This is a genomic window from Duganella sp. 1411 (assembly GCF_017833525.1).
Taxonomy (GTDB): domain Bacteria; phylum Pseudomonadota; class Gammaproteobacteria; order Burkholderiales; family Burkholderiaceae_D; genus Rugamonas.
Genome location: NZ_JAFICD010000001.1, coordinates 401,913 through 459,583 on the forward strand (window position 1 = coordinate 401,913; position 57,671 = coordinate 459,583).

Below are 57,671 nucleotides of genomic sequence, written 5' to 3' on the forward strand. Positions count from 1 at the left end.
GGCGGCCGTCGAGCAATCGGACGATGAGGTCGCGTTCTTCCGCGCCGCCCAGCTGGACAACGTTTCGGGCGTCAAGAAGGTGCTGGCGCGCGGGCTGAATCCGAACACGCGCGATCCCAACGGCGAGACCGGGCTGATCGTCGCCATGCGCTACGAGGCGGTGAGGGTCGGCACCTTGCTGATGGATCAGCCCGGCATCGACCTGGAAGCCAAGGCGCCCAACGGCAACACGGCGTTGATGATGGCGGCGTTCCGCCAGAACAAGCCGGTGGTGCTGGACATGATCAAGCGCGGCGCGCAGGTCAATCAGAAGGGCTGGACCGCGTTGCATTACGCGGCGGCGGCCGGCAGTGTGGAGATCACCAGTATTTTGCTGGAGCACCACGCCTACATCGACGCCGAATCGCCGTCCGGCATGACGCCGCTGATGATGGCCGCGCGCGAAGGCCAGGAGCAGGTGGTGGAATTGCTGCTGAAGGAGGGCGCCGACGCCACGCTGAAGGACGGCGGCTTCAAGCTGACGGCCGCCGAGTTCGCCACCAAGGCGGACAAGCCCTGGATCGCCAAGACCATCGACGCGTTTTTGGCGGCCAAGGACAAACGCTAGCGACTGCCCAGCAACCGGTCCAGATAGCGCGTGATGACGTCCGAACTGGCCGACGGCGCGCTCATGTGCGGGCAGTGCCCGACGTTGGTGATGACCTCGAGCACGCTGTTCGCCAAGTGTTGGTGCAGATATTCGCCCACTTCGCGCGGCGCGATCAGGTCGTCGCTGCATTGCAGGATCAAGGCCGGCACGGTCGACTTCGGCACATCGGCGCGGTGGTCGGCGGTGAACGTCACCCGGGCGAAATGGCGGGCGATCTCGCGGTCGTTGGCTTGGAAGCGGACCAGCAACTCCTTCGCCAGCGCCGGTTGCGCCGGCGCGCCCATGATGGTCGGCGCCATGACCTTGGTCCACTCGAGGTAATTGTCGTCCATCATTTTCAGCAAGCCCTCGATGTCCTCCGGGTTGTAGCCGCCCACGTAGTCGTCGTCGTTGATGAAGCACGGCGACGGCCCCACCATGACCTGGGCGACGAATTTTTCCGGTGCCTTGATCGACGCCAGCATGCCGATCATGGCGCTGACCGAGTGGCCGACGAAGATCACCGGCCCGCTGGCGAACTCATCGATGATTTCCAGCATGTCGTCGGCGTAGCCGTGCAGCGTGCCGTACTTGTCGCGGTCGTAGGCCGACAAGTCGGAGTCGCCGCTGCCGACCAGGTCGAGCAGGATGACCTGGTAGCGCTCGGCGAAAAACGGGTACAGAAAGCGCCACATGGTCTGGTCGCAGCCGTAGCCGTGCACCAGCATCATGGAGTAGCACCCATCGCCGTGGCAGTGGACGTTGTTGCGTTCTTGAAGCGACATGGCTCACTTTCGGGCGGCGGATCGCTATAATATAAATGCCTGTACTTTTTAATAAGTTCTTTAACGGAAACCCGGAACTGGCAGGGGTTTCCCGCCTAGCTCCCCCCTTTATACGTAGACAATCTTCACGATAATAGGTTCACCGTATTGCATCAAAGCACAATGCGCCACAACCAAGGGAAACCATGCTGAACGAACGCGAAATCGAAAGCTGCTATCTGGGGCAATTCATTCCAGTCCACTACCATCACAACATGCTGATGGATCAGAACCGCATGCACGGCTTCAAGTCGGCGATCGATTACGCGGTCAAGCCGGGCGCCAAGGTGCTCGAGCTGGGCGGCGGCACCGGCGTGCTGTCGTGGTTCGCGGCGGCCAAGGCGGACAAGGTGTATTGCGTCGAGTTCAATCCGGACATGGTCAAGGAAGCGCGCAAGATGCTCGCGCTCAATCCCAACGGCGAGAAAGTGGAAGTGGTCCACGCCGACGCCTTCGAATATCTGCCGCCGGAGCCGGTCGACGTCGTCATCTGCGAGATGATCCATGTCGCCATGCTGCGCGAAAAGCAGGTCGAGGTGATCGAATCGTTCAAGCGCCGTTATCTGGAGCGCTTCGGCGGCCCGCTGCCGGTGTTCTTGCCGGAGGCGGTGATCATGGCGGTGCAGCCGGTGCAACAGGAATATGATTTCGAGGGCTTCTACGCGCCCATCGTCCAGTTCCAGGAGACCAACGTGGTTTACCCGGGCACGGTGGAGGCGGCGCCGCCGGCCGTCTACAGCATCATCGATTTCAACCAGCCCAACGAGCTCGCCTATGCCTGGCAGGGCAAGTTCGTCATCGAGCGGGCCGGCGAGATCAGCGCCATGCGCTTTGTGACCAAGAACGTGCTGGCCGTCGTGGCCGAGCGCTCGACCACCATCGATTGGTTGAATCACTACATGACCTTGCCGCTGGCGACTCCGGTCAAGGCGAAGCAGGGCGATGTGCTGCAGGTCAGCTTCCAGTACCGGGCGGGCGGCTCGATCCCGTCGCTGCAGGCCGCGCTGCGCGCCGAAATCCTCCACGATACCGTGACGCGGCCGGCCGGCGTGATCGCCGCCTACGCTTAAAAAGTCCCCACGAAGGTCGTTCCGCGGCGTATATTTCGTCTTTTACAGAAAGAGATATATGGAACAGAACGACCAGCGCTACCTCATCCAGCAAAACAAGATCGCCGACGGCGAGACCAAACCCCCGGTGTTCGCCAAGGTCATGCGCGGCAAGGATGGCGCGTTCGAAGGCGTGTCCTTCATCAAGTCCAAGGAAAAGGCGTCTATCCTGACCATCGAGCAGGCCAACGAGGCGATCGCCTGGGCCGCCAAGAAGAAACCCAACGCCCACGAGTACGTGACCAAGATCATCTGCCTGGGCCAGTAGCGGCCTTTGCTTCCTCGCCGTTTATCCCCCGATTCCCGCGATTGATCGCCGTTATGCGCAGTTGGTCGCACGGGAATTGCCCGCCGCGCCGCGTCGTTCTACAGTGACAGCATTGACAATCGCATCACTGGATCGGGAGCGTCTCATGCTGAGTTTTGTACTGTGGCTGGTTTTGCTGTTTCTGTGCTGGCCGCTGGCCTTGCTGGCGCTGCTGCTATACCCGGTGTTTTGGCTGATCACCTTGCCGTTCCGTCTGATTGGCATCGGCGTCGAGGGCCTGTTCGAGCTGCTGCGCGCCGTGGTGCTGCTACCCGCGCGCATCCTGGGCGGCTCGCCGGGCCGATGAGTTGATTCGAAGGCTAATTCACCGCGCCGCGTGGGCCGATCCGCCGTCGTTCCACGTAGGGCGGATTAGGCGGCACGCCGTAATCCGCCATCTACGCGCCGCCAACACACGTCAACAGCTGCCAACGATCAGAAATCGACCTTGAAACCGGCGCCCAGCGATTTTTGCGCGTAGTTATAGTCGATCAAACTTTCACCGTAACCGCTGAAAAATTGCACATACCCTTTCAGGTTGGCCGACAGCGGGAATGCCCAGCCGGCCTGTATGGCGCCGTGGCTGGTGTGGAAGTTGCGCCGCGCCGTGACCGACAATTCATGGCCGTCGAAGCGGTAGGAAGCGCTCAAGTCGCCATGGCCGAGGTAGTCGGTGATGTCGATGTTGTCGTTGTCCGAGCGCGCGTTGTCCAGGCGCCGCCACAGGCGGAAGTTGACGCCGAAGTTCCCTTTCTCGGCGCCCACCTGCGCGTACACCCGGTTCCAGCTGCGCGACAGGGTCGAGGTCTGGCCGTTCGACTGGTGCACCAGGCCCAGCGTCAGGAAGCGGACGTCGACGCCGCCCAGGTTCAGCGCCAGCGGCGTGGTCAACATCAGCTCAGGCTGGTAGTTGGTCTCGCGGAACGGGCTCGATTCGGACTTGTTGTAAGCCTGCCAGAAGCTCTCCTGCGTGTAACCGAACCACAGGTCGACCGGCCAGCCGAACGCCTGTTCGATCATCTTCATCTTGAAGCTGAGTTGGTACATCAGCTCGACGTGCTTGGATTTGAGTCCGTCGGGCGAGAATTCCTGGAACGGCGTATCGTTGTTACTGGTGCTGTAGTTGGCCAGCAGCAGGTAGCTGTCGCGGTGCGGGCGGAAGTTGAACACGCCGCGCTTGGCCGAGCGGTCCAGCTCCCACCATTGCACCATGCGCGAGACCTTGTCCTGCGGCGGAATGGTGGTCAGCTCGGCGACCTTGGCCGGGACCGCGGCGTCGGTCTTGGCCGGCGGTTCGCCCGGCTGGGTGCTGGCCGGCATGACCAGGGCGTTGACCAGTTTGCTGTCCTTGCCGGGGTCGGGCACGCCGACGGCAGCGCCGCCGGCGGCCAGCTTGCCCGGCGTAGTGCGGGCCAGGCCGTCGTAGCAGGCGAGGCGGGCGCTGGCGTCGCCCAGTACCGCGCAACGGTCGATGCGGAGTTCGAGATCGGAAGCTTCGGGCGCGGCGGCCTGTGCTAAAGCCAGAGCCGGTCCCATGCCTAAGGAGAGGAGAAGGGCGGTTTTACGTCGGACAGTCATGCATTTTTTCCAGGTGAGATGTAAGCTTGCAGTTTATTACACAGACTACATTACTTGCCGTTAGGTATGTCGCACATTAGGAAAGTATTTCAGGACTTGATTTCGGCAACTATCGCCGCACTTGAGACTACCAAGGCTTAACGACACTTCGTGTTCAAGGAGATTTGTGATGACCCGCAAGACCCCCATCGAGCGTTACCGCAACATCGGCATCAGCGCGCACATCGACGCTGGCAAGACCACCACCACGGAACGCATCCTGTTTTATACCGGCGTCAACCACAAGATCGGCGAGGTGCACAACGGCGCCGCGACGATGGACTGGATGGAGCAGGAGCAGGAGCGCGGGATCACCATCACCTCGGCCGCCACCACCGCCTTCTGGAAAGGCATGGCTGGCAATTTCGCCGAGCACCGCATCAACATCATCGACACGCCGGGCCACGTCGACTTCACGATCGAGGTCGAGCGCTCGATGCGCGTGCTCGACGGCGCCGTCATGGTCTATGACGCGGTCGGCGGCGTGCAGCCGCAATCGGAAACCGTTTGGCGCCAGGCCAACAAGTACAAGGTGCCGCGCATCGCCTTCGTCAACAAGATGGACCGCGTCGGCGCCGATTTCTTCCGCGTGCGCGATCAGATCGCCAACCGCCTCAAGGGCGTGGCCGTGCCGATCCAGATTCCGCTGGGCGCCGAGGATAACTTCCACGGCGTCGTCGACCTAGTCAAGATGCGCGCCATCAACTGGGACGACGAGAGCCTGGGCGTCAAGTTCACCTACGAGGACATCCCCGAGCACCTGCTGGCGGTGGCCCGCGAGTGGCACGACAAGATGGTCGAGGCCGCGGCTGAGGGCACGCCCGAGCTGCTGGAAAAATACCTGGACGGCGGCGAGCTGAGCGAGGAAGAGATCAAGACCGGGCTGCGCCTGCGCACCATCCGCAACGAGATCGTGCCGATGCTGGCCGGCAGCGCCTTCAAGAACCGCGGCGTGCAGGCGATGCTCGACGCCGTGGTCGAATACCTGCCGTCGCCGGTCGACGTGCCGGCGATCGCCGGTACCGACGAGGACGACAACCCGATCGAACGGCATCCGAACGACACCGATCCGTTCTCGGCGCTTGCCTTCAAGATCATGACCGACCCGTTCGTCGGCCAGCTGACGTTCTTCCGCGTGTATTCGGGCGTGGTCAATTCGGGCGACACGGTCTACAACCCGACCAAGAGCCAGAAGGAGCGCCTGGGCCGCATCCTGCAGATGCACGCCAACGAGCGCAAGGAGATCAAGGAGGTGTACGCGGGCGACATCGCCGCCGCCGTCGGCCTGAAAGGGGTGACCACCGGCGACACGCTGAGCGCGCCGGACCACGTCATCGTGCTGGAAAAGATGATTTTCCCGGAACCGGTGATCTCGCAGGCGGTCGAACCGAAGACCAAGGCCGACCAGGAAAAGATGGGCATCGCGCTGAACCGGCTGGCGCAGGAGGACCCGTCGTTCCGCGTGCACACGGACGAGGAATCGGGCCAGACCATCATGTCCGGCATGGGCGAGCTGCACCTGGAGATTCTGGTGGACCGCATGCGGCGCGAGTTCAGCGTCGAGGCCACGGTGGGCAAGCCGCAGGTGGCCTACCGCGAAACCATCCAGAAGGCGGCGAGCGATGTCGAAGGCAAGTTCGTCAAGCAGTCGGGCGGGCGTGGCCAGTACGGCCACGTGGTGCTGACCCTGGAGCCTATGCCGCCGGGCAAGGGCTACGAATTCGTCGACGCCATCAAAGGCGGCGTGGTGCCGCGCGAGTTCATTCCGGCGGTCGACAAGGGGGTGCAGGAAACCTTGCGCAGCGGCGTGCTGGCCGGCTATCCGGTGGTCGACGTCAAGGTGACGTTGACGTTCGGCTCGTACCACGATGTCGACTCGAACGAAAACGCCTTCCGCATGGCTGGCTCGATGGCGTTCAAGGACGGCATGCGGCGCGCCGACCCGGTGCTGCTCGAGCCGATGATGCAGGTCGAGGTGGAAACGCCGGAAGAGTTCATGGGCAACGCCATGGGCGACCTGACGGCGCGGCGCGGCATGGTGCAGGGGATGGACGAGATTCCCGGCGGCGGAGGCAAGATCATCCGCGCGCTGGTGCCGTTGGCGGAAATGTTCGGCTACTCGACGACGTTGCGTTCGCTCACGCAGGGGCGCGCCACGTACACGATGGAGTTCAAGCATTACGCGGCGGTGCCCAAGCACATCCTCGACCAGATCGCGGTGTCGTCGAAGGCGCGGCATTGAGCGTGGGCTGTGTAACCACGTAACCACGGAAACACGGAAATACGGAAATACGTAGGGCGGATTAGCGTAGCGTAATCCGCCATCTATGCGCCGTCGGCGACTCAAAGATGGCGGATTACGGCGTTCCGCCTAATCCGCCCTACGTGCCTCTACGTACCTCAATCGAATACCTTCAACTTAAGCTGGATCGACAGCGCGCCATACAACCGGTCCTTATACTTCGGCACGAAGGCGACGTTGACCCCCACGCTTTTATATTCAAAACTGGCGGTCGGAATCGCCGCCGGGAACCAGCCGCCGTCCCGCATCTTCGGATAGCCGTTGAATCCGCCCACCACCGCACCCAACCGCACCGGCCCGACCTTGAACGGCTGGTAATACACGCCGATATAGTTCGAATACGCGCGGTCGCTGTTATAGAACCGCCCGGCGGTCGCCGAGGCCACCGTCGAAAAACGGTATTCCGCGCCCAGGCCCGGGTTGCTGTCGTTCAAATCCTTGTTCCGGTCGAAGTGGTACGAGTAAAACCCCGCGTTGAGCCACACCTCCTTCAGCGGCGCCGCTTCGATGGTCTCGAAGGTGTCGGCCACGGCCGCTCCGGACAGGCAGGCCAGCAGCGGCAAGGCCACGCCGGCCGTCATGAAACTACGCAAACTCTTGATCATCCGAAGCTTTCTTCATCGTTGTTGAGGACGATGGATTATAGCGAATGATTTGATTGCCCCGGCATTGATCTGGATTAGAGACTAAAAGATTTCTCCATTGCAAAATAATTGTTCCAAATTTAACAGGGGACAATCATGAATCGCTTCAATCTGATGACTTTCACGGCCGCTGTCGCGCTGGCGATCTGCGCCTGCGTGTCGACCTCCAGAGCGGGAGGCGAACCGACCGCGCTGATGTCGAAAGCGGCGCCGCTGTACCTGGCGGCGCGCGCCGGCAACTAGCGCCAACCGTGCGGCCGGGGGAATGGCCGCCATTTAGATCTTTTTATTTGGACACGCTAAGATTATCATCTATTTAATCTTTAGCACTATAATCTGGCCGCCAAAACTCGTTTGTGAACCTCATGATTTCTCTCGCCCGCCTGCTGCCGTTGTTGCTTGCCTTGCCCTTGATGTTGGGAGGTTGCGGCGCCGCGATGAAGCAGCGCATCGAAGCATGCAAGACGGGCGACTGGACCCAGATCGGCCGCACCGACGGCCTTGACGGCGCGCCGCCGACCTTCGCCGACCGCAAGGATTTCTGCGACGACCACGGCGACGACAAGAAGCCGGCGGCGGCCGACGCCGGCGCGCGCTACACGGCCGGCTGGGAGCAGGGCAACCGCGAGATGTGGTCCGCCGTCGGCGCCATCGACGGCGCTAAGGGTTTGCAGTCGCAGTACGCGGTGCGCGCGGCCGGCGACGAGGTCCGCAAGCGCAAGACGCCGTTGAACCAGGCGGCCTACGAAGAAGGCTGGTTGAAGGGCAACTCGCAGTATTGGGAAGACATCGGCAAGCGCGAAGGCACCGAGGGTAGGCCGCTGGCACAGAAAGAGGCCAACCGCGCGCGCGCCGCCGCCGCGCAGTTGCGCTTCGACGAAGCGGCATACACCAACGGCTGGCACGCGGGCAACCGCGCCTTCTGGCACGAGGCCGGCTTGACGGACGCGCGCAACGGCACGCCCGACAGCCGCTTCAGGGATCGCGCGGCGGCCGCGCGGGACGCCGGCGTGCAGGTGCAGGAAGAGGTGTACCGCGGCGCCTGGAACGCGGAGATCGTCAACTATTGGCGCAACCTCGGCGCGCAAGATGCCGTCAGCGGCAAGGAATTCGGCGTGCGCGGAAAAGAAGCGCGCCAAAAAGGGCTCAAGGTATTCGAGTCCGAGTACAGGCAAGCCTGGGAAAGGCGTTTGGCCGAGCACTGGCGCCAGGCCGGTCTGGAAGACGGCTACGGAAAGCCGTTCATGCTCGAGGAGCGCATGGCCAGCGCCGCGCGCGACGGCGTGTTTGTCATACCGTCGACGCGCGACATCTACACCAAGGCATGGGAGGAGCAAAACGCCAAATACTGCGTGCCGGACAACGCCTTCGAGCGCGGGCGCGCCAATACCGGCATGGCGGTGGAGGTCTGCCGCGTGGAACTGCGCAACCAGTTGAAGCGTGCGTATGTCAGCGGTCAGGATTTTGAGGTGGCGGCCGCGAAACGCGCCCAGGCCCTGAGCGACGCGAATGATCTGGAAGGGCGGTTATACGATGCCAACCGCCGCCTGGGGCGCCTGGAACGCGACATGCGCGCGGCGCAGGACGCGAAGGACCGCGCGGTCAACGAGGAATCCAAGAAGCAGGACCGCCGCCGCGAGCAGGAAAGGCGGGAGCTGATCGATTACATTCGCCGCCTGGAGTGGCAGCTGGATGAAGCGCGCCGCTGGGTCGAACGGCACGACATGCAAATGCAACGCCTGCGCCGCGAAATCTATTAAAAGCGGCTATCGAGTGCGCGCCGTGCTGGCCGTCCCGGTCGGTGGACCGGGACGGCCAACGGGGCGTTAGCCGGCCAGGTTGCGCAGACCTTGTTGTGGCCGCTTGTCCATCAGCAGCGGCAGCAACTGCGTGGCCAGTTCGTGCAGTTCCGAACCACCGCGCTCCCGTATTTTGTTGACCTGCGCGACGATCTGGTCGTTGGCCAGCGTGTACTCGACGGTTTTCAGCATCTCGATGCGGTTGCGTATGCGCCGCAGCTCGTCGACCGACCCCGGCTCGGCCGTCAGATGGGTTTCATCCACCAGCGCCAGCAATACCTCGGTGATCAGACCGAGCTGTTTGCCGTACGAGGCGACGCTGTTGAATGCCTTTTCTTCGATGGCCGCGTTGCCCGCGCCCGGGGTGATCCAGTGCGAGAACCAGCTCAGGTCGGGGTCGATCTGCTGCATCACGCCCCCGCTCCATGGGAAGTGAATTTGTGGCGACCAGGTCCAGAACGAATGGGGGGATGTCATGGCGGAACTCCTTGAACTGTAGGTTTTAATAGGTGTTGGACAGCTGTGCCCAGCTTAGTTCGAAATACATAAATGACAATTGATGTGTATTAGAAGTAAGTCATCTTTCCGCGACCGCCTCTGCGGCACCGCACAATTTTCCGGTTGCGTTTTTTGCATGGGTTGTTATCATTCGGCGGGTCAGCCCACAGGAGCCGCAATGACCGCATCGACCACGCAGCACCCCAATTACGATCGCTTGATTGCCGCCGCGCGCGGAGCGGGGCCGGTGACGGTCGCCGTCGCCCATCCTTGCGACCACCACGCGTTGGAGGCGGCGCTGCAGGCGGCCGGGATGGGCTTGATTCATCCGATCCTGGTCGGGCCGCAGGCGCGTATCCAGAAAGCGGCCGACGACGCCGGATTCGACATTTCAGCACTGACTATCATCGACACCCCGCACAGCCACGCGTCGGCGGCGCGCGCGGTCGAGCTGGTGCGCGAGGGCAAGGCGCAGGCGTTGATGAAGGGCAGCCTGCACACCGATGAACTGATGGGCGCCGTGGTGGCCGCCGACACCGGCCTGCGCACCGCGCGCCGCCTCAGCCACTGCTTCGTGATGGACGTGCCGGGACGCGCCGAGCCGCTGATCATTACCGACGCCGCCGTCAACATCAACCCCGGGCTGGCCGAGAAGGCCGACATCGTGCAAAACGCGATCGACCTGGCGCTGGTGCTGAAGTTCGATCCGGTCAAGGTGGCGATCCTGGCCGCCGTCGAGACGGTGAGCGCGAAGATGCCGTCCACCATCGACGCGGCGGCCCTGTGCAAGATGGCCGACCGCGGCCAGATCACCGGCGCCATCCTGGACGGCCCGCTGGCGATGGACAATGCCATCGATCCGGAGGCGGCGGCGATCAAGAACCTGGTGTCGCCGGTGGCCGGGCGCGCCAACGTGCTGATCGCGCCGGATCTGGAAGCCGGCAACATGCTGGCCAAGAGCCTGACCTTCATGGCCGGCGCCGGCGCGGCCGGCATCGTGCTGGGCGCGCGCGTGCCGATCATCCTGACCAGCCGCGCGGACTCGGTCGAGGCGCGGCTGGCCTCCTGCGCGGTGGCGGTGCTGCTCGCGCACAGCAAGGCGGCCGTGGCCAGCGCCACCGGAGCTTGACGCGATGGCGCCCAACGACTGCATCATCGTCATCAACGCCGGTTCGTCCAGCATCAAGTTTTCGCTGTTCGACGGCCCGTCGCTGCAGCCGGCGCTGCGTGGAAAAATCGAGAACCTGTACGCCGGCGTCACGCGCTTCACCGCCCGGGACGAGCAAGGACGCACGGTCGGCGAGCAAAGCTGGCCCGACGCGCCGATCGACCACCAGGCCGGAATGCGCTTCCTGATCGAGTTCGCGCGCACGCATCTCGACGGCCGCCGGGTGGTGGCGGTGGGCCACCGCATCGTCCACGGCGGCGTTGCCTACAGCGGCCCGCGGCTGCTCGACGAACACGTGGTGGCGGAACTGGACCAACTGGTGCCCCTGGCGCCGCTGCACCTGCCGCACAACCTGGCGCCGGTGCGTTCGATGATGGCGCTGGCGCCCGAGGTGCCGCAGGTGGGCTGCTTCGATACCGCCTTCCACGTCGGCCAGCCGCCCGAGGCGCAGGCGTTCGCGCTGCCGGCGCGGATCACCGACCTTGGCGTGCGGCGCTACGGCTTCCACGGCCTGTCCTACGAATATATCGCCAGCCGCCTGCCGCAGGCGGACGCTGGGCTGGCGGCGGCGAAGGTGGTGGCCGCGCACCTGGGCAACGGCGCCAGCATGTGCGCGATGTCGGCCGGGCGCAGCGTCGCCAGCACGATGGGTTTCACCGCCGTCGACGGCCTGCCGATGGGCACCCGCTGCGGCGCCCTCGATCCGGGCGTGGTGCTGTACCTGATCGAGGAGCTGGGCATGGACGTGGCGGCGGTCCAGAAGCTGTTGTACCAGGAATCCGGCCTGCTCGGGGTGTCTGGCATCTCGGCCGACATGCGCACGCTGGAGGCGAGCGCCGACCCGCGCGCCAGGGCCGCCATCGCGCTGATGGTCTATCGCATCGGCCGCGAACTCGGTTCGCTGGCGGCCGCGCTGGGCGGGCTCGATGCGCTGGTGTTTTCGGGCGGCATAGGCGAAAACAGCGTCGCGCTGCGCGCCGCCGTGTGCCGCGGCGCCGCCTGGCTGGGCGTGCGGCTCGACGCGGCGGCCAACGAGGCCAACCCGCGCGGCGTGGCCCGCATCAGCGCCGCCGACAGCAAGGTCGCGGTGTGGGTGGTGCCGGCCAACGAGGAGTTGATGATCGCCCGCCACACGCTGGCGATGCTGGAGGATCTATGAATACTGAGACTGTTTTCCCGATTTTGGCGGGCAAGCGCGCGTTGGTGGTCGGCGTGGCCAACGAGCACTCGATCGCCTGGGGTTGCGCGCTGGCGTTCCGCAAGGCGGGCGCCGACGTCGTGCTGACCTATCTTAACGATAAGGCCAAGCCGCATGTGGCGCCGCTGGCGGCGCAAATCGATGCCCGCTTGCTGCCGCTGGATGTGACCCAGCCCGGGCAACTGGAGGCGTTGTTTGCGACGCTGTCGGCCGAAGGCAAGCTCGATGTCCTGGTCCATTCGATCGCTTTCGCGCCCAAGGCGGATCTGCAGGGCGGTTTGCTCGATTGTTCGCTCGACGGCTTTTTGCAGGCGATGGATGTGTCCTGCCATTCGTTCGTGCGGATGGCGAAGCTGGCGGCGCCGTTGATGACCGATGGCGGCACCCTGTTCGCGATGAGCTATCACGGCGCCGACAAGGTGGTGCCGAACTATAACGTCATGGGGCCGGTGAAGGCGGCGCTGGAGGCGTCATGCCGCTATCTGGCCTACGAACTGGGGCCGCGCGGCATCCGCGTGCACGCCATGTCGCCCGGACCGCTGCGCACGCGGGCAGCCTCCGGCCTGAAGGATTTCGACCGCCTGCTCAACGACGCGGCCGCGCGGGCGCCGCTGGGGGAATTGATCGACATCGACGATGTCGGCGCGACCTGCGCTTTTCTGGCCTCGCCATACGCCCATCGGCTCACCGGCGGCACCGTGTACGTGGACGGCGGCTTGAATATCCTGGCCTGACGGCGCGAGCTAGGCCTCCAGCGCGCGCCGCGCCAGGAACGCGTGGATCTGCGCCACCACGGCGGCGCCTTCGCCGACGGCGGCGGCCACCCGCTTGGTCGAGTTGGCGCGCACGTCGCCGATCGCGAACACGCCCGGCACGCTGGTCTCCAGGCTGGCCCGGGGGCTTTCGAGCGAGCAGCCCGGCGCGTCGTAGCCGGTCAGGATGAAGCCCTTGGCGTCGACCTGCACGCCGCAGTCGTCCAGCCAGCCGGTGTTGGGATCGGCGCCGATGAACAGGAACAGGCGGCGCACGTCGTAGTCGGTTTCCACCCCGCCGCGGTTGTCGCGCACGCGCACCTGCCGCAGTCCATCCTCGTCGCCGCCCTCCAGCGCGACGATCTCCGAGTGGGTGTGCAGCACGATATTCGGCGTCGCCTCGATGCGCTCGATCAGATAGCTCGACATGGTCGACGCCAGGCTGTCCCTGCGGATCAACATATGCACCCTGGAGGCGAAGCCGGACAGGAACACCGCCGCCTGGCCGGCCGAATTGCCGCCGCCGACCAAAACCACCTCCTCGCTGGCGCATAGTTTGGCCTCCAGCGGCGAGGCCCAGTAGTACACGCCCTTGCCCTCGAATTGCGTCAGGTTGGCCAGGGAAGGGCGGCGGTAGCGCGCGCCGCACGACAGCACCACGGTGTGCGCTTGCAGCCGTTGCAGGCTGCCGCACATTTCCACTTGCAGCGGATGGCTGTCGCACAGCAGACGTCCCGCCGGCGCCGGTATCGCCAGTTCGACGCCGAATTTACGCGACTGCACGTAGGCGCGGCCGGCCAGCGCACGCCCGGATATCCCGGTCGGGAAGCCCAGGTAGTTCTCGATCCGCGCGCTGGCGGCGGCCTGGCCGCCGTACGCCCGCGTCTCCAGCGCCAGCACCGACAAGCCCTCCGAGGCCGCGTACACCGCCGTCGCCAGTCCGGCCGGGCCGGCGCCGACGACGATCACGTCCCACACCTGATTGGAGTTCAGCTCCGGCAGCGTGCCGAGACAGCGCCCCAGCTCCACCGTCGACGGATTTCTCCGCACGCTGCCGTCCGGGCACACCACCAGCGGCAGGTCCCCGGGTGGCGGCTGGTAGCGGTCGCACAGCGCGCGCGCCTGCTCGTTGTTTTGCGGGTCCAGCACCTTGTTCGGGATGGCGTTGCTGTTCAACCAGCCCTGCAGCGCGTGCACGCGCGGATGGCCCGGTGTTGCAATCAGCACGACGCCGCTGGCGCCGTTTTCCATCAATTCGACGCGCCGCAATATGAAGGCGCGCACGATCCGTTCGCCAAGTTCGGCCTCCGCCACCAGCAGCGCGCGCAGCGATTGCGTGGTCAGCACCAGCACCTCGACCGCGCCGATCGCGTGGCCGTTGACCAGCGACGGCGCGTTAGACAACTGGCTCATTTCGCCGGCGAATTCGCCCGGCAGATGCTCGGTGATCAGCGAGGTGTTGCCCAAGCCGTCATAGCGGCTGATGCGGATTTTCCCGCTCAGCAGAACGAACAGGCCGAAGGTGCCGCGGCCCGCTTCGAACAGCATTTCGCCGTCGCGGTAGCAGGCGCGCGCGCCGAAGCGTTCGATGCGCCTGATCTCGGCGGCGTCGAGTTTGGGAAGCGCCTGGCCGGCGCGCGATTGGAAGGTGTCGTGGGTCGTCATGGTCACAGTCTAACGCGATTAAATGCTGCACTGCCAGATTCTAAAGGAAGAGCGGGCGGTGATCATCATTGTGATTCTTTGAGCGGGCGATGATTTTTATGCGCAAGTGACTACTAGAATGCGATCACAAGCTGATCATAAAACACCGGCCGGATCCACGGCCGAGAAGACGGGAGACCCAAGTGAGTATCGTGAACAAGCATTCGAATCAAACCGGCAGCCGCACCACCCAGCGTGTCATCGTAGCGGCGGTCGCCTCGGCCGTCGCCTCCATCCTGGCCAGTAACGCCGCCATGGCGCAATCGGCGGAGGCGCCCGCGCCGGCTTCGCAGCCAACTTCGCAGCCAACCTCGCAGCCGGCCGCCGTGCCGCGCGCTCCGGACGATGCGGCGCCCGCCGTCGTCACGGTGGTGGGCACGCGCAAATCGGTGGCGTCGGCGATCGACCGCAAGATCCGCAACTCCACCGTCTCCGACTCGCTGGTGGCCGAGGACATCAACCAGTTCCCGGACAAGAACGTCGGCGAGGCGCTCTCGCGCATCACCGGCGTGCAGCTCACGCGCGACTTCGGCGAAGGCTCGCAGATCTCCATCCGCGGCGTCGAGCCGAATCTGAACCGGGTCGAGGTCAACGGCATGTCGGTGCTTGGGACCAACGGCGGCGCCGGGCGTGGCGCCGAGCTGCGCGAGCTGGCCTCGGAGCTGATCTCCTCGATCGACGTCTACAAGGGCAGCACCGCCGACCTGACCGAGGGTGGCGTCGGCGGCACCGTGGTGATCACCACCCGCAAGCCGCTCGACTTCAAGAAGTTCACGATGGCCGGCACGCTGTCGGGCGAACAGGCGTCGAGCCGTGGCGGCGTGCAGCCGCGCGCCAGCCTGCTGATCGCCGACCAGTTCCTCGACGGCCGCCTCGGGCTGATGGCCAACGTGGTCTACGACGACGTGCGCACCCGCAACGACTACACGCGCAACACCAGTTGGCGCTTCCTGCGCGACTGGGACTTCTCGCCGGAGAAGACCGTCGTCTCGCGCGACCCGATGGTGGCGGGGATTTCCTCCGTCGCCGGCTGCTCGTCGTCCGCCTTGACGGCCGCGCAGAAGACCGCCTGTAACTCGCAGTGGTACGACTATTCGCCGGGTGTGCCGCGTTACGGCATCTGGACCCGCGACCATAAACGCTCCTCGGCGGAACTGACGGCGCAGTACAAATTCAGCAACGAGCTGAAAGCGTATGTCAGCTATCAGGGCAACCGGCAGGACCAGCGCCTCAACGACCGTAATTTCGGCACCGAGTTCGGCGCGGTGGAGCGCCTGGCCAATGCCGGCGTCGCACCGACCTACAGCGCCAAGGGTGTGCCTACCGGCGGCAGCTGCGTCGCGGCGCCGACCAACGCCACGCCGGCCGGCATGACCGTCACCAATCACTACGTCACCGATTACACGGTGGGTAACTGCACTTATGTCGCTGGTCAGGGCGCCCAGGGCGCCTTCAGCACCTCGGCGCGCGATTTCGATCTGAAGATCGATTCCAGATACGTCAGCTCCGGTTTCACCTATAAAAAGGGCCCGCTGGAGGTCGAGGGGCTGGCCGGCACCTCGCGCTCGAACTACCACAACGAGACCAACAGCATCGTGTTGACCCAGAACGCGCCGGGCCTGAAGGTCTCGCTCGACAAGCAGGGCATGCCACACTTCACCTTCCCGCAAGGTTATTCGCCCGACGACAGCAGCTCCTATGTGCGCGCCGAGCTGCAGTACCGGCCCTACGAAACCAAGAACGACGAAGACCAGGCCAAGCTCGATTTCAAGTACCGGCTGTCGACGCCATTCTTCAGCAAGGTCTGGTTCGGCGTCCAGGCGCGCAAGGCGTCGGCCCAGCAGTATAAAGGCGACCCCTATAAGCTCAGTAGCGGCGCCGACCCGGTTAGCACGGCGGATGACATCAACGTCGGCGGGGCCAACGCGAACCAGACCCTTACCTATGATCCGAACAACAAGACGGGTGTGATTCGCGCGCCCGATATCATCAGCGCCGTTAATGCGCCCAGTTCAAGCGGCTACCTGAGTGCCGCCCAGATGGCGCAGTTGGTCGACGCCGTGCGAGGCCGCTCGCCGGGAACCTTCTTCAGTGGCTACGACAAGGTTAGCAACATCCCGAGCAGCTGGATGGCGCCGGTCTACAGCCAGGCGGCGCAATTCTTCGCTCCCTCCAAGTTCAACTTCGACACCATTTACAACGGCTTGGGCACCGACGGCAACATGCACCCGCAAGTGCCGGCATATAAGGTCGAAGAGCGTATCAGGTCGGCCTATCTGCGCGTCGACTTCGACACCGAACTGTATAGCCACCAGGTCTGGGGTAACGTGGGCGTGCGCTATACCGGCACGCGTGACAAGTCCACCGGCTCGCAGACCTATGGCGTGCGCATGGCCAACCCCAGTAGCGGCAGCGGCTATTCCGACTACCTGTTCGGCACCAGCATCGCCTCGGTCGAGAATACCTACCACGACTACCTGCCTAGCCTGAACGTCATGGGTTGGGTGGTGCCGGACCAGTTCATGGTGCGATTCGGACTGTCCAAGGTGATGTCGCGCCCCAGTGTCGACCTGCTGGTGCCTAACGCCCGCTGCATCCGCGGCAGCGGTCTGGCGGTGTTCGGCGGCGACGGCGACGACGATTGCACCGCCGGCAATCCGGACCTGAAGCCATTCCGCGCCAAGAATACGGATTTGAGCTTCGAATATTATCCAAGCGCCGACAGCCAGGTGAGCGTGGGTTTGTTCAAGAAGGATATTGAGAGCTACATCCTGGAGAAGCAGATCGTCAAAGGCGTGGACCTGTTCAAGAATGGTGAACGGTTCGACGTCACGCAGGCGATCAATGGCAAGGGCGCCACCACCAAGGGGATCGAACTGACGGCGCGCACAGCCTTCACCTTCCTGCCAGGCTGGCTCGGTGGTTTCGGCGGCGACGCCAACTACACCCGCATGACGTACAAATACGCGCCGGGGACCGAGCGCCTGAACATCCTGGACGGCACGGTGCTGCCGTATGCCGGACTGTCGAAAAACAGCTACAACGTCGCGCTGTGGTATGACCTGGGGAAAATCAACGCACGTCTCGCCTACAATTACCGCGACCGGTTCTACACGGGTAGCAATGACGTTTCGGGCAATCCCAACTTCCAGGAGAAGACCGGTTTCCTCGACGCCAAGTTCCAATATCGCTACAATGACAACATCACGTTCTCCCTCGAAGGTAAGAACTTGACCGACCAGGCGCAGACCACCGACGCCGGCGACACGTTCCGCGTGAACGAGTTGGCATGGTCCGGTCGTCGTTACTTCTTCAGTGTATCGATCAAAAACTAAGGGCACCCATGGCGCAAGCGTTTATTGCGCGCGGACTGAGAACGGCGGCCTACATGGCCGCTGTTTTTTCGTTCGCGCTCGTCGCATCGGCGGCGGAACCGGTATTCAACAACCCGCTGGTCAAGCAGCGGGCCGACCCGCAGGTCGCGCTGCACAGCGACGGCTACTACTACTTTACGGCCACGGTGCCGGAGTACGACCGCATCGAACTGCGGCGAGCGCGCTCGCTCAACGACCTTGGACGGGCCGAGGCCAAGGTGGTGTGGCGCAAGCATGCCAGCGGCATCATGGGCGCGCACATCTGGGCGCCGGAGATGCACCACATCGACGGCAAATGGTATATCTACTTCACCGCCGGGCGAGCCGACAAGATCTGGGAGATCCGCCTGTACGTGCTGGAAAACAGCTCGCCGAATCCTCTGGAAGGCGAATGGAAGGAGCTGGGGCAGCTCAAGACGGGCTGGGAATCGTTCGCGCTCGACGCCACCACCTTTGCGCTCAATGGCAAGCGCTATTTGCTATGGACCCAGGTCGCGCCGGAAGCGGCCTCGCACGCCACCAACATCTACATCGCCGCGATGGACACGCCGTGGTCGATCAAAGGGCCGGCGGTGATGTTGACCAAGCCGGAATATGATTGGGAGAAGGTCAAGTACGCGGTCAACGAGGCGCCGGCGGCGCTGGTGAAAAACGGCCGGGTGTTCGTCACCTACTCGGTCAGCGCGACGGACGCCAACTACGCGTTGGGATTGTTGACGGCGCCGGCGAACGGGGACCTGCTCAAGCCGGGCACCTGGAGCAAGTCGCCGAAGCCGGTATTCGCCACCAGCGAAGCGAATGGCCAGTACGGGCCGGGGCACAACTCGTTCACGACCACGCCGGACGGCAAGACCGATATACTGGTCTACCACGCGCGCAATTACCGCGACATCGTCGGCGACTCCTTGAACGATCCGAACCGCCACACGCGCGCGCAAGTGCTGCATTGGAACGCCGACGGCACGCCGGATTTTGGCGAGCCGGTAGCCGATTGACCACTGTTCCACGTAGGGCGGATTAGGCGGAACGCCGTAATCCGCCATCTATGAGCCGCCGACGGCGCATGCATGGCGGATTACGCTACGCTCTTAAGGCCTACCGGTCAGGTAGGCCGCTTCTTCGATGGGCCCAGGGGCGGTTAGCGGGCCTCGCCCGCTAATCCGCCCTACGTGTCTCCACGAGTCTGTCAAGCCAGCGTTGGCGGTATTCGGCCCAACCGGCCAGTTCCAGCGGTGTGGCCACCGCGCTGCGCACCGCCGGCGCGCTGCCCCAGTGGTGCAGCATCCAGCCGCCGCACGTGGTGCCGCTGGTGTCGTCGGTGCTACTGATCTGCTGATGCGGGCGCAACGCCGCCAGCAAAGGCGCGAACCACGGATTGCCCGTGTAGCTGCCTTCGACCACCACCTCACCTTCAACCCCCAACTGGCTCAAACAGTAGTCGCTCATCAAAACGCAATACAGCGTGGCGAGCGCGTAACGCTGCCGCTTGTCCCGCGGCGCCTCGCCGACAATCTCCCCGACCCGCCCCGCGAACGGACCGCCGGCCTGCGAGTAGCAGGGCAGCGCCATCGTCTGCTGTTCGATCATCAACCGCAAATCCTCTTCGCCGCAGACCTCCGGATCGCGGCCGGCCAACTCGCCGAACTCGCGCCCGCCCATGAAGCGCATGCAGGCCACCGCCTGGCCCATGGCGTTGCTGTTGGCCAGCATGTCGGCCTCCTCGCGCAAGCCTTCCAGCGGCTTGCCCGGCGCCGCGGCGATGACCCAGGTGCCGGTCGACAGCACCGCCGGCGGCTCGCCTTGCCCGCCAGCGGCGCGGGCGAAATGCCGCAGCAGCGATGCGTTGCTGTCGTGGATGCCGCACAAAACCCGGCACTCGACCGGCAAGCCGGTTTGCCGCGCCAGCTCCGCCTTCAAAAAGCCGAGCGGCGCCCACGCCGGCCGCAGCGGCGGGAACAAGCCGTTCCATCCCATCCGCTCGACCAACGACGAATACTGCTGGCGCGCCGGCTGCCACAGGTCCGTGTGGCAGCCCAGCGAGGTGACTTCGCTGGCGGCCACGCCGCTCAAGCGCCATGCCCAATATTGCGGATACATGAGGATATGGCGCGCGCGGCGGAATTGTTCCGGGAAGGCCTGCGCCTGCCACGCCAGCTGCCGCCCGAGATTCAGGCCGGCCGGCAGCCCAGGCGAATAGGTGGCGGAGTAGGGCGGCCGCTGGCCGGCGTAGTGCGCTCCTTGCTCGGCAGGCATCTCGAACTCGTAGTCGAGCACCGGCAGCACCAGTCCTTCGTCATCGACCAGCGCCGCCGTGGCGCCGTGCGTGACGCTGACGATGGCGCCGACGCGCGCCAGCCCCGAAAACTGCTGCATCCCATCCAGCATCCAGCTCCAGATACGGTCGGTGTCGTGATGCGGATACGGACCGCCACTCAATATGGTGTTCGGACTGCGGCGCTCCGCCAATACCGCGCCGTCGGCATCGATCAGCACCAGCTTGACGTTGGTCTTGCCGATATCGAGGACGATGGTGGCTTCTATCGGCAAGGTCATTTGGCGGTCCTGCGGCCGCGCAGCAACCGTGGCAGGGCGATGGTCGCCAGCAGCAGGATGCCGACGACGATGGTCATGTAGATGCCGGGAATATTGGCCAGCGACAGTCCGTAGGTCACGGTGCCCAGGGTCAGCACCGCCAGCATCACGCCGCCGATGGTGCCGGCACCACCGGCGATGCTAACGCCACCCAGGATCACCATCGTGATCACTTCCAGTTCCCAGCCCATGGCGATATTCGGCCGCGTGCTGCCGATGCGGCCCGTCAGCAGGTAGGCCGCCAGCCCGGCCATCGCGCCGGTCAGCATGAACAGCACCAGCCGATAGCGGTCGACGGCGATACCGGAGAAGCGCGCCGCGACCGGATTGTTACCGATGGCGTAGATGCGGCGTCCCCAGGTCGTCGCGTGCAGCATCACCGCGAACAGCGCGGCAAACACCAGCAGGATGATGAATTCGCGTGGGATGAAGCCGAAGAAGTAGCCCTGGCCCCAGTCGGCCATCACTTGCGGATAACCGGTGAACGCCTTGTCTCCCAACACCACGCTGGCCAGCCCGCGGAACAGCGACACGGTGCCGATGGTGACGACGATCGACGGCAGCCGGAAGCGCGTGACCATGATCCCATTGAGCCAGCCGCAGGCCGTGCCGCTGGCCAGCGCGATCGGCAGCAGCAGTTCCGGCGCCACGCCGCTGGTGTGCGCCAGGCCGATCGCCACCGACGACAGCGCGAGAATGCCGGACACCGAGATGTCGATCTCGCGGCAGATGATCAGCAACGCCATCGGCAAGGCGATCAGTGCCTTCTCGCTGAAGTTGAAGGTGCCGTCGGCCAGGTTGTACAGGTCGAGGAAGTGCGGCAGCATGATGGCGTTGGCGGCGAAGGCCGCCACCAGCAGCAGCGCGAGCAGGCTTTCCCAACGTCCCAGCAGCGCGCCGAGGCGGAAGCCGGGACGGTCGGCGATGATATAGCGGGAGGAACCGGCTTTTTCAGGAGCGTCGGCGGTATTGGACATCACGGTACTCGTATTCACGCAGCGCTCCCGGTCGCGTTGGGTTTATTCAAATGCAGCGGCAGGATCTGCCGGCCGATTGGTCTGCCGCCACGGGCGTTGATCAGCACCGCCGTCAGGATCACGACGCCGGTCAGCGCGCTTTGCCAGAACGGCGATACCTTCACCACCGGCAGCGCGTTGCCGATCACGGCGAGGAACAAGCCGCCCAGCACCGCGCCGGCCACGCTGCCGCTGCCGCCGGCGATGCTGATGCCGCCGATGACGCACGCCGCGATGACGGTGAATTCGAAACCGTAGGCGATTTCCGTGTAGGCGACCGCATAGCGCGCCACCCACAGGTAGCCGCACAAGCCGGCCATGGCGCCGGACAGGCCGTACGTCCACATCAAGCGGCTGGCGATCGGTATGCCGACGTAGCGCGCCGATCCCGGCTCGTTGCCGATGGCGTACAGGTCGCGGCCGAAGCGGCTGTGCCGCGCCACGTACCACGCCGCCAGCACGGTGAGCCCTGCGATCCACACCAGGTGCGTGACGCCGAACAGGCGCGCCAGCGGGAAGGCGATGAAGTCGGCCGGCATTTGGTGCGACGACACCCAGGCGCCGCCGGACAGCACGAACACCAGGCCGCGGTAGACGCTCATCGTGCCGAGCGTGACGACGATGGGCGCCAGATCCAGATAACCGATCAGGTAACCGTTGATCAGGCCAAGCAGCAGGCCGATGGCCACGGCGGCCAGCATCACCAGCGGCAGCGGCAGATCGGGAAAGCGCGACGCCAGCAGCGCCGACATCATGCCCGCCAGCGCCAGGCTGGAAGCGACCGACAGATCGACGCCGCGCGTGACGATGACCAGCATCTGCGTCAGCGCCAGCATGATCAGCAGGGTGCTGTCGGTGAGCAGGTTGGCCAGGCTGGATCCGGTGACGAACACCGGCGCCCGCGTGCCGACCAAAATAATCAGCGCGATGGTGCACAGCGCAAGCTGGACCTCACGCATTTTCAGCAGTGTCTTCATACGCATTCCTCCACCGGCAGCGCGCAGCCGGAGGCGGCGGCCACGATATTCTCCGGCGTGGCGTCCGCGCGGTCGTAGATGTTTTCAATCCGGCCCTGGTGCATGACGACGATGCGGTCGGCCAGCCCCATGACCTCGGGCAGTTCGGAAGAGACCAGGATCACCGACAGGCCTTTGCTCACCAGCTCACCGATAAAGCGGTGCACGGCGGCCTTGGAGCCGATGTCGATGCCTTTGGTGGGCTCGTCGAGAATGATCACTTTGGGATCGGTCGCCAGCCATTTGCCCAGCACGACCTTTTGCTGGTTGCCGCCGGAGAGTTCGGAGACATTCTGCGTCAGGTGCGCCGCCTTCAGTTCCAGCTGCTCGGCGTAGTGGCGAGCGATCGCGGTTTCCTGGGCGCGGCGTCCACGCAGGAAGAAGCCCACCTTCGACAGGATGGGCAGCGTGATGTTCTGCAGGATGGGCAGCGACAAATGCGCGCCCTGGTGCTGGCGGTCCTCCGGCACATAGGCGATGCCATGGTTGATGGCGTCGGACGCGCAGGTGACGCAAATGTCCTTGCCATCGAGCCTGACCGTTCCGCGCACGGCGGTGCTCAGGCCAAAGATGGCGTGCATGACCTCCGAGCGGCCGGCGCCGACCAGGCCATAGAAGCCGAGGATCTCGCCGCGCCGCAGCGAGAAGCTGACGTCGTCGAACTCGGTCGGATGGCACAGGTTTTTCACCTCCAGCAGCACCTCGCCGGGCGTGACGTCGGCCTTGGGATAGGCCTGTTTGACGGTGCGGCCCACCATCAGCGCCACCAGTTCCGGCTCGGTGACGTCGGCGATCGCGCCTTCGGCGATGAACTGGCCGTCGCGCAGCACCGTGTAGCGGTCCGCCACGGCGAAGATTTCGTCGAATTTGTGGGTGATGAAAATGATCGCCGTGCCGGCCGCGCGCAGCTGGCCGATGATGCGATACAGCTCGTGGATTTCGCGTTGCGACAGCGAGGCCGTCGGCTCGTCCAAAATCACCACGCGCGCATCCTGCGACAGCGCGCGGGCGATTTCGACGAAGTGGCGCTGCGCCACGCTCAAATCCTTGACGCGGGCGCGCACCGGCAGGTTCACTTCAAGGCGGGCGAACAGCTTCTCCGCCTCGGCTTCGATCTTGCTCCAGTCGATGCGCCCGGACGCGCCTTTGCATGGCTGGCGGCCGACGTAGATATTCTCCGCCACGGTCAGTTCGTCGAACATCACCGTCTCCTGGTGCACCGCCGTCACGCCGGCGCGCATCGCGTCCTGCGCGCTGGCGAACTTGATCGGTTTGCCGGCCAGTTCGATCACGCCTTCGTCGGGACGGTAGATACCGGTCAGGGTTTTGACCAATGTTGATTTGCCGGCGCCGTTTTCTCCGATCAGCGCCATGACTTCACCCGCTCGCACCGACAGCGCCACGTTGTTCAACGCGACGATGCCGGCAAAGCGCTTGCAGATCCCGGTCAATTGCAGGACCGGGCTTGTATTCGTATTCATAGGACTCCAGCTCAGAAGATCTTGGAGAACTTGTCGACGTTCCCTTTGTCGTAGGTGAATGGCGGCGCCATTGCGCCTTCACCGTTGGCGTCCAATGCGATGCTGCCCATGCGGCCGGCCGAGACGCTGCCGCCCGGCTTGGCGGTGGGCTGGCCCTTGACGAAGTCGTAGGCGGCGTAGGTGGCGGCGTAACCGAGATCGATCGGATTCCAGATCGCGAACTCGCGCACCGCGCCGCTCTTGACATGGCCCGCCATCTCGGACGGCAGCCCCAGGCCGGTGACGAACACCTTGCCGACCAGGTTCTCGTCGACCACCGCCTTGCTGGCGGCGTTGATGCCGACGGTGGTCGGAGCGATGATCGCCTTCAGGTTCGGATTGCTGCGCAACAGGCCGATCGCCTCGCGGTAGCTCTTGTCCGACTGGTCGTCGCCGTAGACGGTGGCGACCAGCTTCATTTTGCTGAACTCGGGCTTTTCCAGCGCCTTCTTCATCACGCCGATCCAGATATTCTGGTTGGTCGCCTGCGCCGACGCCGACAGGATCGCGATCTCGCCCTTGCCGCCGATGGCGTCGGACGCCATCTGGATCTGCTTCAATCCGATCAGGTCAGCGTTGGAGGGATTGAGCTGCATCAGGCGGCCTTCCGGCGCCAGGCCGCTGTCGAACGAGATCACCTTGATCCCGCGCGCCATGGCCTTTTTGGTGATCGGCACCAGCGCGTTCGGATCGTTGGCCGAGATGACGATGGCGTCGACCTTCTGGCTGATCAGGGAGTTGATGATCTCGATCTGGCCCTCGGCGCTCGGCGTGGTCGGGCCGGTGTAGATGATCTCGACGTTTTTCAGCTCCTTGGCGGCGTCGTTGGCGCCGGTGTGGGCGGCGTCGAAGAAGCCGTTGCCCAGGCTTTTGACGACCATGGCGATGCGCATGTTCTCATTTTTTTTCTCGCCGCAGCCGGCGATGGCCGTCAACAGGCCGGCGGCAACGGCCGCCAATACGATCTTCCTGCGCTTCAATGCGATACCTCCGATTGGTACATCGCGGCCGACTGGTAGTCGAACGGTGGATTGAACGGGCTGGCGTTGTGCTGGGCGGGAATCGCTTCCGGCTCCACGGTCACCACGCGCACGCCGGACTGCTCGAGCAGCTGCACCGCCGAATCGGAGGCGTAGGTGTCGGTGATGACGGTCGATACGCGGTTCAAGCCGCACAGGATCAGGCCCGCCTTCTTGGCGAACTTGGAGCTGTCGACCAGCACGATCAGTTCCTCGGCCTGCGAGATCAGGCGCTTCTCGGCCTGGATCAGCAGCGGGTCGGCCTCCATCAGGCCAAGCAGCGACAGGCCGTAGACGCTCATGAACATCTTGGCCGCGTAATGGTGCTGGGTGATGTCGTTGTCGAAGGGGCTGAGGATGACGTTCTGCTCGCGATAGACCTTGCCGCCGGGGACAATGATCTCGTTCTCGCTCGATACCAGCAGGCGCTCGGCCATCAGGAAGGAGTTGGTGAGGATTTTGAGGTGCTGATCGACCAGGAATTCGGCCATCATGAAGGTGGTGGTGCCGCCGTTGATGATGATCGTTTCACCTTCGGCGCACATGCCGGCGGCGTGGCGCGCGATGGCCCGTTTGCGCTCGGCGTAGCACTGGATGTTGTGCTGGAAGGTCTCGCTGGTGAGGGTGAAGCTGCGTTTTTTCTGCTCCAGGTTCGCGGCGCCGCCACGGGTGCGGGTGAGCAGACTGCGGGCGGCGAGCCAGCTGATGTCGCGGCGCACGGTGGCGGGGGAGGCGCTGAGCCAGTCGACCAACTGCGGCACGCTGGCCGTATTGTGTTCGGCGAGCAACTTCAGCAAACGTTTACGGCGCTTGTGATTTACCATTCCTGTCTCCTTTTTTTTCGCCACTACTACCGTCGCTGCCGCAGTTTTCTGGGGGACCGATCCGGTGTGTGGCTTTATTAATTACTAAGACTAAACATTTCAAAATCTTCCGTCAATCATTAGTCGATCAAATATTTGATTGTTTCCATATCGATTTCGCGATCCAATCACGTTTCGATCATCGATATGATTATTTCCCACTTGGTCATCATCTTGAGCGCTTGCGCATTGACACCCATGCGCCGCTGATTTCTACTGGTCACAGTTGCCAAAAGCGGTAAGGGCAAAGATGAACGCACAATCAAACAACGGAGATCAGTAAATGAAAGTAACCCAGCAGCAAGCCCCGATCACTTCTCTGTGGGACGACAAAGCTGCGGCAGCCATGAGCGAGCCGGAGCTGTTGCTATACCGTTCGAACCTGCTCGGTTCGGACCTGCGCATCACCAATTTCGGTGGCGGCAACACGTCGGCCAAGGTGATGATGGCCGATCCGCTCAGCGGCGAGCAGGTGGAGGTGCTGTGGGTGAAAGGCTCCGGCGGCGACCTTGGCAGCATCAAGCTCGATGGTTTTTCGACGCTGTACATGGATAAGCTCAACGCCCTGAAGTCGCGCTACCGCGGCCTGGCGCTCGAGGACGAGATGGTGGCCTATCTGCCGCACTGCACCTTCAACCTGAATCCGCGCGCCGCCAGCATCGACACGCCGCTGCACGCCTACATCGACCGCAAGCACGTCGACCACATGCACCCGGACGCGGTGATCGCGATCGCCGCCTGCGCCGGCAGCCAGGCCCTGACGCAAAAAATCTTCGAGGGCGAACTGGGATGGCTGCCGTGGCAGCGTCCAGGCTACGACCTTGGTCTGAAACTGGAACAAGTATCGAAGGCGCAGCCCAACCTGAAGGGCATCATCCTCGAAGGCCACGGCCTGTTCACCTGGGGCGACACCGCCAAGTCCTGTTACGAGACGACGCTGGCGATCATCAAACGCGCCGAGGAATGGCTGGCCGCGAATTCGAAGCAGCCGTCGTTCGGCGGCCAGGCGATCGAACCGCTGCCGTCCGAAGAACGCAGCGCCCTGGCGGCCAAGCTGATGCCGCTGCTGCGCGGTAAAATCAGCCGCGATGAATACAAGCTCGGTCACTTCGACGACAGCGCCGCCGTGCTGGAATTCGTCTGCAGCCGCGATCTGCAGCCGCTGGCGGCCCTGGGCACCTCGTGCCCGGACCACTTCCTGCGCACCAAAATCCGTCCGTTCGTGATCGACTTCGATCCGCTCAAGCCGGACTTCGACAAGCTCGTCGCCGGTCTCGATCAGGCGCTGGAGGAGTACCGCGCCGGCTACGTCGCCTACTACGAGCGCTGCAAGCACGATAACAGCCCGGCCGTGCGCGACGCCAATCCGATCATCTACCTGATCCCCGGCGTCGGCATGCTGTCGTTCGCCAAGGACAAGGCCACCGCGCGCATCGCCGGCGAGTTCTATGTCAACGCGATCAACGTGATGCGCGGCGCGAACGGCGTCGACACCTATGTCGGCCTGCCGGAGCAGGAAGCCTTCGACATCGAATACTGGCTGCTGGAAGAAGCGAAGCTGCAGCGCATGCCCAAGCCGAAAAGCCTGGCGGGCCGCATCGCGTTGGTCACCGGCGGCGCCGGCGGCATCGGCCAGGCGGTGGCGAAACAGCTGCTGCAGGAAGGCGCTTGCGTGATGTTGACCGATATCGATCCGGAGGCGCTGTCGCAGGCGCACGCCGACCTGGCCAAGTCGGCCGGCAAGGATAGCGTCGGCAGCATCGTCGCCAACATCACCAGCGAGGCGGAGGTGGAAAGCGTGCTGCAGGCGGCGTCGCTGCGCTTCGGCGGCGTCGATCTGCTGATCTCCAACGCCGGCATCGCCTCGTCGGCGCCGCTGGAGGACACCACGCTGGAAATCTGGCAGCGCAACCAGGACATCCTCGTCACCGGCTACTTCCTGGCCAGCCGCGCCGCGTTCCGCATCATGAAGCAGCAGGGCCTGGGCGGCAGCATGGTGTTCGTCGCCAGCAAAAACGGCCTGGTCGCATCGGCTGGCGCTTCGGCCTACTGCACCGCCAAGGCGGCGGAAATCCACCTGGCGCGCTGCATCGCGCTGGAAGGCGCGCCGCACGGCATCCGCGTCAACGTCGTCAATCCGGACGCGGTCATTCGCGGCTCGCGCATCTGGGACGGCAAGTGGAAGCAGGAACGCGCCCAGTCGAATAAAATCGAGGCCGACGACGTCGAGAAGTTTTACCGTGACCGCAGCATGCTGAAACTGAGCGTCCTGCCGGAGGATATCGCCGAAGCGGTGTACTTCCTCGCGAGCGACAAGGCTGGCAAGAGCACTGGTAACATCCTGAACGTCGATGCCGGCAACGCTGGCGCGTTCACGCGCTAAGCCACATTATAAAAATAACGAAGGAGACCTTTTAATGAGCACCATCATCGACAGCGGCCGCGTGGCCGAACACAACGCCAAGCTGCGCGCCAATCTGGACGAGGACTACGCCGCGCTGGGTGGCATGCTGGCCCGCCGTGGCCAGGACATCGAAAAGCTGACCGCGCAAGCGCAAAAGTTCGCGGTCGCCTTGCCAAGTTGGGGCGCCGGCACCGGCGGCACGCGCTTCGCCCGCTTTCCGGGCAAGGGCGAGCCACGCAATGTGGTCGAAAAGCTGGAGGACTGCGCCGTCATCCATCAGCTGACGTGCGCCACCCCTGGCGTATCGCTGCACTTCCCATGGGATAAAACCTCGGACCCGTCGGCGCTGCGCCAGCAGGCCGAGAGCCATGGGCTGTACTTCGACGCCGTCAACTCCAACACCTTCCAGGACCAGGTCGGGCAGGAGCACAGCTACAAATTCGGCAGCATGACGGCGCACAGCGCGGCCACGCGCGCCCAGGCGGTCGAGCACAATATCGAATGTATCGAGTTGGGCCGGGCGCTGGGATCGAAGGCGCTGACGGTGTGGGTGGGCGACGGCGCCAACTTCCCGGGGCAGCATAACCTGCGCGGCGCGCTGGAACGTTATCTGGATAGCGCGCGCGCCATCTACGCAGCGCTGCCGTCCGACTGGAACATGTTCATCGAGCATAAGCTGTTCGAGCCGGCCTTCTACGCCACCACCATCGCCGATTGGGGCACCAGTTTCGCCTGCGCGCAGACGCTGGGCGAAAAGGCCAAGTGCCTGGTCGACCTGGGCCACCACGCGCCGAACACCAACATCGAGATGATCGTCGCGCGGCTGGCGCAGTTCGGCAAGCTGGGAGGCTTCCACTTCAACGACAGCAAATACGGTGACGACGACCTGGATTCGGGCAGCATCAACCCGTTCCAGCTGTTCCTGGTCTTCAACGAGCTGGCCGATGCGGCGGAACGCGAAGGCGCCTCGTTCGCGCCGGCCTACATGCTGGACCAGTCGCATAACGTCACCGATCCGATCGAAAGCCTGATGAACAGCGCGGTCGAAGTGCAGCGCGCCTTCGTCCAGGCCAACATGGTGGACCGCACCGCCTTGCGCCAGTATCAGGAAGCCAACGACGCCTTGCAGTCGGCGCAAACGCTCAAGCACGCGTACCGCACCGATGTCAGCGCGATTTTGGCGATGGCGCGCCTGCGTTCGGGCGGCGCCATCGATCCGGTGGCGTGCTATCGCGCCAGCGGCTATCGCGGGCAGGCGGCCGAGCGCAGGCCGGCAAAGGCGGGCGCCAGCAGCAGCGGTATCGTCTAAGCGGTGGCCCCGACAATCAAGGGGCCGCGCGATCAGCGCCGCCCGGCCACGCCCGCCGCACGGGCGGTTTGTGTCGCGTTGTCACTGCTATGGCCTGGCGCCGGCCTGGCGGCGGAGCGCGGGCCGGTGCTGTCGGACCGGCTCGCCGATGTCGCCGCCCATCTGGCCAATCCGCCGGTGGACGCCCGTCCGATGGTGCGCTGGTGGTGGTTCGGCCCGGCCGTCGTCCAGTCGCAGCTTGAGCGGGAACTGCTGGCGATGAAGGCCGGCGGTTTCGGTGGCGTCGAGATCCAGCCGGTCTACCCGATGGAGCTCGACGACCCGGCGCGAGGCATCCGCAACGTTCCCTATCTTTCGCCGGAATTCCTCGATTCCGTCGGCTTCGTCAACCGCAAGGCGCGGTCCGAGGGCATGCGCGTCGATATGACCCTGGCCAGCGGCTGGCCTTATGGCGGCCCCAATGTGCCGGTCGCGGAGTCGGCGGGGCGCCTGCGCGTCGCCGTCGCCGAGGTGGCGCCCGGCGAAACCACGGTGGCGCTGCCAGCCATCATGAGCGGCGAGAAGCTGCTGGCCGCTTTCGTCGGCGCGGGCAACGCCAAGCAGTACGACGCGGCGGCATTGAAAATGACGGAGCTGCCTGCGGGGCCTGGCCGCGCGGCGGTCGCGCCGGCGGCCGGTGCGCGCGTCATGGTGTTCTACATCGCCAGCCGCACCGGCCAGCAGGTCAAGCGCGCGGCGCTGGGCGCCGAAGGGTTCGTGCTGGACCACCTGAGCCGCAAGGCGATCGATCATCATCTGAACACCGTCGCCGAGCCTTTGCTGAAGGCCTTTGGCGACCAGCCGCCGTATGCGGTGTTCTCGGACAGTCTGGAAGTCTACGGCACCGACTGGACCGACGATTTTCTCGAGGAGTTCCAGCGTCGGCGCGGCTATGATCTCAAGCCGCATCTGCCAACGATCTTCAGCGGGGCCGGTCCCGATGCCGGCGCGCTGCGCCACGATTGGGCACAAACGCAAACGGAGCTGGTCAACGAACGCTATCTGACGCCGGTCAACGACTGGGCCCAAGCCCATAAAACGCAATTCCGCTCGCAGACCTACGGCGAGCCGGCGGTCTCCATGTCGAGCAACCGCCTGGTCGCGCTGCCGGAAGGCGAGGGACCGCAGTTCCGCACCTTCTCCTTCACCCGGTTGGCGACATCGGCCGGGCACCTGTACAACAAGCCGGTGATCTCGGCCGAAACCTGGACCTGGCTACATTCGCCGGCCTTCAGCGCCACGCCGCTGGACATGAAGGCGGAGGCGGACCGCATGCTGCTGCAAGGCGTGAACCTGTTCGTCGGCCACGGCTGGCCCTACACGCCTCCCGGGCTGCCGGAGCCCGGCTACGCGTTTTATGCGGCGGCCGTGTTCAACGATCATCAGCCTTGGTGGAACGTCATGCCGGATGTGACGGCGTATCTGAGCCGCACCAGCTATCTGCTGCGCCAGGGACGGCCGGCCAATGACGTCGCCGTCCTGCTGCCGAACGACGACGTCTATGCGTCGCTGACGCCCGGTAAAGTGTCGCTGTCGGCGGAGATGCACAAACACGTCACGCCCGAACTGACCGAGCAGATACTCGACGCCGGCCATAATCTGGACTATGTGGACGCCGAATCGATCCTCGCCCTGGGCGTCGGCCACCCGGTGCTGGTGATGCCGCACGTGACGCGCCTGTCGCCGGAGGTGATGGCCAAGCTGTCGGATTACGTGCGCGGCGGCGGCAAGATCATCGCCGTCGGTGGCCTGCCGTCGCTGGCCCCGGGTTTTGCCGGCGCGCAGAGGATCACATCGCAGGTCGTGGCGGCCTCCCAGGCCTTACAAAACACACCTGGCGTGACGCTGGTGGCGGACGACACGGCGGTTAGTGCGGCGCTGGCCAAGGCGGTGACGCCGGACCTGAAGCTGGCGTCGCAGTCGGCCGATGTCGGCTTCGTGCGCCGCAAGCTGGCGGACGGCGACATCTACTTTATCGCCAACACCAGCAACCGACAGGTGCGCACCACGGCCAAACTGCGTGCGACGCGCAAGTCCGCCTCCTGGTGGAATCCGCATGATGGCACGACCAGCGCAGCCCAGGTGACGCCAGCGCTGGAGCTGGATATGGCGCCATACGAGTCGCGCGTCCTGGTTCTGAGCGACGGCGACGCGGCTGCCGCGGTGGCGCCACGCAAGCCCTCCGTGGTGTTGGCGGATTTGAGCCGCGACTGGCAAGTACGCTTTCCCGGCGCGCAGCCGCAATCGATGACGCAACTGCGGTCGTGGACCGACGATTTCTCCAGGCGCTTCTTCTCCGGCGTCGCCGTCTACAGCAAGGATGTGGAGCTCAGCGCATCGCAGCTGAACGGCGCCGCCATTCGCCTCGACTTCGGCAAGGGCACGCCGCTGGAAACCACTCCCAAGGTTCCAGCCGGTATGCGCGCGATGCTCGATAGTCCGGTCCGCGAGGCGGCCGAGGTCTACGTCAACGGCCAGCGGGCCGGTTCGGTGTGGCATCCCCCTTACGAGCTGGATATCACCAGCCGGCTGCGGGCGGGCGTCAACAAGATCGAAGTCAAAGTCGCCAACCTGTCGCTGAACGCGCTGGCGGGCCAGGAACGTCCGGATTACCGGCTGCTGTCGGCGCGCTACGGCCAGCGCTTCGTCCCGCAGGATACCCACCTGATCGTCCCCACGCCGTCCGGCATGCTGGGCCCCGTGCGGCTGCTGGCGCAACCTGACAAATGAGAACCTCCATGAATACCACCAAGTGGATACGCCTGGCGCTTGCCGCGATCCTTGCCCTCGGCATGGCCGGCGCCGGCGCCAAAACCTACAACGCCGGCAGTTACGGCGCCAAGGGCGATGGCGTCACCCTCAATACCAAAGCGATTCAAGCCGCGATCGACGCCGCCGCCAAGGATGGCGGGACGGTGGTGCTCAGTCCCGGCACCTATCTGAGCGGATCTATCTTCGTTAAAAACGGCGTCACGCTGCAAGTGGACAAAGGCGTCACCATCCTCGGTTCGCAGCGGATCGAGGACTATCCCGTCATGCCGACCCGGATCGCCGGTATCGAAATGAGCTGGCCGGCGGCGCTGGTCAACGTCTATGAGCAAAAGAACGCCGCGATCACGGGCGCGGGAACCATCGACGGCGACGGCAAGATCTTTTGGGACAGCTACTGGACCTTGCGCAAGACGTATGAACCGCGCGGGCTGCGCTGGGCCTCGGACTACGACGCCAAGCGTCCCCGCCTTATCCAGGTGTTTAATTCTTCGCAGGTGAAAGTGGGCGGCGGCCTGCTGCTGCGCCGCTCGGGATTCTGGACGCTGCACATCTGCTATTCGACCGACATTACCGTCGATGGCGTCGTCATCCGCAACAACGAAGGCGGACGCGGACCATCGACCGACGGCATCGATATCGACTCTTCCAAAAAGATACTGGTGCAGAACGCGGACATCGCCGTCAACGACGACGCTTTATGTATGAAAGCAGGGCGTGATTCCGACGGCCAGCGCGTCAACCGCCCGACGGAGGATGTGGTTATCCGCGACTCCATCGTGCGCGACGGCGCGGCCGGGGTGACGTTCGGCAGCGAGACGGCGGGCGGCTTCCGCAATATCGAAGCCTACAACATCACGGTGCTCGACAAGGTCCCTGTCGGCATCCTGTTCAAATCGGCGCACACGCGTGGCGGCTTCGGCGAAAATCTGCGCCTGCACGATTTCACGATGAAGGGCACGCCGGTCGTCATCCGCATCACGATGAACTGGAATCCAAGCTACAGCTACGCTGAGATCCCGAAAGACATCAAGGACTATCCGCCGTACTGGAAAGCGTTGGCCACTCCGGTGCCGAGGGAGAAGGGCATCGCGCATTTCCACGACGTTCGCATATGGAACATCCAGGCCACCGGCGCCACCACCGCGTTCGAGGTCGATGGCTACAAGGAGGTGCCGCTGGACCGCTTCAGCCTTGCCAATCTGGACATCGAAGCCGAGAAGGGCGGTCATATCTACGACGTCAAGGCCTGGAAATTCACCGAAACGAAGCTGCGGCTTAAACAGCCGGTCGCCATCGAGGACGCATCGGCCGTCAAGGGACTGCCGGCCGGCAGCGCGGTCGTGGGACCGGCACCGCCAAAGGAAGACCCATCCAAGAAGAGTTTTGAAGAACAGGACAAGACATGATGAATACCCGCTATTTGGTTTTGGCGGTGCTTGCCGCGGTGAGCGGCTGCGCCAGCGTGAACGAGCAGCCACAATATCCGTTGCCGACGCCCGCCATGCAGGCCATCGTCGACAAGGACACCAGCCGTCATTTCGGCGACGCGCCGGCGGACGGCGGGCCGATGGCCACCGACCTGTCACCGGCACTGCGGGCGGCGGCGATCGACAAGGCGCTGCGCAAGGTGGCGGACTGGCAGCTGGCGCGCACCATGCCGCATCTGGACCGGATCTGGACCTCCAGTGTACTGTTCAGCGGTTTCATGGCGGCGTCGGAGGCCACCGGCGATCCGAAATATCGCGACGCCATGCTCGCCATGGCGAATCAGTTCGAATGGAAGCTGCGCACCCCGTATCCCAACGCGGACGATATCAGCGTCGCTCAGACGTATCTGGAATTGTACGAGCGGGATCCCGCGTCGGCACGCCTTGGCCCGACCAAAACGGAACTCGATATCCTGATTAACCTGAAAACGCTCAAGCCTGGCGATGACCGCTTGCCATGGTGGTGGTGCGACGCGCTGTTCATGGCGCCGCCGGTATGGGCGAAGATGTACAAGGCGACCGGCGATCGCAAATACCTCGACTACGTGCACGATCAATGGCGCAAGACCTACGATCTGCTTTACGACCAGGAAGATCATTTGTACGCGCGCGACGCCAGCTACATCGCCAAGCGCGAACCGAATGGCAAGAAGATCTTCTGGTCGCGCGGCGAAGGCTGGGTGCTGGGCGGCCTGGCGCGCACGCTGGACTACATCCCCGAAAACGATCCGCAAAAGCCGTTCTACGTGCGGCAGTTGCGCGAGATGTCGGCCCGTATCGCCGGGTTGCAGGGCAAGGACGGCCTGTGGCACGCCGGCCTGCTCGATCCCGGCAGTTATCCGCTGCCGGAGATCTCCGGCTCGGCGCTGTTCGTGTATGGCATGGCGTATGGCGTCAACAAGGGGTATCTGGACGCCAAGGTCTACCGCCCGGTGATCGAGCGCGCGTGGGCCGGCATCCTCAAACACGTTTATGCGGACGGGCGCCTGGGTGGCATCCAGCAGACCGGCGCCGAACCGGCGTTCTACCGGCCCGCGTCCAGCTTCAACTACGGCGTTGGCGGCTACCTGCTGGCCGCCGCCGAACTGAAAAAAATGGTCAACGGAGGCAAACAATGATCACAAGCGCGTTCCGCATGAAGCTCAAACCGGGCACGGTGGACGAATACAAGCGCCGCCACGACGTGCTGTGGCCGGACCTGGCCGCCGCGCTGAAGGAGGCCGGCATCTACGACTACTCGATCTTCCTCGACGAGGAAACGCTGCACCTGTTCGCCGTGCTGAAGCTCTCCGCCGACAACAAGATCGAGGCGTTGCCGGGCCAACCGGTGATGAAGCGCTGGTGGGACTACATGGCGGACCTGATGGAAGTGGAGCCGGGTAACCGGCCCCGCGAATGGCCACTGCGGCCGATGTTTTATTTCGCCTGAGTGAGCAGGCCGCGATCGCGCAGCCATTCCTCGGCGCGGCGTGGCCACAGTGACGAGGTGCCCAGGCCATCGCGCATGCCCATGCCGTGGCCGCCGTGCTCGAACAGGTACATCTCCGCCGGCACCTTGGCCTTGGTCAGCGCCTGGTAGAACAGGATGCTGTTTTCGACCGGGACGGCTTGATCGGCCTGCGTGTGGATCAGCAGCGTTGGCGGCGTGGCGGCGGTGACCTGCTTTTCCAACGACATCAGCTGGATCGCCTCGGAGGACGGCGTGGCGCCAAGAAGGGCCTTGCGCGATCCCGCATGCACGGCCGGCTCCTGCATCGAAATCACGGGGTACATCAGCATCAGAAAGTCCGGACGGGCGCTGACGGCGTCCATGGCGGCGCCGGTGCGGCCGGCCGGGTTGTCGAACAAGGTGCCGGCGCTGGCCGCCAGATGGCCGCCGGCGGAGCTGCCCATGACGCCGATGCGCGCCGGGTTGATGTTAAATTCGGCGGCGCGCGAACGCAGCATGCGCACCGCGCGCAGCACGTCCTGCAGCGGAGCGGGGTGGCCATACTCCTGCATGCGATACTTGAGCACGAAACTGGTCACGCCCAGGGTGCTGAGCCAGGTGGCATACTGGTCGCCTTCGCGCGCGGTGGACATGCGCACGTAGCCGCCGCCGGGGCAGATGATGACGGCGGTGCCGTTGGGGTGGTCGACCGCCGGGCCGATCATGGTCAGCGTCGGTTCGCTGACGTTGGAGTTGTAGCCGCCGCCGATTTTTTCGGGGCCGATGTCCGCTTTGGCGCCGGGCACTCCTTCCGGCCACAGTGGGATGACGGTGGGCGTGGCGTTGGCCAGGGTGGCGCTGACGCCGAGGATCAGGGTAATCAGGGTTTTTTTCATAGTGAAGAGAGTATCAGATGATGAATCGGATGGCATGCGCCGCGTTGCTGTTTTTCTCGGCCCAGACGGCGAACGCAGTGGATTTGTTTAACGGCCGCGATTTCAGCGGGTGGGAGTTGAAGACGTCGCCGGCGGCAGGCGTCGATAGCGTGTTCCGGATGCTGCCCGGAGGAGTGGTGGCATCGACCGGGCAGCCGTCGGGATTTTTGGCGACGTTGAACACCTACCGCAACTACAAGCTGCATGTGGAGTGGCGCTGGAGCGGGAAGCCGGGTAATGGCGGCATCCTGCTGCATATCAGCGATGGTCCGCTGGATCGGGTGTGGCCGCTCAGTCTCCAGGTGCAGACCAAGCGTGGCAACGCCGGCGATCTGCTGCCGATGGCCGGGGCCAGTTTCGCCGAGGCGTTGACGTCCGCTGCCGGTGCGGAGCCGCGCATCAAAGGGCATACGGCGCCGGATAGCGAGCGGCCGGTCGGGGAATGGAATGTGTGCGATATCGTCAGCCGCGATGGCAAGGTCGAGGTCACCATCAATGGCGTTTATCAAAATAGCGTCGCGGACAGTCAGCCGGCGTCGGGACGCATCGGGTTCCAGCTCGAGGGGGCGCCGTATGAGTTGCGTCATGTGGAAATTGTGGAGTTGAATTGATCGGTACGGCGTACTCCGTGACGGGGCGCCGCTTGCCTGAGTGTTGTATAAAAGGCGGCGCGCGCAAAAGCGGCCGCGCGGCGTCAGCGGTGGGCCGGCATTTTTCCTCGTTTGTAGGTAAAGTCCGGGATGTTGGTAGTCGGTGTAAACGGATTTAGTTCAGGCTGCCTATTGCGCAAGCGAACCACCAGATGATTGTCGGGTTTTTCGATCTTCATTCGAAAGAAATGTGCCACTCGGGCATTGACACTCCGGTTTTTTTAGAGATTGCGTTACGGATGTGTAATGTTAGTCAGATGACGTTAAAACGCAGCTATGATTAGGCCATCAATGGAAAGAGATCTGGCCATGAAAATTTCGATAAAATTTTTGATCATGTCGTTCGCCAGCCTGTTTTGTTTATCAGCTAACGCAGTTGACTGCCTGAAATATGAGCCCGCTGTCCTGGTATTAACCGGATCGCTCCACCGGGCCACTTTCCCCGGCAAACCCAACTTTGAAAGTGTCGTCAACGGCGACGAACCGGAGACCGGCTTTTACTTAACACTCAATCAGCCCATATGCACACAAGGAGATAGCGGCCCTGATCGCCAACCCCATGATGCTGTGAAAGAAGTTCAACTCGTCCTCACGAAAACACAGTACGCCACGCTACGGTCGAAGATCGGCGACCAGGTACAGTTGCGAGGACAGTTATTCTCAAGTTTTACCGGGCATCACCACGCTGACGTACTGCTTCGTGTCACACAATAGTCCTCGTTGCAGCACAACTCAATGCGGAGCCAGATTACGCCCCCAAGCCGCCGAGGTTTTTTACGCCAAAGGCATCAAGAGCGGGAGTACGTTCTACGCCAAGGTCGCCGAATTGATGATCATTCACGGTGAACCTGATGATGTGATATTGGACTCGGCATCATTTTAGTTGATAGTTGTGGCCGTTACTTTGCACGTGCACCCGCAATCGACAGATAGCTGAAATTGGTCGAATAACGGGCGATTGGAAAAATAAGGAACCTGTATGAAAAAACTGCTCTTCATCAGTTTCATCTTTTTCATATCTGGTTGTCCTGCTTCTGAAGCGCAGGACCTGCCTCCAGCGAATTATGAGAACTTGGGAGTATGCCCTTTCGAATGCTGCGAGTATCGGACTTGGACTGCTAACGATGATATTGCTGTGCATGAGAGGCGCAGCTATAAATCAGCTGTAGTATTCCATCTGCATACACAAGAGAAGTTCCATGCTCTGACGGGTGTCGTTGTGACCGAGAAAGCGGGTGTCGTTCGAATCGACAAGGCGGTTCACGACGGCTATGTCAAAGGAATAGACAAGCCGCAGCTTACGCTTAGAGCTGGTGATATTGTCTATATGCTGTCGCCCTTGGGCGAAGGCTTCTACCTTTTTTGGTATCGGGGCAAAGTCTACACAAGCGGCGTTGGTCTCGCCACGATGCCCGGCGCGGACGGAAAAGGGGCAAAAATGACTTGGTGGAAGCAGGTCGAGAATAAGGCAGGCAAGCGGGGCTGGACAACGTCCGACAAGTTCTCGAATGCGGACTCGTGCGGATGACTTAGCGCGAGCCGTGAATTTTGCAGCGAAGTCTGGTATAAAACGGCCAGAAGTGGAACATGGTGCGGGTGGCGCCAGCGGCGCCGGCCGCGATAGCCCAGATCCACAAACACCTCCTTGGGCTGGTGATCGGCGAGGTTCACATGGGAGTCATGCGGCATTCCGACTAGCGCTTGAGCCAAGCCTTCGGCACCGGCACGATGCAAATGTTCATGCTGCGACCATCCTCCGACAGCATCGCCGATTGAATCTCGATTCGCGTGCCGTCGGCGTTGAAGGTCGGGTGAGGGTGGTCCGCCGCCGTGGTTTTGTGCCCGGTGGTCAGCATGATCATCTCGCGCGTCTTGCGGTCGATCAGGTACACGCTGCGGCTGAAATCATCGCCGACCGCCCAACGTCCGTCCGACGATCCATGCACATGCCACAACCCGCTGCCGGACGGCGTCTGCCCCGCAATCGTCATTTCACGTGTACGCAGGTTGACGATGGCCAGCCCGCTCGGTTTCTCGCGCGTGCCGGTGATGCCCCAACCCTCGTCCTGCCCTGGATTGGCGCCCTGAACGCCGGTCGCCGGCGCGTCCACCCCGCCACCACCTTCGGCGATAGGCCGGTGCCCCATGATCGCCATCGCCACTTCATCCTTCGAGATCACCGCTTCGTGCGTGACCCATTCATACGGCGCTTCCGGATAGAGCGGGCGCAGGCCGCTGCCGTCGGACTTCACCGTCCAGGTGCGCTGCGGCGACTTGCCCCCGGTCTCCCAGCAAAAGACGATTTCGCCCGGATTCCACAGATTCGCCTGGATATGGCCGATCTGGAAAGGCACCGAGACCACATGTTTGACTTCGCCGGTGCGCAGGTTCATGCGCGCGATCCCGTTCGGCCCGGCGCCCATGCCACGTGGCCCGAACGCTTCCGCTATCTTCACGTCCGGCGCCAGGTGCCTGGCCGCCTCGCCCGGCCCGGTGCGAAAGTACGCCCATTCCTCTCCGGCGTCCAGCGCCATATCGCCGCCGGCTTCCAGCCCCGGCGCGGTGGTACCGCAAATTCGCTGATAGGCGCCGGCAGACTTGAGTTTGCCGGCCTTGCTGTCGGCCAGCAGCGTCGCCAGATCCACCTCGACGATCTGCAGGCGCTTCTCGTCGGCGTCCTTGCGCATGAAATAGAGCTTCATCGATTTGCGCGCCAGATTAAGCATGCCGAGGTAGCCACCCTCCGTGACCTGAACCAGTTCGCCGGTCCGTTCGTTGACGGCCATGGCCTCGCCCTCGACGCGCGCGGAGCGGAACACCAGCCACTTGCCGTCCGAGGTCCATTGTGGATGGGTGGGATAGATCTTGGAATCGCCGTGCGGTTTGCTGGTCAGGAAGGTGAGCATGGTGCCGGTGACCGGATCCTTGACGACCTTGCGCTCGGACGGAAAACGCGTCCCGATTTGCGCATGCGCGCCGCTGGAGAGGATGAGGGCCGCGCAAATCAGGGTCTTGATAATCATCGATAGCTCAAAACAGGTTGAAAGGTTACGATTGTCTGCTCATACCGATGCGGGCATTGCTCATTTTTCTGATTCTTTAGGCGCAAAGCACAAGGCCCGAAAAATCCTCGCATAGAATTGTCGCCATGAACAGATACCTCGCTTTTGTCCTCAAACTGTGCTGCGCCGCAGCAGTTCTGGCCTCTTCGCCGGCACTCGCGCAGACCCCGCCGCCTGCCGTCAATACCGATCCGCGCAACGCGCAGGTGGTGCTGCCGGAACCGGCCGATCCCAGCCTGCCTTCGCTGATATTGATCGGTGATTCGACTGTCCGCAACGGCAAGGACGATGGCCAGGGCAAGGGCGCGGCGGGCCAATGGGGCTGGGGCAATCCGCTGGCGTCGATGTTCGACCCGGCCAAGATCAACGTGGTCAATCGCGCCATCGGTGGGCTCAGTAGCCGGACCTACCTGACCACCAAACACTGGCAGCGCACCCTCGCATTGGTCAAGGCGGGCGACGTGGTGTTGATCCAGTTTGGCCACAATGACTCCGGACCGGTCAACGACAACGTCCGCGCGCGCGGCACGATCAAGGGAACCGGCGACGAGGTCGAGGAGATCGATAACCTGATGACCAACGAACGCGAAGTGGTGCATAGCTACGGCTGGTATCTGCGCACCTTCGTCGCCGATATCAAGGCGCGCGGCGCCACGCCCGTCATCTGCTCGCCGATACCGCGAAAAAGTTGGGGCGAGGATGGCAAGATCCGGCGCAGCCAGAATGAATACGCCGGCTGGGCCGAGCAGGTGGCACGCCAGCAGAAGGTCGGATTCATCGATTTGAACGGAATGATCGCGCGCCAGTACGACACCATGGGCCGGGACGCCGTGATGCGCTTGTTCCCGTTGGTGACGCCGGACGAGAACACCCACACCAATCTGGCCGGCGCCGAGTTGAACGCCCGCGCCGTGGTGGCCGGCCTCAAAGCCCTGCGTACGCCGGTCGTCATGACCGCGCTGAACACGGCCGGCATGGCCGTTCCGGCCGCCGAGGATGATCGTCCGGTGGTCGACGCCAGCAAGATCACCGGAGAAAAACCGCGCGATCCATCGTTACCCAGCCTTTTCCTGGTTGGCGATTCGACCGTCAAAAGCGGCGGTGCGAACGGCGCCATCGGCTGGGGGGAGCGCATTGCGCCGTTTTTTAACACCGATAAGATCAACGTCGTCAATCACGCGATCGGCGGCCGCAGCAGCCGTACCTTCTTTACCGAAGGCCGCTGGGACAAGGTGCTGGCGCAGCTGAAGGCCGGCGATATCGTCGCGATCCAGTTCGGCCACAACGACGGCGCCCGTATCGGCGACCCGGCCGGTAAAAATCGCGGCTCGGTGCCCGGCACCGGCCCGGAGACGGTGGAGGACACACGGCCGGACGGCGTCAAGGAGCAGGTTCACACATTTGGCTGGTATATGGCGCGCTATGTCGCCGACGCGAAAGCCAAAGGCGCGACCGTCATCCTGCTGTCGCCTGTTCCGCACCGCGACGTGTGGGAGCAGGGCCGCGACTTCGCGAACTATGCGCAGTGGGACGAGGAAGTGGCGCGCAAAAACGGCGCGCTGTTCGCCGACCTGACGATGATCGTCAGCGACGCTTACCGCAAGGCCGGCGCCGTGACGGTCAACGGCTATTTTTCCGACGCCCGCACGCATACCAATGAAGCCGGCGCGCAGTTCAATGCCGCGCGCGTGGTCGACGCCTTCAAAAGCTTGCCGGGCGACCCGCTGGCAGCTTATCTAAAACACTAACAACAACGAGACACAATACATGAAAGTCAAGCTTCTGCTGAAAAAGACCGCCATCGCCGCCATGCTGCTGCCGTTGGCATGCCAGGCCTGGGCCGAGACCAAGCCCGCCAACGACATGACCGCGCCGCTGCACCTGATGAAGGCCGACTATCCCACGCCCTATGGCAATCCATCGGTCGACGATGTGTCCAAGGTGCTGGACCGGGTTTTTACTTATCTGGACGCGGCCACGCCGACGCAGGCGATCAACGCCAAGACCAAAAAGGAAATCACCAATTTCAACCAGATCGATGACGACACCGTGTTCGCTCCCGGTGATTTTCGCCTGACCAGCTACGAGTGGGGCGTGACGTACGCCGGCATGCTGGCGGCGGGCGGCGCCACCGGCGACAAGCGTTACAAAGATTATGTGAACAAGCGCCTGACGCTGCTGGCCAATCTGGCGCCGGCCACGCTGGCGCGCATGAAGTCCAACCCGCAAAGCAAGTCGCCGGTGCGCGGTATGCTGGAGCCGCACGCGCTGGACGATATCGGTGCCGTGTGCGCCGCGATCGTCAAGGCGAAGCGGGAGGGCTTGCAGGCGGACGTCAAGCCGCTGCTCGATAGCTGCGTCACCTTCATCCGTACCAAGGAACATCGGTTGAGCGACGGGACCCTGGCGCGCGTGCGTCCGCAGGTCGATACGCTGTGGTTGGACGATCTGTTCATGGCCGTGCCGGCGCTGGCGCAACTGGGCAAGCTGACCGGCGACGCCAGCTACTATGACGATGCGGTCAAACAGGTGGAGCAGTTCTCGAAGCGGATGTTCAATGAGCGCAAGGGCATCTATATGCATGGCTGGGTGCAGGGCATGGACGTGCATCCGGAGTTCCACTGGGCGCGCGCGAACGGTTGGGCGGTGATGACCATGGTGGAGCTGCTCGATGTGCTGCCGAAGGATCATCCGGGATATCCGATGGTGCTCAAGCAGTTGCGGGCGCACGTCAAGGGGCTGGCCTCGTATCAGGATGGCACGGGCTTGTGGCATCAGCTGCTGGACCGGAACGATACCTATCTGGAGACGTCGGCGACGGCGATCTATGCGTATTCGATGGCCCGTGCGATTAATAAGGGCTATATCGATAAGATGGCGTATGCGCCGGCCGTGATGCTGGCCTGGAATGCGGCGGCGACCAAGGTCAATGCGAAGGGACAGGTTGAAGGGGTTTGCGTCGGGACGGGGATGGGGTTTGATCCGGCGTTTTATGCCTATCGGCCGGTGAACGTGTATGCGGCGCATGGATACGGGCCGGTGCTGCTGGCGGGCGCGGAGATTATCACCATGCTGAAGACGAATAAGTTTGAGATTAACGATAGTTCGTTGCAGTTGTTGGTGAAATGACCCGATGCATGCGTCGGTTGCGGCGCATGCATGGCGGATTACGCTTCGCTAATCCGCCCTACGTGGTTTAGAGTGGTTCAGTCAGAGTGGTTCAGAGTTCGACATCTTCGTGAGCAGTTCTTCCGGTACGGCTATCACCGTGCCGTGGCGTAGGCGCCGCGGCGTGCCTTCGTCGGGGAATTGCATTTTCGCTGTTACGTCTTCCCAGTGCACCAGGTCGCGCGAGCGCATGGCGCCATAATGCTTGGTCGTGTAGGCGTCGTAATACAGGATCACGTCCTTGCCGATCTGTAGCGCCGTCGGTCCTTCCACCCACAGGCCCGGCGGCGTGATGGGCGCACCGAGTTCGCCGAACGGTCCGCGCAGGTCCGGCGCCGCCGCGATCCGTAAGTGCTTCTTCGGCGGGTTGCGCGTTTCATCCTTGACCACCAGGTAGTTCTTGCCGTTCGCGCGCAAGAAGCTGGCGTCGATCACGCTGAAGCCGGGATCGTAGTACAGCCGCGTGGGCGCGTACGTGACGAAGTCGCGCGTCGTCGTGTAATACATGCGGTGATTGTATTTTTCCTCCGACGAGCCGTCCGTCGCGGGGAAGCGCCCCGGTATCGTCGACGCCCAGAAGATCAGGAACTCGCCCCGCTTGTCGTCGTAGACAATCTCCGGCGCCCAGGCGTTCAGCGAGCCCGGTTCGTGCGCCATCACCGGCACCTGCTGCTGCGGCGACCAGTTGACCAGGTCCTTCGACGAGGCATAGCCGATGTTGTTCTCGTTCCAGCCGGAGGTCCACACCATGTGGTACGTGCCGTCCGGGCCGCGCACGATGCAGGGATCGCGCATCAATTTGGAGTTGCCGACCTTCGGCGCCAGGAAGCTGCGGCCGCCGCCCAACTTGTCCCATTTGTAGCCGTCGGTGCTGCCGGCGAAATGCAGTCCGTCCTCGCCGTTGCCGGTGAAGTAGGCGAAAACGTAGGCGTCGGCCGCCTGCGACGCGAAGCTGGCGATCGCCAGCGTGATGCCAACGGCCAGCTGCCGCGTGATCTTCATATTATTGGTTTGCCTCGTCGCCCAGTGGGCGTTCGTTGGTGAAGGTGGGACTGGCCGGGACCGAGAACGAGGCCACCGGATCGGGATGGGTTGGATCGAAATTGCCGTAGCCGTCGGCGATGAAGGCGGCGGCGGGCACGCCACTGCGCCGCAAGCCGGCCAGCACCGCCTGCGCCAGCTCGTAGCCGCCGTAGTTGTTGTGGTGCGTGTTGTCGATGCGTCCCGGCTGTGGCTCGGCGAAGGCTTGTTTCGACAGCTCGGGACCAAGCGCCTCGTAGAACGGTTTGCTCATCGCATTGAGGTCGATGAAGGCGACGCCAAGCTCCTTCGCGGATTCGCGCGCCGCGTCGGCATAGTCACGCAGCGATGGCACGACCTGGCCCGCCTGGTCGAAATTGCGGCGCTCCATCGACGATACGATGACCGGAATGCCGCCGTGCGCGCGGATGGCGTCGACGTGCGCGCGGATCTCGTCCTTGTAGGTGGTGAATGGGCCGCCCTTGTTTTCCTTGATCTGTTTCTGGTCGTTGTGACCGAACTGCATCAGGACAGTGTCGCCCGGCCGCATCGCGCTGACGACTTTGTCCAGCCGCCGGCGCGCCAGCGAATCGCGGTAGGTTTCGCCGGATTCGGCGTGGTTGGCGACCGCGATGCCGGGCTTGAGGAAGCGCGGCAGCATTTGTCCCCAGCTGCTGTAAGGTTCGCCCGGCTGGTCGCAGACGGTGGAGTCGCCGAGCAGGAATAGCGTCGGCGTGGTGACCGGGACGATCTCGATGGCGCTGATCGCCGGCCTGGCGCCGTTGATTTCCAGTGTCAGGCGCTTGTCCCAGTTCCAGGCTTCCTGCACCGTTTCTCGCGGGGCCTTCAACTTGACGGCGCCGGCGGCGATGCCGTCGCCGGCCGGGATGCGCGGCGTACGGACGTTGACGGTGAAACTGCGTTTGACCACGGCGCCGGGCGCGGTCGCCACGTTTTCCAGCATCAGCCGGCGCAGTTCCGACTTGACGGTGGTGGTCGACGCGGACTCGCCGCCGCCGAAGGTGATCGTGACGTTGTAGTTCCCCTCGGGCAGATCGACGGAAAAGAAGAAGGGCTTGTCGGCGCCCAGGTGGCTGGTGCGCGCCTGGACATTGCGCACCATCGCGCCCGGCTCGAAGCCGAAGCCGCGTTTTTCGTCGTACGTCATGTCGGGTTGCACGGCGGTGTAGCCGGCGGGCGGTTTGCCGCCACCGAAAGCCAGACGCCAAGTGTCGGTGGCGGCGGCGTGCGCACCGCCGGAAGCGGCTAACGCCAGAATAGAAAACCCTGCCAGCAGCAGCGCCGAGGAGAGACGACGGCGTACCACCGGCAGGGAAGGAGTGCCCGGTTTAAACTGCATTAATTCGATTTGCCCAGCGTGACGCTGACCGGCGAGCGTACCCGCGCCGCCTGCGCCGCCACGTACTTCAGCCAGTCGTCGCGGGTGGCGAAGTCGCCGCCCCGGGTCCAGCCGGAGCCCACGTAATAGCGCAGCGGCTGGCCGGAGATGACCTTGGCCAGCATCAGCGTATTGAGCTTGTCTTCGGCGTAGCCTTTTTCGTCGGCGGTCGGCACGATGACGGCGGTACCGAAGGCGCCGTTAGATTTCTGTTCGATCCATTGGATCATCGAGCGGTCGGCCGGCACGGTCGACGGCGTGATCACCGCTTCCTGGCCCTTGTCGGCCGGGGTTTTGTTCAGTCCCACGGCGGCGGTCAGCTGTTGCGGACCGGTGAAGGTGAAGGTGCTTTCGATCTGGTCGAAGTAATGTCCGGCGTCGACGGTAAAGCGCTTGACTTCCGATACCTTGGTGCCGGCGGCGTCCCAGGCGTCGTAGTTCAATTCGAAGATGGCGCGCACCGGGCCGTTGGCGATGACTTTCCAGCTGGCGTAGTTCACGCTGGTGTACAGGGCGCCGCCGTCCCAAATGCCGGTGCCGCCCGCGCCGCGCGACTTGCCGACGTTGTACATGTCCATGCCTTCGCCTTCGTCATGGTGGTAATGATCGTGGCCCTTGTTGTACCAGCGGTCGACGATGGGATAGGCCACGCGCTTGTGCCAGATATCCATGCCGCTGGTGACCAGCACTTCCTTGCCGCTGCCCTCGGGGGCCGGCGCGGCCAGCGCGGGGCCGTAGGTACGGTGCCCGACCTTGTCGTTCTCCCATGCGAAATCGTCCAGGCGTTCCGGTATATAGCGGGCCGAGACCTTGCTGGGGAAGGGCGGCGCCATCGCCTCGATCTTTTCGACGGTGAAGGTGGCCTTCTTTTCGCCGGCGGCGAAGTTATGCTGGAAAATCAGGTCGCCATACGCGACGCCGATATTCTTCGGGTCCTTGGCCTGCGGTGCGACATTGGTGACCTGGTATGGGAGCACGTGGCCGGCGGCGTCCTTCACTTCAATATGCTGCAGCAGCGCGCCTGGCAGCACGCGATTGACCTCGCTCCACGGAATGGTGATCGTCTCCGATGGACGCGCCTGATCCAGGTTGTGCGTGACGGTGACGGTCAAACGCTCGGCGGCCAAGCCAGTGCCGGCGGCGGCCAGTGCGGCGGGTACAAACAGGATATGGCGAAGGTTCATGTATTTACCAGTATTTAAAAACGACGAAATGGAAGCGGGTATCTCCGAGACTGTACCGCATCTTGCAATTCGCTCAAAGCACGAATGAAACCGGCGCCATCGTCCGCTGCTTATTTTGATTTTCAGTTGCCGAAAGTATCGATATTCCGATCCAGCGTGTCAACGGTCCACGCGATCTAATCATGTTTGTGACTGAAGCTAGTAAAAGTTTGTAGGCCAAATTTCATTAAGTGTTCTGGTGATTTTCGTAATTGCGGACGCTTGATCGACATCGCAGAATGGTCAGACGCCCATCCGAGGCGTGATAACTATAAATCTAAGAGAGACAATTAAATGAGAACCAAGCACGTTGTAGCGCTGCTCGCGGCAGCGCTGTCGATCCCGCTCGTCTCTACGGCGGAAAACTACCACTGGGACTCGGTCGCCATCGGCGGCGGCGGCTTCGTCACCGGGGTTGTCCCTAGCAAGCTTGAACGCGATGTCGTCTACGTCCGCACCGACGTCGGCGGCGCATATCGCTGGGACGCCGCCAAATCGCGCTGGGCGTCGATGACCGACTGGATCGGCCAGGCCGATGTCGGCCTGCTGGGCATCGAGTCGCTGGCGGTCGATCCGCACAACGCGGCCAACGTCTATATGCTGGCCGGTACCAGCTACTTCAGCAACGGCAAGACCGCCGTGCTGCGCTCCAGCGACTACGGCAAAACCTTCACCGTCACCGACGTCAGTAGCCAGTTCAAATCCCACGGCAACGGCATGGGACGGCAGAACGGCGAGAAGCTACAGGTCGATCCCGGCTCGGGCAACGTGCTGTACGCGGGTACGCGGCGCGATGGGCTGTTCAAAAGTTCGGACTCCGGCGCCACCTGGAGCCGCATGCCCGGCTTCGAGGTCACCAGCACCCCCAACGACAATGGCGTCAGCTTCGTGCTGCTCGACCCCACCAGCGTGGACGGCGGACTGGCGCAGCGCATGTTCGTCGGCGTGTCGCGCTTCGATTCGGCGGGACCCAACCTGTATTTCAGCTACGACGCCGGCGAGACCTTCGTGCCGGTCGAGGGCGGGCCCACGGGCTTGATGCCGCAGCGCGCGGTCATGTCCCCCGGGGGGCTGCTATACATCACCTACGCCAACGGCGCCGGCCCGCATCCCGGCAACAACGAGCCGATGGACAATGGCCAGGTATGGGAATACGACGCCGTCGGCGGCAACTGGACCAACATCACGCCCCCGGGCTTCGCGCGGCCGTTCGGCGGCATCAGCATCGACCGCAACGATCCGAAACACCTGGTGGTCTCCACCATCAACACCTGGATGCCGCAGGGCGCCAACCAGTACGGCGACCGGATTTTCACTTCCAAGGATGCCGGCCGCACCTGGACCGACGTGGTGGCGCGCGGCTTCGCGATCGATCCCAAGGGCGCGAACTGGATCACCGACACTTCGATCCACTGGGCCGGTTCGGTGGAGTTCGATCCGTTCGACGGTAAAAAGGCGTGGGTGGTCTCCGGTAACGGCTTGTTCAAAACCAGCGACATCAACGCCAGCACCACCACCTGGGCGTTCGACGTCGCCGGGCTGGAGGAAACGGTGCCGTTCGACTTCCAGAGCGTTCCGAATGGTCCGCTGGTGTCGGTGATCGGCGATTTCGATGGCTTCATCAACGCCGATCCGGCGCAATACGGCGTGCGCCACTCGCCGCAGACCGGCACCACCACCGGCCTGGCGATCGCCGCGCAGGACCCGCGCATCATGGCGCGTGTCGGCAACGACATGTACTACACCACCAACAGCGGCTCGAGCTGGACCAAGTCGCCAGTGCTGAACGGCGCCAAGGGCAACCTGGCGCTGTCGGCCGATGGCTACGCCTTGCTGCACAGCCCCGCCGATTCGAACGTCAGCTATCGCTCGACCAACTTTGGCGGCAGCTGGGCGCCGATCTCCGGGCTCACGGCCAACAACGCGCGTCCGGTCGCCGATCCGGTCAATCCGTCGAAGTTCTACGCCTACGACAATGGCAAGCTGCTGGCCAGCGTCGATGGCGGCGCCTCGTTCGCGCTCAAAAGCAGCCTGCCCGCCGGCGGTTCCAACCTGATTCGTCCGGCTCCCGGACGCGAGGGCGACCTGTGGGTGTGCCTGAACGGCGGCGGGATTTCGCGCTCCACCGACTCCGGCGCCACCTTCGCCAAGGTCGCGACGGTGAACCAGTGCGACGCGGTGGGCTTCGGTAAGACGGCGCCGCAGGCCAGCTATCCAACCGTGTACCTGCACGGGACCGTGGGCAGCGTGCACGGCATGCTGCGCTCGACCGACGCCGGCGCCACCTGGGTGCGCGTCAACGACGCCGCCCACCAATACGGTGGACTGGCCAACGGCGGCATGGTGGCTGGCGACATGAACGTCTTCGGCCGGGTGTACATGAGCACCGCCGGCCGCGGCATCGCCTACGGCACGCCGGCGGTGACCGGTGGCGAAGTACTGGTGACGCCGGTGACGGCCGGCCCGCCGGTGGTGACGCCGCAACCGGTCAACGAGTGCAGCTACGTGGTTACGGCCTCCTGGTCCGGTGGCTACAACGCGGCGGTCCGTATCAAGAACAATCGTTCGACCGTGGTCAATGGCTGGTCGGTCAGCTGGACCTATACCGACAATTCGGCCGTCCAGGGCTTCTGGAACGCCGAGGTGACCGGCGCGCCGCCAACCTACACGGCCACGCCCAACCAGAGCTGGAACACGAACATCCAGCCCGGCGACACGGTGGAATTCGGCATGACGGTCAGCGGCGAGGCGATTCCGGTCGTCACCGGCGACGCTTGTAAATAAATTGGGATGAAGACGATGAAAAAAGTACTGACTGGTTTCTTGGCTGGCGCCGTTTTGACGCTGGCGTCGCCGGCGCAAGCCGCCGTGGTGAACTTCGACGACGTGAGCGCGGGCGGCAAGCTGTCGTCGCTCTCCAAATACAACCCGTATGCCGGTCTGACTTGGACCAACAGCTGGTACCTGGGTGACACCGCCGTCAACGGCTACGGCAATGCCGCCCATTCGGGCACGCAGTTCGTCTCCAACGGATTCGGCGTCAACAACCTGGGCGTCGGCAGCGACACCGCTTTCAACCTGAATGGCGCTTGGTTCGCCACGCCCGCCACCAATGGTTCGAAGGCGACGTGGATCAATATCAGCGCCTACGATGCGGCGAACCAGCTGATAGGCAGCACCGGGAATGTCGCCATCAACGGCAGCTACAGCTGGGTGCAAGCCAGCTTCGCCAATGTATCGCGGTTGACCATCACACGTGACAAAGGATGGTTTGTGATGGACGACCTCTCGATCTCCGCCATCGGCCTGGTGGTGGGGCCGGCCAACCCGGTGCCGGAGCCGGGTAGCACGGTCCTGCTGGCGGCCGGATTGCTGATGACGGGTTTTGCAGCAGCGCGTCGGAAGTCCTAACCAAGTAACCATGAAAGGTCACATGATGAAATCCTTTTTATCGATGGTGCTTTTCCTCCTCGCGCTGGGCGCGGGGCCGCTCGCCCAGGCCCAGAGTTGCGGTAGCGGGGGCGGTGCGACCGTTTGCCTGACCGCGACCGGTACGTCGGACAATATCAAACTGAGTTGGACCGTCAGCGGCGCCGTCACCGGCGTCCAGATCTACCGCGACATCGACAGCACCACGGCCGGCCGCGGCAGGCTGGCCATCCTGTCGGCATCGACCACCAGCTACACCGACACCACGCCGGTCCAGGGCACGACCTACTGGTACTGGATCAAGTTCACCACCAGCGCCGGCAGCTACGATTCCGGCGCGGCGACGGCGGTGCGCGCCGGCGCGGTGCGCAGCCTGACCAGCCTTCAGATGTCGAAGCTGATGTCGCCCGGCTGGAACATGGGTAACTCGCTGGAGGCGATCGGCGGCGAGACCGCCTGGGGCAATCCGGCGGCCAACCAGGCGCTGTTCAACGGCGTCAAGGCGGCGGGCTTCAAGAGCGTGCGGATTCCGGTCTCGTGGAGCCAGTACGCGGACTCCAACTACAACATCAGCGCCAGCTGGATGGCGCGCGTGACGCAGGTGGTCGACTACGCCCGCGCGGCCGGCCTGTACGTGATCATCAACGTCCACTGGGACGGCGGCTGGATGCAGCCTTCGTACGCCCAACAGTCGGCGGTGAACTCGCGCCTGAACAAGTTCTGGACCCAGATCGGCAATAACTTCAAGTACTACGACGATTATTTGCTGTTCGCCGGCACCAACGAGACCAATATCGACGGTGTGTACAGCGCGCCGACGACGGAAAACTGCACCGTGCAAAAGAGTTTTTTGCAGACCTTCGTCAATGCCGTTCGCGCCACCGGCGGTAACAACACGCAGCGGCACCTGGTGGTGCAGGGTTATCTGACCAATATCGACTACACGGTTGGCTGCAACGCCACGCTGCCGAGCGATTCGGTGGCCAGCCGCCTGATGATGGAGGTGCATTACTACGATCCGTACGACTTCACGCTCAGCGACAGCGACAACATCTGGCAGTGGGGCGCCAGCGCCACCAATCCGTCCGCCACCGAAACCTGGGCCAACGAGTCGTACACCGACACCCAGTTCCAGAAGATGAAGACCAACTTCATCGACAAGGGTGTGCCGGTGATCCTGGGCGAGTATTCGGCGAACCTGCGCAGCAATGTGGACCCGACCGGTAAATACCGCAAGCTGTGGAACCAGTATATTACCCAGGCTGCGTTCAAGCGCGGCGTGGTGCCGATGTATTGGGACAGCGGTTACACCGGCAACCACGCCTCGGGATTGTTCAATCGTTCGAACGGCACCCAAGCCTATCCCGATGTGATCAGCGGGATCGTCAACGCGGCGAAGTAATCAGGCCTCGACCGCCGCCTCCTGCGCCGCCATGCGCCAGCGCTTGTCGGCGTCGGCGGCGGCGTTGAGGTCGGGCGGGAAGTCGTCCACCCGCACCGACAGGTCGGTGAAGCGGGCGAAGTCCGACAGGGCCCGGCGTTCCTCCGGCGTCACCAGGCCCTTGGCGGCGGCTTGCGTGGTCCAGCGCTCCATCTCCGGCAGGCTTTGCGGCATGGCGTCCAGCTGGCCCGCGCGCACCGCCGGCTTGAGGCGATGCTCGATCGCCTCAACCTGCGGCAGCAGGTTGAACGCCAGTTCGCCGCAGGCCACCGGATCGCGCAGGTCGTCGGCCAGGAAACCGTCGGCCAGCAGCCGCTCGCGGCCCGCGCCGGCGGTTTGCATCGCGTTCGCCACGGCGCTGCCCAGTTCATCGGACGGCGGCGCGTACGGCAGGCCGAACGGGAACACCAGCAGGCGCGCCAGCACGGCGGCGGGGCGGTTGGGGAAGTTTTCCAGCACGCCGTCCAGCGCCAGCTGCGCCTTGTGCAGCGCGTCGCGCACCGACCAGTGGACGTACGGTGCGTCGGCTTGCTGCCGGCCGTCGTCCTCATAGCGTTTCAGCGTGGCGCTGATCAGATACATCTGCGACAGCGCGTCGCCGAGGCGCGCGGAGATGCGCTCGCGGCGTTTCAATTCCCCTCCCAATACGAACATCGACACGTCCGTCATCAGCGCGAACGCGGTGGACAGGCGGCCGATGGCGCGATAGTAGGCCGCCATGTCGCCGGCCGCCTGCTCCGGCACGGGCGCGGTGGCGCCGCCGGTCAGCCCGTACCACAGGCCGCGCGCGGCGTTGGCGCAGACAAAGCGCATGTGGCCGAAGAAGGCGGCGTCGAAATCGTGCAGGGCCTTGCGGTGGTCGCCGTTGGCGGTGGCGCGCATCTCCTTCAACACGTAGGGATGCGAGCGGATCGCGCCCTGCCCGAATATGATCAGGCAGCGCGTGAGGATGTTGGCGCCTTCCACCGTGATGGCGATCGGGATCTGCTGGTAGGCGCGGGCGAGGAAATTGCTCGGTCCCATGCAGATGCCTTTGCCGCCCAGGATATCCATGCCGTCGTTGACGACCGCGCGGCCACGCTCGGTGACATGGTATTTGGCGATGGCCGAAACGACGGCCGGCTTTTCGCCCAGGTCCACGGCCAGCGCGGACAGCTTGCGCGCCGCGTCCATCATGTACAGATTGCCGCCCATGCGGGCCAGCGCCTCCTGCACGCCCTCGAATTTGCCGATCGACGTCTTGAATTGGCGGCGGATGGCGCAATACGCGCTGGTGCCGCGCACCGCCAGCTTGGCCGTGCCGACGCTGGCCGACGGCAGCGAGATCGCGCGTCCGGCGGCCAGGCATTCCATCAGCATGCGCCAGCCCTTGCCGATCTGGCCCGGGCCGCCGATGATCCATTCCATCGGGATGAACACGTCGTCGCCGCTGGTCGGGCCGTTCTGGAAGACGGCGTTCAGCGGCCAGTGGCGGCGGCCGATCACCACGCCCGGATGGGTGGCCGGGATCAGCGCGCAGGTGATGCCGGTGCTGGAGCCGGCCGGCAGCAGGCCGTCGGGATCGACCACGCGGAAGGCCAGGCCAAGCAGCGTGGCGATCGGCCCCAGCGTGATGTAGCGTTTGTTCCAGGTGATGCGCAGGCCCAGGGTTTCGCGGCCCTCGAAGCGGCCCATGCAAACCACGCCGGTGTCGGGAATCGCGGCGGCGTCGGAGCCGGCGTACGGGCTGGTGAGCGCGAAGCAGGGGATTTCGGTGCCGGCGGCCAAGCGCGGCAAATAATAGTTCTTTTGTTCCTCGGTGCCGTAGTGCAGCAACAGCTCGGCCGGACCGAGCGAGTTCGGCACCATCACCTGCACCGCCAGCGCCGAGCAGCGCGTCGACAACTGCATCACCACCTGCGAATGCATGTAGGCGGAGAAGGCCTTGCCGCCGTATTGCTTCGGAATGATCATGCCGAGGAAGCCTTTGTCGCGCGCGTATTGCCAGGCGGGAGCGGGCAGGCCTTGCCAGACCTGGGTCGCTTCCCAGTCGTCGACCAGTTCGCACAAGTGGCGCACCTCGTGGTCGAGGAATGATTGTTCCTCGGCCGTCAGCGTGGGGCGCGGCAGCTTCAGGAACTTGTTCCAGTCCGGGCGGCCGGAGAACAGGTCGGCATCCCACCAGGTGGTGCCCGCTTCGAGCGCGTCGCGCTCGGTGTCGGACATGGCGGGCAGGATGCGCTTGAACAGTGCGAAAATGTGCGGTGTGACCAGGCTGCGGCGCAGCGCCGGCGTGGCGAGGATGACGGCGGGAACGCCGATCAGTATGACGAGGATTATCGCGAGGATCATATCGTGCTCCTTTATTATTGGAGCACCATACTGCGCGGGAAGCTAAATTACCGTGCGGTCACGCGCATAACGGGCGGGTGGGGCTGGGGACGTGGGCGGCGCTTGCATGGCGGATTACGCTGCGCTAATCCGCCCTACGTGGCTCGCCGTTATGCGGGCTTTTCCGTATTAATCATCTTTTGGTTGGGGTCGACATGAGCGCCTTGTCCGGACTGCCCGTGTTGATGCTCTGGCTGGAGAGGTAGCCCTGCGCGGCGTCCAGGCCGGCGTTGTAGCGTACCGTGTCCATGACGCTCTTGGTGTCGATCGTCCATTCCTTGGCGGCGACGGCGGCCGGTTCGACGCGCATTTCCGCAAGAATATCGTCGCGGCTGGCGCCGGCCGCCAGCTTTTGTTGCCAAGTATCGGCCCAGCTGGCTGTCGCCGGGTCGAGCGCGTTGCGCGCCAGGTTCTTCAGCACGATCTTGGCCTGCGGCGTGTTGCCGAGGTAGGCGTGCGTCAGCGCCGCCGACCTGGCGAAGGTGCCGACCTCGCGCGCGCCGCGCCAGGCGGTGAGCGCGCCTTCCAGCGCTGTTTCGCTCAGCTCGGATTGCCCCGCCAGCTCCGCGCGGTAGTAGGCGTACGCGGCGTCCGACGAATCGGAATTGAGCTCGCGTGCGTTCAGCAATTGCTGCTGCGCGGTTTGCAGGTAGGCCTGCGCCGTTGCGCCCTGGCTCTGTTGGGCCAAGCGCAGGTTGGCCAGGCCCGACAAATAAACGGCGTCGAAATTGGCGGCATTCTTAGCGATCGCCTGCGAAAGCCACGGCAATGCCTCGGCCGGGTTGCCGAAGGCGATACGCGCGCGGCTCAGCGTCATCTGCGCGAATTCGTTCTTTGGAAACTTTCCCGCCTCGCTGCTGATCTTGCGCAGCAGCGCTTCGCCGGCCTGCTTGCCGGGGCACGATTTCACGGCGGCATCGAGCATGACGAAATCGCTGGCCGCTTCCGGCAGCGCGCTGAAGTCGACGGTGGCAACCGGCAATTCAGGCATGTCCACTTGCAATACCTTGATCGAGGTGCGGCGGTAGCGCCACATTTCCGTGCCCAGCTGCGCGGCCTTCAGCCCGAAGGCGTCCTCGAAAGCCGGCGTGGCGGCGGTGCCCTGGTACACCGCGCCCAGGTATTTACCCAGGCGCGCGCGGTTATCTTCGGAAGACTGCATGTAGTGCATCAGTAGCCAGGACTTGGCGGCGAATTCCAGACGTACGCCGGCATCGCCCGCGTAGTTCCTGGCGTTGGCGAGGTTCTGCGTGAGCACGTCGGAGTAATCCAGGCTGTAGCGGTGGCCTTCTTCCAGGAAGTCGAGATATTGGGCGATGTTCGGTGGGGTTTTACCGATGAACATCTGCGTATCGGTGAAGCGCACGCTGGCGAAGTACTGCGCGAATCCGTCGATGAACGCGGCCGGCGAACGGATGTCCGTGTGGCGATAGATGAAGTGGCGGGTGTAAGCTTCGAAGATGTAGGCCAGCCCTTCGTTCTGCGACGTCTCGTCCAGGTGGAAGCCGAAGCCCTGAACGCCGGCCGCGCAACTGCTGTACAGGCCGATGGCGTCGGCCGGCAGGGCGGCGTCGATGCCGCTCAGGCCGGCGACGCGGTTCTGGTAATACAAGGTCAGCTTCTGCTCCGAGCCGTTGGCCTTGCGGTAAGGCTTGGTGTAGATGCGTAGCAGATAGTCGAGGCGCTCCAGGTTATTGAGCAACTCGGTGGTCGCTTCGCGCGCGGTGTCGGCGTAGACGACGAAATGCTGGCTCTCGGCGCGAAACCACGGCGACGCCTTCTTGTAGCTGGAGATGGTGACGCTTTGGGTGGCTTGCGGCGCCGCGCTTTGCTGGGCGGTGGCATGGGATGTCGCGATCAGGCCAAGCGCGGCCAGCGCGCCGGCGCGAATGGTGTTATACATAACTGTCTCGTGTGAAAAATTTTTCAATAAGATAGCACGATTTGTTGTATTTAATGGCGACATCTTTGTGAAGACATACGTTGCCGGCGCGCTGCGCTATGGGTTCGCGTTGGCACGGCGCCCACGGACAAGGAAAGGAACCTGCATGTCGGACTGTTGTTCTGGCGCTTGCGCATCGGCCAAGCCGGTGGTCGATCCGCGCTATCGCCGTATTTTATGGATCGCGCTGGTGATCAACGCGCTGATGTTCGGCGTGGAGCTGGCCGGCGGCCTGGCCAGCGACTCGGTCGCGCTGCTGGCCGACGCCGTCGATTTTCTGGGCGACGCCGGCAACTACGCGCTGTCCTTGCTGGTGCTGGGCTCGGCGGCGGTGTGGCGTTCGCGCACGGCCTTGTTCAAGGGCGCGACGATGGGCGTGTACGGCGTCTTCGTGCTGGGCAAGGCCGCATGGCATATCGTCTCCGGTCCGGTGCCCGAGCCGGTGATGATGGGCAGCGTCGGCCTGGCCGCGCTGATCGCCAACGGCACGGTGGCGTTGCTGCTGTACGCCTACCGGGACGGCGACGCCAACATGCGCTCGGTCTGGCTGTGCACGCGCAACGACGCCATCGGCAACATCGCCGTCATGCTAGCGGCGCTGGGGGTGTTCGGCACGCAAAGCGGCTGGCCCGACATTGGCGTGGCGCTAGTGATGGGCTGCCTGGCGCTAAGCGCAGCCCGCCAAGTCATCAAGCAGGCGCTAAGAGAAATACCGGCAACGTTAAAATCGTCTGAACCACGTAGGGCGGATTAGGCGGAACGCCGTAATCCGCCATCCACGCTCCGCCAACGGCACAAATCCGGCCTGCGGTTCAGACGTAAGGCTACTAGTTCAACTTGCCAGCCCCGGCCTTCGCAGGCACGCTGGTCTGCGCCGCCGCAGCCGTCTGCAGTGTGTACGCATACGGCGGCGTCCACAGATTAGCCGAGCTCGGCGCCGCAAACCCGCACTGCCCATCGATCGCGCTCGTGCCCGAGCGGTCGCTGCTAAAGATATGACCCGACGAGCGGAAGCCAATGAAGCTCTTGCCCTTGATCACCTTGCCGCAGAAATCCTCCACCTTCAAGCCTTCGATGCTGTAGTAGTTATTCTGCAGCAGCATGTTCGATTGATAGCGCGCGTCGCTGCCGCCTTCGAACTTGATGTCGGGATTGGTGGTCGTGGTGCTGCCTGTCACGACGTTGTTAAACATGTGCACCTGGCCAAAGCGGTTCAGCGGCAAACGCGTGGTCGCGCCGTTCCACCAGTTGCCCGAGAACGTCACGTGCAGGCGGCCCGCGTCGCTCCAGGCGCGGCCGGAATCGCCGTTGCCCACCAGCGTGGTCTTGTGGTGGTTGCCGAACAGGCTGTTGGCGATGGTGACGTAGTCGCTGCCGCGCACCACGTCGAGCGCGCCGTCGTGCCGGGTTTTATAGGAGCCGGTGGCGGTGGAATCGGGCGTGTCGCCATCGCTGATGGTCAGGTTGTCGATGTAGACATTCTGCGCGCGCCCCAGCGTGATGCCGTCGGCGTAGGCGTTGCCCGAGTCCTCCGGGTTGACGTCCCACGGCGTATCGAGCGCCAGGTTGCGGACGATGACGTTGCGGGTCCAGGTCGGATAATCGTCGCCGTCCTTGCCGTCGGCGATCCACTTCTTGAAAT

The 57,671-nt window shown here is 63.7% G+C and carries 46 protein-coding genes (2 of these 46 cut by a window edge); 27 read left to right on the forward strand and 19 right to left on the reverse strand.

Going from position 1 to position 57,671, the window contains the following annotated elements; all coding sequences use genetic code 11:
* On the forward strand, window positions 1-607 hold the 3' portion of the coding sequence (locus tag JOD97_RS01625; RefSeq protein WP_229264144.1) for an ankyrin repeat domain-containing protein. It extends 29 nt beyond the left edge of the window; the window shows 607 of its 636 coding nt (coding positions 30-636); the start codon falls outside the window, past its left edge; the stop codon is at window positions 605-607.
* Here JOD97_RS01625 and JOD97_RS01630 read toward each other — a convergent pair.
* Window positions 604-1,413 carry an alpha/beta fold hydrolase gene (locus tag JOD97_RS01630; protein ID WP_209712879.1) on the reverse strand — a complete coding sequence of 270 codons (810 nt, stop codon included), beginning with the start codon at window positions 1,411-1,413 and terminating at the stop codon, window positions 604-606. The two genes, JOD97_RS01625 and JOD97_RS01630, sit on opposite strands and share 4 nt — an antisense overlap.
* Window positions 1,414-1,598: 185 nt before the next feature.
* Between JOD97_RS01630 and JOD97_RS01635 the strand changes: the two genes are divergently transcribed.
* The 3 genes from JOD97_RS01635 to JOD97_RS01645 all read left to right on the forward strand — a co-directional run bounded on the left by JOD97_RS01635 (window position 1,599) and on the right by JOD97_RS01645 (window position 3,175).
* On the forward strand, window positions 1,599-2,522 hold the full coding sequence (locus JOD97_RS01635; RefSeq protein ID WP_209712880.1) for a methyltransferase domain-containing protein: 924 nt from the start codon (window positions 1,599-1,601) through the stop codon (window positions 2,520-2,522).
* Between the two features lie 58 nt (window positions 2,523-2,580).
* Window positions 2,581-2,829, forward strand: coding sequence for a hypothetical protein (locus tag JOD97_RS01640; RefSeq protein ID WP_209712881.1), 249 nt, complete (start codon window positions 2,581-2,583; stop codon window positions 2,827-2,829).
* A gap of 145 nt (window positions 2,830-2,974) precedes the next feature.
* Window positions 2,975-3,175: a hypothetical protein gene (locus JOD97_RS01645; RefSeq protein WP_209712882.1), complete on the forward strand. Its 201-nt coding sequence runs from the start codon at window positions 2,975-2,977 to the stop codon at window positions 3,173-3,175.
* A gap of 128 nt (window positions 3,176-3,303) precedes the next feature.
* Here JOD97_RS01645 and JOD97_RS01650 read toward each other — a convergent pair whose 3' ends face one another.
* Window positions 3,304-4,446 carry a phospholipase A gene (locus JOD97_RS01650; protein ID WP_308937220.1) on the reverse strand — a complete coding sequence of 381 codons (1,143 nt, stop codon included), beginning with the start codon at window positions 4,444-4,446 and terminating at the stop codon, window positions 3,304-3,306.
* Window positions 4,447-4,615: 169 nt separating this feature from the next.
* Here JOD97_RS01650 and fusA point away from each other — a divergent pair, with 169 nt between their 5' ends.
* The gene (gene fusA / locus JOD97_RS01655; RefSeq protein WP_209712883.1) at window positions 4,616-6,727 is read left to right on the forward strand and encodes an elongation factor G; all 2,112 of its coding nucleotides are present in this window, start codon (window positions 4,616-4,618) and stop codon (window positions 6,725-6,727) included.
* A 158-nt stretch (window positions 6,728-6,885) separates the two neighbouring features.
* Here the strand turns inward: fusA and JOD97_RS01660 are convergent, their stop codons facing one another.
* Window positions 6,886-7,392: a hypothetical protein gene (locus tag JOD97_RS01660; protein WP_209712884.1), complete on the reverse strand. Its 507-nt coding sequence runs from the start codon at window positions 7,390-7,392 to the stop codon at window positions 6,886-6,888.
* Window positions 7,393-7,527: 135 nt separating this feature from the next.
* On the opposite strand from JOD97_RS01660, the gene JOD97_RS01665 reads away from it, so the two are divergent.
* Window positions 7,528-7,674: a hypothetical protein gene (locus tag JOD97_RS01665; RefSeq protein WP_209712885.1), complete on the forward strand. Its 147-nt coding sequence runs from the start codon at window positions 7,528-7,530 to the stop codon at window positions 7,672-7,674.
* Between the two features lie 122 nt (window positions 7,675-7,796).
* Window positions 7,797-9,191, forward strand: coding sequence for a DUF2799 domain-containing protein (locus JOD97_RS01670; RefSeq protein WP_209712886.1), 1,395 nt, complete (start codon window positions 7,797-7,799; stop codon window positions 9,189-9,191).
* Window positions 9,192-9,257: 66 nt separating this feature from the next.
* Here JOD97_RS01670 and JOD97_RS01675 read toward each other — a convergent pair whose 3' ends face one another.
* Complete coding sequence (locus JOD97_RS01675; protein WP_209712887.1) at window positions 9,258-9,707, reverse strand: hypothetical protein; 450 nt, start codon at window positions 9,705-9,707, stop codon at window positions 9,258-9,260.
* A gap of 199 nt (window positions 9,708-9,906) precedes the next feature.
* Between JOD97_RS01675 and JOD97_RS01680 the strand changes: the two genes are divergently transcribed.
* Genes JOD97_RS01680 through fabI form a run of 3 tightly spaced genes read left to right on the forward strand, consistent with a single transcriptional unit; the run spans window position 9,907 to window position 12,828 of the window.
* On the forward strand, window positions 9,907-10,857 hold the full coding sequence (locus JOD97_RS01680) for a phosphate acetyltransferase (protein ID WP_209712888.1): 951 nt from the start codon (window positions 9,907-9,909) through the stop codon (window positions 10,855-10,857).
* Window positions 10,858-10,861: 4 nt separating this feature from the next.
* Window positions 10,862-12,055, forward strand: a complete 1,194-nt coding sequence (locus tag JOD97_RS01685) for an acetate/propionate family kinase (RefSeq protein ID WP_209712889.1) — start codon at window positions 10,862-10,864, stop codon at window positions 12,053-12,055.
* Window positions 12,052-12,828, forward strand: a complete 777-nt coding sequence (gene fabI, locus JOD97_RS01690) for an enoyl-ACP reductase FabI (protein ID WP_209712890.1) — start codon at window positions 12,052-12,054, stop codon at window positions 12,826-12,828. Before JOD97_RS01685 ends, fabI begins: the two co-directional genes overlap by 4 nt.
* A 9-nt stretch (window positions 12,829-12,837) precedes the next feature.
* Here fabI and JOD97_RS01695 read toward each other — a convergent pair whose 3' ends face one another.
* Complete coding sequence (locus JOD97_RS01695) at window positions 12,838-14,511, reverse strand: FAD-dependent oxidoreductase (RefSeq protein WP_209712891.1); 1,674 nt, start codon at window positions 14,509-14,511, stop codon at window positions 12,838-12,840.
* A 182-nt stretch (window positions 14,512-14,693) separates the two neighbouring features.
* Between JOD97_RS01695 and JOD97_RS01700 the strand changes: the two genes are divergently transcribed.
* Together JOD97_RS01700 and JOD97_RS01705 are read left to right on the forward strand one after the other, a co-directional pair.
* The gene (locus JOD97_RS01700; RefSeq protein ID WP_373999769.1) at window positions 14,694-17,885 is read left to right on the forward strand and encodes a TonB-dependent receptor; all 3,192 of its coding nucleotides are present in this window, start codon (window positions 14,694-14,696) and stop codon (window positions 17,883-17,885) included.
* A 53-nt stretch (window positions 17,886-17,938) separates the two neighbouring features.
* Window positions 17,939-18,919 (forward strand): family 43 glycosylhydrolase, encoded by a 981-nt coding sequence (locus JOD97_RS01705; protein WP_229264145.1) that lies wholly within the window; start codon window positions 17,939-17,941, stop codon window positions 18,917-18,919.
* A gap of 160 nt (window positions 18,920-19,079) precedes the next feature.
* Here JOD97_RS01705 and JOD97_RS01710 read toward each other — a convergent pair whose 3' ends face one another.
* From JOD97_RS01710 to JOD97_RS01735, 6 genes are read right to left on the reverse strand one after another with little or no spacing between them, the layout of a single operon-like run.
* Window positions 19,080-20,477: an FGGY-family carbohydrate kinase gene (locus tag JOD97_RS01710; RefSeq protein ID WP_209712893.1), complete on the reverse strand. Its 1,398-nt coding sequence runs from the start codon at window positions 20,475-20,477 to the stop codon at window positions 19,080-19,082.
* Window positions 20,474-21,493 (reverse strand): ABC transporter permease, encoded by a 1,020-nt coding sequence (locus JOD97_RS01715; protein ID WP_209717052.1) that lies wholly within the window; start codon window positions 21,491-21,493, stop codon window positions 20,474-20,476. Before JOD97_RS01715 ends, JOD97_RS01710 begins: the two co-directional genes overlap by 4 nt.
* Window positions 21,494-21,507: 14 nt before the next feature.
* Window positions 21,508-22,509 carry an ABC transporter permease gene (locus JOD97_RS01720; RefSeq protein ID WP_209712894.1) on the reverse strand — a complete coding sequence of 334 codons (1,002 nt, stop codon included), beginning with the start codon at window positions 22,507-22,509 and terminating at the stop codon, window positions 21,508-21,510.
* The gene (locus tag JOD97_RS01725) at window positions 22,506-24,029 is read right to left on the reverse strand and encodes a sugar ABC transporter ATP-binding protein (RefSeq protein ID WP_209712895.1); all 1,524 of its coding nucleotides are present in this window, start codon (window positions 24,027-24,029) and stop codon (window positions 22,506-22,508) included. The genes JOD97_RS01720 and JOD97_RS01725 overlap by 4 nt, the downstream gene beginning before the upstream one ends.
* 11 nt (window positions 24,030-24,040) lie before the next feature.
* On the reverse strand, window positions 24,041-25,054 hold the full coding sequence (rhaS, locus tag JOD97_RS01730) for a rhamnose ABC transporter substrate-binding protein (RefSeq protein ID WP_373999826.1): 1,014 nt from the start codon (window positions 25,052-25,054) through the stop codon (window positions 24,041-24,043).
* Window positions 25,045-25,911 carry a DeoR/GlpR family DNA-binding transcription regulator gene (locus tag JOD97_RS01735; RefSeq protein WP_209712897.1) on the reverse strand — a complete coding sequence of 289 codons (867 nt, stop codon included), beginning with the start codon at window positions 25,909-25,911 and terminating at the stop codon, window positions 25,045-25,047. The genes rhaS and JOD97_RS01735 overlap by 10 nt, the downstream gene beginning before the upstream one ends.
* Window positions 25,912-26,233: 322 nt before the next feature.
* Between JOD97_RS01735 and JOD97_RS01740 the strand changes: the two genes are divergently transcribed.
* The 6 genes from JOD97_RS01740 (at window position 26,234) to JOD97_RS01765 (ending at window position 35,390) form a co-directional block, all read left to right on the forward strand.
* Window positions 26,234-28,333, forward strand: coding sequence for a bifunctional rhamnulose-1-phosphate aldolase/short-chain dehydrogenase (locus JOD97_RS01740; protein ID WP_209712898.1), 2,100 nt, complete (start codon window positions 26,234-26,236; stop codon window positions 28,331-28,333).
* A gap of 34 nt (window positions 28,334-28,367) precedes the next feature.
* On the forward strand, window positions 28,368-29,663 hold the full coding sequence (rhaI, locus tag JOD97_RS01745; protein ID WP_209712899.1) for an L-rhamnose catabolism isomerase: 1,296 nt from the start codon (window positions 28,368-28,370) through the stop codon (window positions 29,661-29,663).
* Window positions 29,664-29,741: 78 nt separating this feature from the next.
* Complete coding sequence (locus JOD97_RS01750; RefSeq protein ID WP_229264146.1) at window positions 29,742-32,432, forward strand: glycosyl hydrolase; 2,691 nt, start codon at window positions 29,742-29,744, stop codon at window positions 32,430-32,432.
* An 8-nt stretch (window positions 32,433-32,440) separates the two neighbouring features.
* A complete protein-coding gene (locus JOD97_RS01755) occupies window positions 32,441-33,880 on the forward strand; it encodes a glycoside hydrolase family 28 protein (protein WP_209712900.1) in 1,440 nt (479 codons plus the stop codon).
* Window positions 33,877-35,079: a glycoside hydrolase family 105 protein gene (locus JOD97_RS01760; RefSeq protein ID WP_209712901.1), complete on the forward strand. Its 1,203-nt coding sequence runs from the start codon at window positions 33,877-33,879 to the stop codon at window positions 35,077-35,079. The genes JOD97_RS01755 and JOD97_RS01760 overlap by 4 nt, the downstream gene beginning before the upstream one ends.
* Window positions 35,076-35,390 (forward strand): L-rhamnose mutarotase, encoded by a 315-nt coding sequence (locus JOD97_RS01765; protein WP_209712902.1) that lies wholly within the window; start codon window positions 35,076-35,078, stop codon window positions 35,388-35,390. The genes JOD97_RS01760 and JOD97_RS01765 overlap by 4 nt, the downstream gene beginning before the upstream one ends.
* Here the strand turns inward: JOD97_RS01765 and JOD97_RS01770 are convergent.
* Window positions 35,378-36,286 carry an alpha/beta hydrolase gene (locus tag JOD97_RS01770; protein ID WP_229264147.1) on the reverse strand — a complete coding sequence of 303 codons (909 nt, stop codon included), beginning with the start codon at window positions 36,284-36,286 and terminating at the stop codon, window positions 35,378-35,380. The two genes, JOD97_RS01765 and JOD97_RS01770, sit on opposite strands and share 13 nt — an antisense overlap.
* 17 nt (window positions 36,287-36,303) lie before the next feature.
* On the opposite strand from JOD97_RS01770, the gene JOD97_RS01775 reads away from it, so the two are divergent.
* The 3 genes from JOD97_RS01775 (at window position 36,304) to JOD97_RS01785 (ending at window position 38,503) form a co-directional block, all read left to right on the forward strand.
* Window positions 36,304-36,936 (forward strand): DUF1080 domain-containing protein, encoded by a 633-nt coding sequence (locus tag JOD97_RS01775; RefSeq protein ID WP_209712904.1) that lies wholly within the window; start codon window positions 36,304-36,306, stop codon window positions 36,934-36,936.
* A gap of 348 nt (window positions 36,937-37,284) precedes the next feature.
* Window positions 37,285-37,689, forward strand: a complete 405-nt coding sequence (locus tag JOD97_RS01780; protein WP_209712905.1) for a DUF4431 domain-containing protein — start codon at window positions 37,285-37,287, stop codon at window positions 37,687-37,689.
* 265 nt (window positions 37,690-37,954) lie between these two features.
* A complete protein-coding gene (locus JOD97_RS01785) occupies window positions 37,955-38,503 on the forward strand; it encodes a hypothetical protein (protein ID WP_209712906.1) in 549 nt (182 codons plus the stop codon).
* A 166-nt stretch (window positions 38,504-38,669) separates the two neighbouring features.
* Here JOD97_RS01785 and JOD97_RS01790 read toward each other — a convergent pair whose 3' ends face one another.
* Window positions 38,670-39,998 (reverse strand): hypothetical protein, encoded by a 1,329-nt coding sequence (locus JOD97_RS01790; RefSeq protein ID WP_209712907.1) that lies wholly within the window; start codon window positions 39,996-39,998, stop codon window positions 38,670-38,672.
* A gap of 125 nt (window positions 39,999-40,123) precedes the next feature.
* Here JOD97_RS01790 and JOD97_RS01795 point away from each other — a divergent pair, with 125 nt between their 5' ends.
* The gene (locus tag JOD97_RS01795) at window positions 40,124-41,785 is read left to right on the forward strand and encodes a rhamnogalacturonan acetylesterase (protein WP_209712908.1); all 1,662 of its coding nucleotides are present in this window, start codon (window positions 40,124-40,126) and stop codon (window positions 41,783-41,785) included.
* A gap of 19 nt (window positions 41,786-41,804) precedes the next feature.
* Window positions 41,805-43,166, forward strand: a complete 1,362-nt coding sequence (locus JOD97_RS01800) for a glycoside hydrolase family 105 protein (RefSeq protein WP_209712909.1) — start codon at window positions 41,805-41,807, stop codon at window positions 43,164-43,166.
* Between the two features lie 81 nt (window positions 43,167-43,247).
* On the opposite strand, the gene JOD97_RS01805 is transcribed toward JOD97_RS01800, so the two are convergent.
* The 3 genes from JOD97_RS01805 to JOD97_RS01815 are packed head-to-tail and all read right to left on the reverse strand — an operon-like array spanning window position 43,248 to window position 46,808.
* Window positions 43,248-44,207 (reverse strand): glycoside hydrolase family 43 protein, encoded by a 960-nt coding sequence (locus tag JOD97_RS01805; protein WP_209712910.1) that lies wholly within the window; start codon window positions 44,205-44,207, stop codon window positions 43,248-43,250.
* 1 nt (window position 44,208) lies between these two features.
* A complete protein-coding gene (locus JOD97_RS01810; RefSeq protein ID WP_209712911.1) occupies window positions 44,209-45,585 on the reverse strand; it encodes a rhamnogalacturonan acetylesterase in 1,377 nt (458 codons plus the stop codon).
* Window positions 45,585-46,808, reverse strand: coding sequence for a DUF4861 family protein (locus JOD97_RS01815; protein ID WP_209712912.1), 1,224 nt, complete (start codon window positions 46,806-46,808; stop codon window positions 45,585-45,587). Before JOD97_RS01815 ends, JOD97_RS01810 begins: the two co-directional genes overlap by 1 nt.
* Window positions 46,809-47,141: 333 nt before the next feature.
* Between JOD97_RS01815 and JOD97_RS01820 the strand changes: the two genes are divergently transcribed.
* From JOD97_RS01820 to JOD97_RS01830, 3 genes are read left to right on the forward strand one after another with little or no spacing between them, the layout of a single operon-like run.
* Window positions 47,142-49,631 carry a cellulose binding domain-containing protein gene (locus JOD97_RS01820; RefSeq protein ID WP_209712913.1) on the forward strand — a complete coding sequence of 830 codons (2,490 nt, stop codon included), beginning with the start codon at window positions 47,142-47,144 and terminating at the stop codon, window positions 49,629-49,631.
* A 15-nt stretch (window positions 49,632-49,646) separates the two neighbouring features.
* Complete coding sequence (locus JOD97_RS01825; RefSeq protein ID WP_209712914.1) at window positions 49,647-50,258, forward strand: PEP-CTERM sorting domain-containing protein; 612 nt, start codon at window positions 49,647-49,649, stop codon at window positions 50,256-50,258.
* Window positions 50,259-50,280: 22 nt separating this feature from the next.
* Entirely contained in the window at window positions 50,281-51,678 is a 1,398-nt protein-coding gene (locus JOD97_RS01830) for a glycoside hydrolase family 5 protein (RefSeq protein ID WP_229264148.1), read from the forward strand.
* Here JOD97_RS01830 and JOD97_RS01835 read toward each other — a convergent pair whose 3' ends face one another.
* Window positions 51,679-54,048, reverse strand: a complete 2,370-nt coding sequence (locus JOD97_RS01835; RefSeq protein WP_209712915.1) for an acyl-CoA dehydrogenase — start codon at window positions 54,046-54,048, stop codon at window positions 51,679-51,681.
* A gap of 172 nt (window positions 54,049-54,220) precedes the next feature.
* Window positions 54,221-55,990, reverse strand: coding sequence for a hypothetical protein (locus tag JOD97_RS01840; RefSeq protein ID WP_209712916.1), 1,770 nt, complete (start codon window positions 55,988-55,990; stop codon window positions 54,221-54,223).
* A 145-nt stretch (window positions 55,991-56,135) separates the two neighbouring features.
* Between JOD97_RS01840 and JOD97_RS01845 the strand changes: the two genes are divergently transcribed.
* The gene (locus JOD97_RS01845; protein WP_209712917.1) at window positions 56,136-56,783 is read left to right on the forward strand and encodes a cation transporter; all 648 of its coding nucleotides are present in this window, start codon (window positions 56,136-56,138) and stop codon (window positions 56,781-56,783) included.
* A gap of 73 nt (window positions 56,784-56,856) precedes the next feature.
* Here JOD97_RS01845 and JOD97_RS01850 read toward each other — a convergent pair whose 3' ends face one another.
* On the reverse strand, window positions 56,857-57,671 hold the 3' portion of the coding sequence (locus tag JOD97_RS01850; protein ID WP_209712918.1) for a polysaccharide lyase family 1 protein. It continues 631 nt past the right edge of the window; the window shows 815 of its 1,446 coding nt (coding positions 632-1,446); the start codon falls outside the window, past its right edge — the gene reads right to left on this strand; its stop codon occupies window positions 56,857-56,859.

Excerpts from the sequence above, each read along its gene's own strand:
- JOD97_RS01630 (WP_209712879.1), bottom strand. The coding sequence starts at position 1,413 with ATGTCGCTTCAAGAACGCAACAACGTCCACTGCCACGGCGATGGGTGC.
- JOD97_RS01635 (WP_209712880.1), top strand. The coding sequence starts at position 1,599 with ATGCTGAACGAACGCGAAATCGAAAGCTGCTATCTGGGGCAATTCATT.
- JOD97_RS01640 (WP_209712881.1), top strand. The coding sequence starts at position 2,581 with ATGGAACAGAACGACCAGCGCTACCTCATCCAGCAAAACAAGATCGCC.
- JOD97_RS01645 (WP_209712882.1), top strand. The coding sequence starts at position 2,975 with ATGCTGAGTTTTGTACTGTGGCTGGTTTTGCTGTTTCTGTGCTGGCCG.
- JOD97_RS01650 (WP_308937220.1), bottom strand. The coding sequence starts at position 4,446 with ATGACTGTCCGACGTAAAACCGCCCTTCTCCTCTCCTTAGGCATGGGA.
- fusA (WP_209712883.1), top strand. The coding sequence starts at position 4,616 with ATGACCCGCAAGACCCCCATCGAGCGTTACCGCAACATCGGCATCAGC.
- JOD97_RS01660 (WP_209712884.1), bottom strand. The coding sequence starts at position 7,392 with ATGATCAAGAGTTTGCGTAGTTTCATGACGGCCGGCGTGGCCTTGCCG.
- JOD97_RS01665 (WP_209712885.1), top strand. The coding sequence starts at position 7,528 with ATGAATCGCTTCAATCTGATGACTTTCACGGCCGCTGTCGCGCTGGCG.
- JOD97_RS01670 (WP_209712886.1), top strand. The coding sequence starts at position 7,797 with ATGATTTCTCTCGCCCGCCTGCTGCCGTTGTTGCTTGCCTTGCCCTTG.
- JOD97_RS01675 (WP_209712887.1), bottom strand. The coding sequence starts at position 9,707 with ATGACATCCCCCCATTCGTTCTGGACCTGGTCGCCACAAATTCACTTC.
- JOD97_RS01680 (WP_209712888.1), top strand. The coding sequence starts at position 9,907 with ATGACCGCATCGACCACGCAGCACCCCAATTACGATCGCTTGATTGCC.
- JOD97_RS01685 (WP_209712889.1), top strand. The coding sequence starts at position 10,862 with ATGGCGCCCAACGACTGCATCATCGTCATCAACGCCGGTTCGTCCAGC.
- fabI (WP_209712890.1), top strand. The coding sequence starts at position 12,052 with ATGAATACTGAGACTGTTTTCCCGATTTTGGCGGGCAAGCGCGCGTTG.
- JOD97_RS01695 (WP_209712891.1), bottom strand. The coding sequence starts at position 14,511 with ATGACGACCCACGACACCTTCCAATCGCGCGCCGGCCAGGCGCTTCCC.
- JOD97_RS01705 (WP_229264145.1), top strand. The coding sequence starts at position 17,939 with ATGGCCGCTGTTTTTTCGTTCGCGCTCGTCGCATCGGCGGCGGAACCG.
- JOD97_RS01710 (WP_209712893.1), bottom strand. The coding sequence starts at position 20,477 with ATGACCTTGCCGATAGAAGCCACCATCGTCCTCGATATCGGCAAGACC.
- JOD97_RS01715 (WP_209717052.1), bottom strand. The coding sequence starts at position 21,493 with ATGTCCAATACCGCCGACGCTCCTGAAAAAGCCGGTTCCTCCCGCTAT.
- JOD97_RS01720 (WP_209712894.1), bottom strand. The coding sequence starts at position 22,509 with ATGAAGACACTGCTGAAAATGCGTGAGGTCCAGCTTGCGCTGTGCACC.
- JOD97_RS01725 (WP_209712895.1), bottom strand. The coding sequence starts at position 24,029 with ATGAATACGAATACAAGCCCGGTCCTGCAATTGACCGGGATCTGCAAG.
- JOD97_RS01735 (WP_209712897.1), bottom strand. The coding sequence starts at position 25,911 with ATGGTAAATCACAAGCGCCGTAAACGTTTGCTGAAGTTGCTCGCCGAA.
- JOD97_RS01740 (WP_209712898.1), top strand. The coding sequence starts at position 26,234 with ATGAAAGTAACCCAGCAGCAAGCCCCGATCACTTCTCTGTGGGACGAC.
- rhaI (WP_209712899.1), top strand. The coding sequence starts at position 28,368 with ATGAGCACCATCATCGACAGCGGCCGCGTGGCCGAACACAACGCCAAG.
- JOD97_RS01755 (WP_209712900.1), top strand. The coding sequence starts at position 32,441 with ATGAATACCACCAAGTGGATACGCCTGGCGCTTGCCGCGATCCTTGCC.
- JOD97_RS01760 (WP_209712901.1), top strand. The coding sequence starts at position 33,877 with ATGATGAATACCCGCTATTTGGTTTTGGCGGTGCTTGCCGCGGTGAGC.
- JOD97_RS01765 (WP_209712902.1), top strand. The coding sequence starts at position 35,076 with ATGATCACAAGCGCGTTCCGCATGAAGCTCAAACCGGGCACGGTGGAC.
- JOD97_RS01770 (WP_229264147.1), bottom strand. The coding sequence starts at position 36,286 with ATGAAAAAAACCCTGATTACCCTGATCCTCGGCGTCAGCGCCACCCTG.
- JOD97_RS01775 (WP_209712904.1), top strand. The coding sequence starts at position 36,304 with ATGATGAATCGGATGGCATGCGCCGCGTTGCTGTTTTTCTCGGCCCAG.
- JOD97_RS01780 (WP_209712905.1), top strand. The coding sequence starts at position 37,285 with ATGAAAATTTCGATAAAATTTTTGATCATGTCGTTCGCCAGCCTGTTT.
- JOD97_RS01785 (WP_209712906.1), top strand. The coding sequence starts at position 37,955 with ATGAAAAAACTGCTCTTCATCAGTTTCATCTTTTTCATATCTGGTTGT.
- JOD97_RS01790 (WP_209712907.1), bottom strand. The coding sequence starts at position 39,998 with ATGATTATCAAGACCCTGATTTGCGCGGCCCTCATCCTCTCCAGCGGC.
- JOD97_RS01795 (WP_209712908.1), top strand. The coding sequence starts at position 40,124 with ATGAACAGATACCTCGCTTTTGTCCTCAAACTGTGCTGCGCCGCAGCA.
- JOD97_RS01800 (WP_209712909.1), top strand. The coding sequence starts at position 41,805 with ATGAAAGTCAAGCTTCTGCTGAAAAAGACCGCCATCGCCGCCATGCTG.
- JOD97_RS01805 (WP_209712910.1), bottom strand. The coding sequence starts at position 44,207 with ATGAAGATCACGCGGCAGCTGGCCGTTGGCATCACGCTGGCGATCGCC.
- JOD97_RS01810 (WP_209712911.1), bottom strand. The coding sequence starts at position 45,585 with ATGCAGTTTAAACCGGGCACTCCTTCCCTGCCGGTGGTACGCCGTCGT.
- JOD97_RS01815 (WP_209712912.1), bottom strand. The coding sequence starts at position 46,808 with ATGAACCTTCGCCATATCCTGTTTGTACCCGCCGCACTGGCCGCCGCC.
- JOD97_RS01820 (WP_209712913.1), top strand. The coding sequence starts at position 47,142 with ATGAGAACCAAGCACGTTGTAGCGCTGCTCGCGGCAGCGCTGTCGATC.
- JOD97_RS01825 (WP_209712914.1), top strand. The coding sequence starts at position 49,647 with ATGAAAAAAGTACTGACTGGTTTCTTGGCTGGCGCCGTTTTGACGCTG.
- JOD97_RS01830 (WP_229264148.1), top strand. The coding sequence starts at position 50,281 with ATGATGAAATCCTTTTTATCGATGGTGCTTTTCCTCCTCGCGCTGGGC.
- JOD97_RS01835 (WP_209712915.1), bottom strand. The coding sequence starts at position 54,048 with ATGATCCTCGCGATAATCCTCGTCATACTGATCGGCGTTCCCGCCGTC.
- JOD97_RS01840 (WP_209712916.1), bottom strand. The coding sequence starts at position 55,990 with ATGTATAACACCATTCGCGCCGGCGCGCTGGCCGCGCTTGGCCTGATC.
- JOD97_RS01845 (WP_209712917.1), top strand. The coding sequence starts at position 56,136 with ATGTCGGACTGTTGTTCTGGCGCTTGCGCATCGGCCAAGCCGGTGGTC.